This window comes from Pseudomonas sp. IT-232MI5 (assembly GCF_949767845.1).
In the GTDB taxonomy this organism is placed as follows: domain Bacteria; phylum Pseudomonadota; class Gammaproteobacteria; order Pseudomonadales; family Pseudomonadaceae; genus Aquipseudomonas.
On record NZ_CATKQE010000061.1, the window covers coordinates 1 to 56,301 of the forward strand.

At 59.0% G+C, this 56,301-nt stretch carries 54 protein-coding genes and 4 tRNA genes (1 of these 58 only partly in view); 32 read left to right on the top strand and 26 right to left on the bottom strand.

Going from position 1 to position 56,301, the window contains the following annotated elements:
• Positions 1-134: 134 nt before the first annotated feature.
• From msrQ to ACM6JQ_RS27930, 6 genes are all read right to left on the bottom strand, one after another.
• Positions 135-758, bottom strand: coding sequence for a protein-methionine-sulfoxide reductase heme-binding subunit MsrQ (msrQ, locus tag ACM6JQ_RS27905; protein WP_095114483.1), 624 nt, complete (start codon positions 756-758; stop codon positions 135-137).
• Positions 758-1,771: a protein-methionine-sulfoxide reductase catalytic subunit MsrP gene (gene msrP / locus ACM6JQ_RS27910; protein WP_007909973.1), complete on the bottom strand. Its 1,014-nt coding sequence runs from the start codon at positions 1,769-1,771 to the stop codon at positions 758-760. The genes msrQ and msrP overlap by 1 nt, the downstream gene beginning before the upstream one ends.
• Positions 1,772-1,834: 63 nt before the next feature.
• Positions 1,835-2,692: a CDP-diacylglycerol--serine O-phosphatidyltransferase gene (pssA, locus tag ACM6JQ_RS27915; protein ID WP_016983477.1), complete on the bottom strand. Its 858-nt coding sequence runs from the start codon at positions 2,690-2,692 to the stop codon at positions 1,835-1,837.
• 149 nt (positions 2,693-2,841) lie between these two features.
• Entirely contained in the window at positions 2,842-3,858 is a 1,017-nt protein-coding gene (ilvC, locus tag ACM6JQ_RS27920; protein ID WP_007909969.1) for a ketol-acid reductoisomerase, read from the bottom strand.
• Between the two features lie 48 nt (positions 3,859-3,906).
• Complete coding sequence (gene ilvN, locus ACM6JQ_RS27925; RefSeq protein WP_003176102.1) at positions 3,907-4,398, bottom strand: acetolactate synthase small subunit; 492 nt, start codon at positions 4,396-4,398, stop codon at positions 3,907-3,909.
• A 2-nt stretch (positions 4,399-4,400) separates the two neighbouring features.
• Positions 4,401-6,125, bottom strand: coding sequence for an acetolactate synthase 3 large subunit (locus ACM6JQ_RS27930; RefSeq protein ID WP_007949940.1), 1,725 nt, complete (start codon positions 6,123-6,125; stop codon positions 4,401-4,403).
• A 399-nt stretch (positions 6,126-6,524) separates the two neighbouring features.
• Between ACM6JQ_RS27930 and ACM6JQ_RS27935 the strand changes: the two genes are divergently transcribed.
• Positions 6,525-6,941: a DUF4124 domain-containing protein gene (locus tag ACM6JQ_RS27935; RefSeq protein ID WP_414895043.1), complete on the top strand. Its 417-nt coding sequence runs from the start codon at positions 6,525-6,527 to the stop codon at positions 6,939-6,941.
• A gap of 108 nt (positions 6,942-7,049) precedes the next feature.
• On the opposite strand, the gene ACM6JQ_RS27940 is transcribed toward ACM6JQ_RS27935, so the two are convergent.
• The 3 genes from ACM6JQ_RS27940 to mrcB are packed head-to-tail and all read right to left on the bottom strand — an operon-like array spanning position 7,050 to position 10,475.
• A complete protein-coding gene (locus ACM6JQ_RS27940) occupies positions 7,050-7,385 on the bottom strand; it encodes a YqcC family protein (RefSeq protein ID WP_007909947.1) in 336 nt (111 codons plus the stop codon).
• Positions 7,385-8,134 carry a hypothetical protein gene (locus tag ACM6JQ_RS27945; protein WP_007909946.1) on the bottom strand — a complete coding sequence of 250 codons (750 nt, stop codon included), beginning with the start codon at positions 8,132-8,134 and terminating at the stop codon, positions 7,385-7,387. Before ACM6JQ_RS27945 ends, ACM6JQ_RS27940 begins: the two co-directional genes overlap by 1 nt.
• A gap of 16 nt (positions 8,135-8,150) precedes the next feature.
• Positions 8,151-10,475 carry a penicillin-binding protein 1B gene (gene mrcB, locus ACM6JQ_RS27950; RefSeq protein WP_007909944.1) on the bottom strand — a complete coding sequence of 775 codons (2,325 nt, stop codon included), beginning with the start codon at positions 10,473-10,475 and terminating at the stop codon, positions 8,151-8,153.
• A 118-nt stretch (positions 10,476-10,593) separates the two neighbouring features.
• Here mrcB and ACM6JQ_RS27955 point away from each other — a divergent pair, with 118 nt between their 5' ends.
• The 4 genes from ACM6JQ_RS27955 to ACM6JQ_RS27970 all read left to right on the top strand — a co-directional run bounded on the left by ACM6JQ_RS27955 (position 10,594) and on the right by ACM6JQ_RS27970 (position 13,961).
• Positions 10,594-12,150, top strand: a complete 1,557-nt coding sequence (locus ACM6JQ_RS27955; RefSeq protein ID WP_414895044.1) for an AAA family ATPase — start codon at positions 10,594-10,596, stop codon at positions 12,148-12,150.
• A 90-nt stretch (positions 12,151-12,240) separates the two neighbouring features.
• Positions 12,241-12,585, top strand: coding sequence for a pentapeptide repeat-containing protein (locus tag ACM6JQ_RS27960; RefSeq protein WP_007909940.1), 345 nt, complete (start codon positions 12,241-12,243; stop codon positions 12,583-12,585).
• Positions 12,586-12,871: 286 nt separating this feature from the next.
• Positions 12,872-13,144, top strand: coding sequence for a TfoX/Sxy family protein (locus tag ACM6JQ_RS27965; RefSeq protein WP_003228231.1), 273 nt, complete (start codon positions 12,872-12,874; stop codon positions 13,142-13,144).
• 16 nt (positions 13,145-13,160) lie between these two features.
• Positions 13,161-13,961, top strand: a complete 801-nt coding sequence (locus ACM6JQ_RS27970) for a Crp/Fnr family transcriptional regulator (RefSeq protein ID WP_123375930.1) — start codon at positions 13,161-13,163, stop codon at positions 13,959-13,961.
• A 226-nt stretch (positions 13,962-14,187) separates the two neighbouring features.
• Here ACM6JQ_RS27970 and ACM6JQ_RS27975 read toward each other — a convergent pair whose 3' ends face one another.
• The 4 genes from ACM6JQ_RS27975 to ACM6JQ_RS27990 are packed head-to-tail and all read right to left on the bottom strand — an operon-like array spanning position 14,188 to position 17,734.
• Positions 14,188-15,039, bottom strand: a complete 852-nt coding sequence (locus tag ACM6JQ_RS27975; RefSeq protein WP_123375929.1) for a ChaN family lipoprotein — start codon at positions 15,037-15,039, stop codon at positions 14,188-14,190.
• 21 nt (positions 15,040-15,060) lie between these two features.
• A complete protein-coding gene (locus tag ACM6JQ_RS27980) occupies positions 15,061-15,783 on the bottom strand; it encodes a heme ABC transporter ATP-binding protein (protein WP_414895106.1) in 723 nt (240 codons plus the stop codon).
• A gap of 44 nt (positions 15,784-15,827) precedes the next feature.
• Positions 15,828-16,811 (bottom strand): FecCD family ABC transporter permease, encoded by a 984-nt coding sequence (locus tag ACM6JQ_RS27985; RefSeq protein WP_185051973.1) that lies wholly within the window; start codon positions 16,809-16,811, stop codon positions 15,828-15,830.
• 50 nt (positions 16,812-16,861) lie between these two features.
• Positions 16,862-17,734 (bottom strand): heme/hemin ABC transporter substrate-binding protein, encoded by an 873-nt coding sequence (locus tag ACM6JQ_RS27990; protein WP_414895045.1) that lies wholly within the window; start codon positions 17,732-17,734, stop codon positions 16,862-16,864.
• 165 nt (positions 17,735-17,899) lie between these two features.
• Between ACM6JQ_RS27990 and ACM6JQ_RS27995 the strand changes: the two genes are divergently transcribed.
• The gene (locus ACM6JQ_RS27995; protein ID WP_414895046.1) at positions 17,900-18,217 is read left to right on the top strand and encodes a Rieske (2Fe-2S) protein; all 318 of its coding nucleotides are present in this window, start codon (positions 17,900-17,902) and stop codon (positions 18,215-18,217) included.
• Here ACM6JQ_RS27995 and sfsA read toward each other — a convergent pair.
• A complete protein-coding gene (sfsA, locus tag ACM6JQ_RS28000; protein ID WP_123375925.1) occupies positions 18,214-18,927 on the bottom strand; it encodes a DNA/RNA nuclease SfsA in 714 nt (237 codons plus the stop codon). The genes ACM6JQ_RS27995 and sfsA overlap by 4 nt on opposite strands.
• Positions 18,927-20,099: a pyridoxal phosphate-dependent aminotransferase gene (locus ACM6JQ_RS28005; RefSeq protein WP_007909923.1), complete on the bottom strand. Its 1,173-nt coding sequence runs from the start codon at positions 20,097-20,099 to the stop codon at positions 18,927-18,929. The genes sfsA and ACM6JQ_RS28005 overlap by 1 nt, the downstream gene beginning before the upstream one ends.
• Positions 20,100-20,433: 334 nt before the next feature.
• Between ACM6JQ_RS28005 and dksA the strand changes: the two genes are divergently transcribed.
• The 16 genes from dksA (at position 20,434) to ACM6JQ_RS28085 (ending at position 41,562) form a co-directional block, all read left to right on the top strand.
• Entirely contained in the window at positions 20,434-20,877 is a 444-nt protein-coding gene (dksA, locus tag ACM6JQ_RS28010) for an RNA polymerase-binding protein DksA (RefSeq protein ID WP_007909922.1), read from the top strand.
• 191 nt (positions 20,878-21,068) lie between these two features.
• Complete coding sequence (gluQRS, locus tag ACM6JQ_RS28015) at positions 21,069-21,965, top strand: tRNA glutamyl-Q(34) synthetase GluQRS (protein ID WP_134177341.1); 897 nt, start codon at positions 21,069-21,071, stop codon at positions 21,963-21,965.
• 77 nt (positions 21,966-22,042) lie between these two features.
• Entirely contained in the window at positions 22,043-22,219 is a 177-nt protein-coding gene (locus ACM6JQ_RS28020) for a hypothetical protein (protein ID WP_003176118.1), read from the top strand.
• Positions 22,203-25,157, top strand: a complete 2,955-nt coding sequence (locus ACM6JQ_RS28025) for a sensor histidine kinase (protein ID WP_007909920.1) — start codon at positions 22,203-22,205, stop codon at positions 25,155-25,157. Before ACM6JQ_RS28020 ends, ACM6JQ_RS28025 begins: the two co-directional genes overlap by 17 nt.
• 22 nt (positions 25,158-25,179) lie before the next feature.
• The gene (locus ACM6JQ_RS28030) at positions 25,180-26,616 is read left to right on the top strand and encodes a sigma-54-dependent transcriptional regulator (protein WP_007909919.1); all 1,437 of its coding nucleotides are present in this window, start codon (positions 25,180-25,182) and stop codon (positions 26,614-26,616) included.
• A gap of 733 nt (positions 26,617-27,349) precedes the next feature.
• A complete protein-coding gene (locus tag ACM6JQ_RS28035) occupies positions 27,350-28,753 on the top strand; it encodes a polynucleotide adenylyltransferase PcnB (protein WP_007909918.1) in 1,404 nt (467 codons plus the stop codon).
• A gap of 4 nt (positions 28,754-28,757) precedes the next feature.
• Positions 28,758-29,243 (top strand): 2-amino-4-hydroxy-6-hydroxymethyldihydropteridine diphosphokinase, encoded by a 486-nt coding sequence (gene folK, locus ACM6JQ_RS28040; protein WP_414895047.1) that lies wholly within the window; start codon positions 28,758-28,760, stop codon positions 29,241-29,243.
• Between the two features lie 389 nt (positions 29,244-29,632).
• Positions 29,633-30,433, top strand: a complete 801-nt coding sequence (gene panB, locus ACM6JQ_RS28045) for a 3-methyl-2-oxobutanoate hydroxymethyltransferase (RefSeq protein ID WP_007909916.1) — start codon at positions 29,633-29,635, stop codon at positions 30,431-30,433.
• On the top strand, positions 30,430-31,290 hold the full coding sequence (panC, locus tag ACM6JQ_RS28050) for a pantoate--beta-alanine ligase (RefSeq protein WP_007909915.1): 861 nt from the start codon (positions 30,430-30,432) through the stop codon (positions 31,288-31,290). Before panB ends, panC begins: the two co-directional genes overlap by 4 nt.
• A 210-nt stretch (positions 31,291-31,500) precedes the next feature.
• Positions 31,501-31,881 carry an aspartate 1-decarboxylase gene (gene panD / locus ACM6JQ_RS28055; protein ID WP_003205654.1) on the top strand — a complete coding sequence of 127 codons (381 nt, stop codon included), beginning with the start codon at positions 31,501-31,503 and terminating at the stop codon, positions 31,879-31,881.
• Positions 31,882-32,112: 231 nt separating this feature from the next.
• On the top strand, positions 32,113-33,777 hold the full coding sequence (gene pgi, locus ACM6JQ_RS28060) for a glucose-6-phosphate isomerase (RefSeq protein WP_007909914.1): 1,665 nt from the start codon (positions 32,113-32,115) through the stop codon (positions 33,775-33,777).
• Positions 33,778-34,097: 320 nt separating this feature from the next.
• Positions 34,098-36,035 (top strand): acetate--CoA ligase, encoded by a 1,938-nt coding sequence (acs, locus tag ACM6JQ_RS28065; RefSeq protein ID WP_414895048.1) that lies wholly within the window; start codon positions 34,098-34,100, stop codon positions 36,033-36,035.
• Between the two features lie 51 nt (positions 36,036-36,086).
• Complete coding sequence (locus tag ACM6JQ_RS28070; RefSeq protein WP_414895049.1) at positions 36,087-36,959, top strand: oxygenase MpaB family protein; 873 nt, start codon at positions 36,087-36,089, stop codon at positions 36,957-36,959.
• Between the two features lie 139 nt (positions 36,960-37,098).
• Positions 37,099-38,115, top strand: coding sequence for a class I SAM-dependent rRNA methyltransferase (locus ACM6JQ_RS28075; RefSeq protein WP_414895050.1), 1,017 nt, complete (start codon positions 37,099-37,101; stop codon positions 38,113-38,115).
• Between the two features lie 199 nt (positions 38,116-38,314).
• Entirely contained in the window at positions 38,315-41,266 is a 2,952-nt protein-coding gene (locus ACM6JQ_RS28080) for a DUF748 domain-containing protein (RefSeq protein ID WP_414895051.1), read from the top strand.
• Positions 41,266-41,562, top strand: a complete 297-nt coding sequence (locus tag ACM6JQ_RS28085; RefSeq protein WP_007909909.1) for a DUF2845 domain-containing protein — start codon at positions 41,266-41,268, stop codon at positions 41,560-41,562. The genes ACM6JQ_RS28080 and ACM6JQ_RS28085 overlap by 1 nt, the downstream gene beginning before the upstream one ends.
• A 235-nt stretch (positions 41,563-41,797) precedes the next feature.
• Here the strand turns inward: ACM6JQ_RS28085 and ACM6JQ_RS28090 are convergent, their stop codons facing one another.
• Together ACM6JQ_RS28090 and ACM6JQ_RS28095 are read right to left on the bottom strand one after the other, a co-directional pair.
• Positions 41,798-42,154 (bottom strand): BON domain-containing protein, encoded by a 357-nt coding sequence (locus ACM6JQ_RS28090; RefSeq protein WP_414895052.1) that lies wholly within the window; start codon positions 42,152-42,154, stop codon positions 41,798-41,800.
• Between the two features lie 297 nt (positions 42,155-42,451).
• Positions 42,452-42,883 carry a pilin gene (locus ACM6JQ_RS28095; RefSeq protein ID WP_007909907.1) on the bottom strand — a complete coding sequence of 144 codons (432 nt, stop codon included), beginning with the start codon at positions 42,881-42,883 and terminating at the stop codon, positions 42,452-42,454.
• Positions 42,884-43,109: 226 nt separating this feature from the next.
• Between ACM6JQ_RS28095 and pilB the strand changes: the two genes are divergently transcribed.
• Genes pilB through yacG form a run of 5 tightly spaced genes read left to right on the top strand, consistent with a single transcriptional unit; the run spans position 43,110 to position 47,721 of the window.
• Complete coding sequence (pilB, locus tag ACM6JQ_RS28100) at positions 43,110-44,810, top strand: type IV-A pilus assembly ATPase PilB (RefSeq protein ID WP_007909906.1); 1,701 nt, start codon at positions 43,110-43,112, stop codon at positions 44,808-44,810.
• Between the two features lie 2 nt (positions 44,811-44,812).
• On the top strand, positions 44,813-46,030 hold the full coding sequence (locus tag ACM6JQ_RS28105) for a type II secretion system F family protein (protein ID WP_007909905.1): 1,218 nt from the start codon (positions 44,813-44,815) through the stop codon (positions 46,028-46,030).
• A 1-nt stretch (position 46,031) separates the two neighbouring features.
• Complete coding sequence (locus ACM6JQ_RS28110) at positions 46,032-46,904, top strand: prepilin peptidase (RefSeq protein ID WP_095114084.1); 873 nt, start codon at positions 46,032-46,034, stop codon at positions 46,902-46,904.
• Complete coding sequence (coaE, locus tag ACM6JQ_RS28115) at positions 46,901-47,524, top strand: dephospho-CoA kinase (RefSeq protein WP_414895053.1); 624 nt, start codon at positions 46,901-46,903, stop codon at positions 47,522-47,524. Before ACM6JQ_RS28110 ends, coaE begins: the two co-directional genes overlap by 4 nt.
• Positions 47,521-47,721, top strand: a complete 201-nt coding sequence (gene yacG / locus ACM6JQ_RS28120; protein ID WP_007909902.1) for a DNA gyrase inhibitor YacG — start codon at positions 47,521-47,523, stop codon at positions 47,719-47,721. Before coaE ends, yacG begins: the two co-directional genes overlap by 4 nt.
• A 5-nt stretch (positions 47,722-47,726) precedes the next feature.
• On the opposite strand, the gene ACM6JQ_RS28125 is transcribed toward yacG, so the two are convergent.
• The 3 genes from ACM6JQ_RS28125 to ACM6JQ_RS28135 all read right to left on the bottom strand — a co-directional run bounded on the left by ACM6JQ_RS28125 (position 47,727) and on the right by ACM6JQ_RS28135 (position 49,161).
• Entirely contained in the window at positions 47,727-47,942 is a 216-nt protein-coding gene (locus ACM6JQ_RS28125; RefSeq protein ID WP_414895054.1) for a hypothetical protein, read from the bottom strand.
• 65 nt (positions 47,943-48,007) lie between these two features.
• The gene (locus tag ACM6JQ_RS28130) at positions 48,008-48,697 is read right to left on the bottom strand and encodes an energy-coupling factor ABC transporter permease (RefSeq protein WP_095114082.1); all 690 of its coding nucleotides are present in this window, start codon (positions 48,695-48,697) and stop codon (positions 48,008-48,010) included.
• Positions 48,694-49,161 (bottom strand): FAD/FMN-containing dehydrogenase, encoded by a 468-nt coding sequence (locus ACM6JQ_RS28135; RefSeq protein ID WP_414895055.1) that lies wholly within the window; start codon positions 49,159-49,161, stop codon positions 48,694-48,696. The genes ACM6JQ_RS28130 and ACM6JQ_RS28135 overlap by 4 nt, the downstream gene beginning before the upstream one ends.
• Positions 49,162-49,291: 130 nt before the next feature.
• On the opposite strand from ACM6JQ_RS28135, the gene ACM6JQ_RS28140 reads away from it, so the two are divergent.
• The 5 genes from ACM6JQ_RS28140 (at position 49,292) to ACM6JQ_RS28160 (ending at position 52,753) form a co-directional block, all read left to right on the top strand.
• Positions 49,292-49,918, top strand: a complete 627-nt coding sequence (locus ACM6JQ_RS28140; RefSeq protein ID WP_007909887.1) for a DUF1780 domain-containing protein — start codon at positions 49,292-49,294, stop codon at positions 49,916-49,918.
• The gene (locus ACM6JQ_RS28145) at positions 49,915-50,442 is read left to right on the top strand and encodes an MOSC domain-containing protein (protein ID WP_007909885.1); all 528 of its coding nucleotides are present in this window, start codon (positions 49,915-49,917) and stop codon (positions 50,440-50,442) included. Before ACM6JQ_RS28140 ends, ACM6JQ_RS28145 begins: the two co-directional genes overlap by 4 nt.
• Before the next feature lie 51 nt (positions 50,443-50,493).
• Entirely contained in the window at positions 50,494-50,667 is a 174-nt protein-coding gene (locus tag ACM6JQ_RS28150) for a DUF3094 domain-containing protein (protein WP_007909875.1), read from the top strand.
• A gap of 63 nt (positions 50,668-50,730) precedes the next feature.
• Positions 50,731-52,029 carry an NAD(P)/FAD-dependent oxidoreductase gene (locus tag ACM6JQ_RS28155; protein ID WP_007909874.1) on the top strand — a complete coding sequence of 433 codons (1,299 nt, stop codon included), beginning with the start codon at positions 50,731-50,733 and terminating at the stop codon, positions 52,027-52,029.
• 316 nt (positions 52,030-52,345) lie between these two features.
• Positions 52,346-52,753 carry a hypothetical protein gene (locus ACM6JQ_RS28160; protein ID WP_016986236.1) on the top strand — a complete coding sequence of 136 codons (408 nt, stop codon included), beginning with the start codon at positions 52,346-52,348 and terminating at the stop codon, positions 52,751-52,753.
• A gap of 59 nt (positions 52,754-52,812) precedes the next feature.
• Here ACM6JQ_RS28160 and ACM6JQ_RS28165 read toward each other — a convergent pair whose 3' ends face one another.
• The 6 genes from ACM6JQ_RS28165 to clpB form a co-directional block, all read right to left on the bottom strand.
• Positions 52,813-54,438: a methyl-accepting chemotaxis protein gene (locus tag ACM6JQ_RS28165; RefSeq protein ID WP_007909872.1), complete on the bottom strand. Its 1,626-nt coding sequence runs from the start codon at positions 54,436-54,438 to the stop codon at positions 52,813-52,815.
• Positions 54,439-54,602: 164 nt separating this feature from the next.
• Positions 54,603-54,679, bottom strand: a tRNA-Pro gene (locus tag ACM6JQ_RS28170).
• A gap of 97 nt (positions 54,680-54,776) precedes the next feature.
• Positions 54,777-54,852, bottom strand: a tRNA-Lys gene (locus tag ACM6JQ_RS28175).
• 5 nt (positions 54,853-54,857) lie between these two features.
• Positions 54,858-54,934: transfer RNA gene (locus tag ACM6JQ_RS28180), tRNA-Pro, on the bottom strand.
• A gap of 9 nt (positions 54,935-54,943) precedes the next feature.
• Positions 54,944-55,019 (bottom strand) — tRNA-Asn (locus ACM6JQ_RS28185).
• A gap of 297 nt (positions 55,020-55,316) precedes the next feature.
• Positions 55,317-56,301, bottom strand: the end of a protein-coding gene (gene clpB, locus ACM6JQ_RS28190; protein WP_007909871.1) for an ATP-dependent chaperone ClpB. It continues 1,580 nt past the right edge of the window; only the last 985 of its 2,565 coding nucleotides appear in the window; its start codon lies off the right edge, out of view — the gene reads right to left on this strand; the stop codon is at positions 55,317-55,319.

Sequence of the window (56,301 nt, forward strand, 5' to 3'; positions counted from 1 at the left end):
CCCCTTTCGGCTTCGATGAACTGAAGCAACTCACTGCCGAAACCTACATAACTCATTGAATCTCAAGGAGTTTTCCGTTTCGACTGCGCCGGAAGTGGGGCGAATTATAGACATCTGAAATCTGCCGTCAACCGTTAATTTCGCTTTTCTTGCAAAACCTGCTTTTTAGCCAGCAAACGCGGGATCCGACGCGTCACCGGCGGAATACGCAGTAGCAGGAGCACCGCACCTATAAAGGCATAGATCGCCCACTCCTCAAGATCAGCGCGCACGATCCACAACATGTGCAGCAAACCCAGGCCCAGAATCACGTAGACCAGACGATGCAGTTTCTTCCAGCGCACACCTAAACGACGCTGACTGTAGCGATTGGAAGTCACCGCCAACGCCAACAATCCGAGAAAGCCCAACGCCCCTACTATTATGTAAGGTCGCTTGCGCAACTCGACCGTCAGCTGCGACCAATCGAAACCCAGAATGAACGCCATATAGCTACACAGATGCAAAACCACATAGGCGAAACACCAGAGCCCCAACTGCCGGCGAACCGCAATCCACCCTGCCCAGCCGGTCAGTTTCTGCATCGGCGTCATGCTCAGGGTGATCAATAACAAGACCAATGTTCCCAGCCCCAGCCGATCAACCAGCACTTTGCCGGGATCCGGCCCAAGCAAATCCTCAAGCGCCTGATACAACCACAGCATCGGCCAGACCGCTGCCGCAATGAAAACGCCTATACGCCAGTACGGGAATCGCATCAGTAGTTCTTCCGCAGATCGAGCCCTGCATATAAAGAAGCGACTTCATCCGCATAGCCGTTGAACATTTGCGTATCACGAACATTCGGCTTGAACAGACTGTTCGGCAGGCGACGCTCCCGTGCTTGCGTCCATCGTGGGTGATCAACCGTAGGATTCACGTTCGCATAAAACCCGTATTCATCTGCCGCAATGCTCTGCCAGGTCGTCTTCGGCTGCTCGCTGACCAGACTGATGCGCACGATGGATTTGACGCTCTTGAAGCCATACTTCCACGGCACCACCAGACGCAGCGGCGCGCCATTCTGATTCGGCAATTCACGGCCATACATGCCTACCGCCAGAATCGCCAAGGGATTCATCGCCTCATCCAGCCGCAAGCCTTCTACATAAGGCCAATCGATCAAGGCAAAACCGGAGCGCTGGCCGGGCATGCTCTTGGGATCCTGCAAGGTTTCAAAGCGAATGTATTTGGCTTTGGACGTTGGCTCGACCTGCTTGAGCAGCGCCGAGATCGGAAAGCCAATCCACGGAATGACCATCGACCACGCCTCGACGCAGCGCAAACGATAGATACGCTCTTCCAACTGATAAGGCTTCATGAAGTCTTCCAGCGCATAGCGCCCTGGCTTACCCACCTCCCCGTCGATCACTACGCTCCATGGTTCGGTTTTCAGCGAGCCGGCATTAGCTGCCGGATCACCCTTGTCGGTACCGAATTCATAAAAGTTGTTGTAGTGAGTTGCATCTTTATAAGGCGTGATCGCCTCATCCTTGACGTTGACCGCTCCCCATTTAGTAGAAGGCAGCTTCTCGATAAACCATGCAGGTGCCTTGCCCGGCTCGACATCGGCATACCGCGCCGCATCGTCAGCATTGGCCCAGCGCGGCAGGCTACTGACGGCGATACCGGCAGCAGTGGCCCCCAGCAATTGGCGGCGAGAAAGATAGATGGATTCAGGTGTGACATCCGACTCGTGGCAGTCGGACGCTTTGGGGACTTTGATCAACATGGCAACTCCGCAGCTTTGGAGGACAGATGCACCCATAGACTGCGGAGTATGCGGGAAATTACATCACTCGGCTTTTTTGTGCCGACGAAGATGCAACAGGTACTGAACCGGGCCGGACGCCGCGTAAGCAAGGAACACCAGCAACAGAATGCGCGGTGGATCGCTGAATACCACGGCAAACACCAGCACCACAGCAAGGATAGCCACGAACGGTACGCGCCCTTTCAGATCCAGCTCTTTAAAGCTGTTGTACTTGATGTTGCTGACCATCAGCATGCCGGCGGCCGCCACCATCAACGCAACCAGGAACGACATCTTCGAACCCTGAATGCCGTAATCGCTGAACGCCCAGACAATCCCCGCCACCACACCAGCAGCCGCCGGACTGGCCAGACCGATGAAATAGCGCTTGTCCGCCGTACCGACCTGAGTATTGAAGCGCGCCAAACGCAACGCCGCGCCTGCTACATAGATAAAGGCGACCATCCAGCCGACCTTGCCCATATCGCCCAACGCCCAACCGAATGCCAGCAACGCCGGTGCAACACCGAACGCGACCATGTCCGACAGCGAGTCGTACTCGGCGCCGAAGGCACTTTGTGTATTGGTCATGCGCGCGACACGACCGTCGAGGCCGTCGAGCACCATGGCAACGAATATCGCGATCGCAGCGAAAGCAAAATACTTGCTCGCGTTGGCGGAATCACCGGCACTCAAGGCCGCCTGGGCGCTCATCGAGTTGATGATGGAGTAAAACCCTGCGAACAGGTTCGCAGTGGTGAACAGATTCGGCAGCAGATAGATACCACGATGCCGGACTTTACGACCTTCTGCGTCGTGCCCTTCCTCGATGTGTTCATCGATAGGCAGCAGGCTTTCGGCGTCAGAAGCCTTGTTCGGCTCTTCGGGACGTTCGCTCATGGACATTACCTTGCAACGGTTTGGAGAAAATTCGACAGGTGCTTGAGGACGACAGTTCGGCCACAAACGCTGCAGCTTTATACCAGAACCACCGGCTCAAACGAAAAAACGCGGCCGAGGCCGCGTTTTTTCATACAAGGGACGACGACTTAGTTTTTGGCTTTGTCGACGATCTTGTTGGCACCGATCCACGGCATCATGGAGCGCAGTTGCTCGCCGATGACTTCGATGCCGTGAGCGGCGTTGTTACGACGCTTGGCGGTCATCGAAGGGTAGCCGGTTGCGCCTTCGCTGATGAACATTTTGGCGTATTCGCCGTCCTGAATACGTTTCAGGGCGTTGCGCATGGCCTGACGGGACTCGGCGTTGATCACTTCCGGGCCAGTCACGTACTCGCCGTACTCGGCGTTGTTGGAGATCGAGTAGTTCATGTTGGCGATACCGCCTTCGTACATGAGGTCAACGATCAGCTTCAGTTCGTGCAGGCACTCGAAGTAGGCCATTTCCGGCGCGTAGCCAGCTTCAACCAGAGTTTCGAAACCGGCTTTGACCAGCTCAACGGTACCGCCGCACAGAACGGCTTGTTCGCCGAACAGGTCGGTTTCGGTCTCGTCCTTGAAGGTGGTTTCGATGATGCCGGTACGACCGCCACCAACGCCAGCGGCGTAGGACAGCGCAACGTTTTTGGCGTTGCCCGAGGCGTCCTGGTAGATCGCGATCAGGTCAGGGATACCGCCGCCCTTGACGAACTCGGAACGTACGGTGTGACCCGGAGCTTTCGGCGCGATCATGATCACGTCGAGGTCGGCACGCGGTACAACCTGGTTGTAGTGGATCGCGAAGCCGTGGGAGAAGGCCAGGGTGGCGCCTTTCTTGATGTTCGGCTCGATTTCGTTCTTGTACAGGGAAGACTGGAACTCGTCCGGGGTCAGAATCATGACCAGGTCGGCAGCAGCAACAGCGGAAGCAACGTCGGTCACTTTCAGGCCGTGAGCTTCTGCTTTGGCAACGGTGGCCGAACCTTTACGCAGACCAACGGTAACGTCGACACCGGAGTCTTTCAGGTTGCACGCTTGGGCGTGGCCCTGGGAACCGTAACCGATGATGGCAACTTTCTTGCCCTGGATGATCGACAGGTCGCAGTCTTTATCGTAGAAAACTTTCATGAATTTCCCCTATATATCCAGGCCGTTCAGGCCATTCGCTAATTTGGTTTAGATGCTGAGTACTTTGTCGCCGCGGGCAATGCCGGTCACGCCGCTACGGACGGTTTCCAGAATCGATGCGGTGCCGATGGACTGAATGAAGCTGTCGAGCTTGTCGCTGGTACCGGTCAATTGAACGGTATACACGCTGGCGCTGACGTCGACGATCTGTCCACGGTAAATATCGGTGGTGCGTTTGATCTCGGCGCGTTGGGCGCCAGTGGCCTTGACCTTGACCAGCATCAGCTCGCGCTCGATGTGAGCGCTTTCCGACAGGTCCACCAGCTTGACCACTTCGATCAGCTTGTTCAGGTTTTTGGTGATCTGCTCGATGACTTCATCGTGGCCAACGGTGGTCAGCGTCAGACGCGACAGGGTCGGGTCTTCGGTCGGAGCCACGGTCAGGCTTTCGATGTTGTAGTTGCGCTGCGAGAACAGGCCGACTACGCGAGACAGAGCGCCGGGTTCGTTTTCCAGAAGCAAGGAAATAATGTGCCGCATGATTAAGTACGCTCCGTCTTGCTCAGCCACATATCGCGCATCGAGCCGTCTTTGATCTGCATCGGATAGACGTGCTCGCTGGTGTCGACCGAAACGTCGATGATCACCAGGCGATCCTTCATGGCGAACGCTTCTGCCATCTTCGACTTCAAATCTTTCGATTCGGTGATGCGTACGCCGACGTGGCCGTAGGCTTCAGCCAGCTTGACGAAGTCAGGCAGCGATTCCATGTAGGAATGCGAGTGACGGCTGCCGTAGCTCATGTCCTGCCACTGACGCACCATCCCCAGAACACCGTTGTTGAGGATGACGATTTTCACTGGCAAGCCATATTGCAGGCAGGTCGACAGTTCCTGGATGTTCATCTGGATACTGCCTTCGCCGGTGACGCAGGCAACATCGTCATCCGGGAAGCTCAACTTGATGCCCATGGCCGCCGGGAAACCGAAGCCCATGGTGCCCAGACCACCGGAGTTGATCCAGCGGTTCGGCTTGTTGAACGTGTAGTACTGCGCAGCGAACATCTGGTGCTGGCCCACGTCGGAAGTGATGAAGGCATCGCCCTTGGTCACTTCGCAGAGGGTTTCGATCACGGTCTGTGGCTTGATCTTGCTGCCGTCGCCCTTCTCGTAAGGGAACAGGCCGCGATCACCGCGCCATTCATCAACCTGCTTCCACCAGCTGGCAACGGACTCCTTGTTCGGGGTCTCGCCGATTTCCTTGAGGATCGCAACCATTTCGGTCAGGACGCTCTCCACCGGGCCAACGATTGGCACGTCGGCCTTGATGGTCTTGGAAATCGAAGCCGGGTCGATATCGATGTGGATGATCTTGGCGTTCGGGCAGAACTTCGCCGCGCCGTTGATCACGCGATCGTCGAAACGTGCGCCGACCGCGAGGATCACGTCAGCATGGTGCATCGCCAGGTTGGCGGTGTAGCTGCCGTGCATGCCGAGCATGCCGATGAACTGACGATCAGTACCCGGGAAACCACCCAGGCCCATCAACGTGTTGGTCACGGGCAGGTTGAGCATTTTCGCCAGTTCGGTCAGCGGTGCAGAACCGTTGCCGAGGATCACGCCGCCACCCGAATAGAGCACTGGGCGCTTGGCCGCCAGGAGCATTTCTGCCGCCTTGCGGATTTGCCCGGAGTGACCGCGAACGGCCGGGCTGTAGGAACGCAGCTTGGCTTTTTTCGGGAAGATGTATTCGAACTTCTCGGCCGGGTTGGTCATGTCTTTCGGTATATCGACCACGACCGGGCCCGGACGACCGGATTGCGCCAGGTAGAAGGCCTTCTTCATGACTTCCGGGATTTCCGAAGCGTGCTTGATCATGAAGCTGTGCTTCACGATCGGCCGGGAGATACCGATCATGTCGGTTTCCTGGAACGCGTCGGTGCCGACCATGGTGCTTGGCACCTGACCGGAAATGATCACCATTGGAATCGAGTCCATATAGGCGGTCGCGATCCCGGTAATGGCGTTTGTGGCGCCAGGACCGGAAGTCACCAATACCACGCCGGCTTTACCGGTGGCACGGGCATAACCGTCAGCCATATGGGTTGCCGCTTGTTCGTGACGAACCAGGATGTGAGTCACTTCCGGTTCTTTGAACAGGGCATCGTAAACATGCAGGAGAGCACCACCCGGGTACCCGTAGATATATTTGACGCCTTCGTCACGCAAAAAGCGGACGAGCATCTCACCGCCAGATAAAAGCTCCACGTTGTTCACCTCTAAAACGCCAGAATACCGTCCACAAAAAAGGGGCGGGTCTTAATAGGTTTACTTCTCGGCAGAGCATGAGCGACGGTGGTCGCCGACTACGTCAGCACTGACTGAGCAAGTATTGGGATCGTCCCAAGTGTTGCGGGCCTTTCCCACCCAGCGCGAGGTAACGCGTTGCGGGTGTAACAGGTCGGCGCGGATGTGCGCCTCATGATCTACCGAGTGGGTCTGCTTCTGGCAGTCCCTCTACAGCGGACTTTGGATTCTTCTGTTTCGCCCTCTCCAAGTCAAGCCGTCTATGTGGTTAATTGTGGGTAAACACATGAGAACGCAAGAAAAAACCTGAAAACCGCTACTCTGTTAGTGTCAATTGCGCACTTTTACCAAGGATTCAGCATGCGAACGCTCCTCCTCACTCTGCTGATCGGCATCAGCCCATGGGGCATGGCCGCTCAAATCTACAAATGGGTCGACGCTCAAGGCGTCACGCATTTCGATGCGCAGCCGCCAGCGGGCCAGCCGTCGACGACCTTGCAGACGCCCTCGTCGCCCCCGCCCAAGCCCGGGGCAATGCCGGGCAGCGGTGTACTCGGTGACCAGAAGGCTATCGACGACAAGGTGAAGAAACAGGTGGCTGACCAGCAGGCGCAGCTCAAGCAGTTTTGCGAGCAGGCACGGACGAACCTTGCGCAATTGCAGAACAATCCGCGCCTGAGGGAGGAGGTGGAGGGGCAGATGCGCCGGCTGGATGATGCACAGCGTCAGGAACGCATCGTCGAGGCACAGAAACAAATCGCGCGGAATTGTGAATAGACACCTGTAGGAGCTGCCGCAGGCTGCGATCTCTTGATTTTGCTTTCAAAAACAAGATCAAAAGATTGCAGCCTTCGGCAGCTCCTACCTATCCGGTGTCAGTCTGGGTTAGCGCGAGGCAGTGATCAGCAGGTCAAACTCTTTGAGCAGCACCTGCAACTGACGATCCTTGCCACCCAGGTTGCGCTGGGCGAAGACCATTTCGGCCATTTCCTGAATCCCCGAAGCATTCGGCAACGGCAAATCCTGTTCAAGGATCATCTTCATGCGTGGCAGGAAGATCCATTGCAGCCACTGCTCGAAGTCCAGTGTATCGACCGAAAACGGCTCGACACTGCTCAGCGCTTCGGCCGACGGAGAAACCTCATCCCACCAGCCTTGTGTGCGCAGCTCACGCTCGATCAGCAACAGCTGATCAGCGATTTTCGGGAAACGAGCATCCATCACAGCGAAACCTTGGCCTTCTGACGGGCCTGAGCGGCGCCGGCGGAATCGCCTTGTTTCTCACGGGACTGAGCAATGATTTCCCATAGGCTGGCCTGCAAGTCCGGACGACCGTTGGCCATGGTCAACGCACGACGGGCGAACTGCTCTGCTTGCGGCGCGTCACCTTGGGCCATGCGCACCTGCGCCAGACGATAAAGCACTTGCGGCTCACGCGGCGCCACACGCTGAGCACGCTCCAGGCTGGACGACGCGCCATTGAGGTCGCCACCGGCCTGTTGTTGTTGAGCTGTCGTCAGCAAGGCAAGCACCGGACCGTCCAGTTGCTCATCTGCCGACAAGCCACCGCCGCTGCTGGCCGAAGGAATCCCGCTGGGCGTCGACGGCATGCTGTAGCTGCCGGAATTGATCGGCGCGGACTCGGCCGGCGAAGGATTGTACGGCCCCGCCGTGATACCGCCGGATGCCGGGCCTGGCACGATTGGCGAAGCGCTGATCGGTGTCGACACGGCAGCGCCGCCGCCCGGCACCATCACCACCACACCAGTATCACCTTGCGGAATGGCCTGAGTCTGGCCCTGCGCAGGACGCTTCACCGTCGTTTGACGGAAACCGCCATTGGCCGAAATACGCTCGCTGTTGGACACCGCAGTACCGGAATCAACCACCGGAATCGAACCACGCTGTACGGTAGAGCAGCCGCTGAGCAAAGCCACGGCGGTCACCGCTGGAATCAACCACTTGTTCACTTGAAACCCTCTTCGCTTAATTCATCCAGCCCTTGACCCAATCCATCACCGACTCGCCGGAAGCAGGCGTTTCGCCCGCACAGGCGGCGCCGGGTGGCGGTTCGCTGCCGCGAATATACGGCATCTGCACCGCCCCCGGGCAGTTGGCATCGGAGCCCTGCCCGGTACGCGAATCGACCCACGCCTGCACGACGTTGTCCGGTTGCGGCATGTCCAGCGGCAGCGGATCGGCCTTGCGCATGAAACTGGTCCAGACCTGCAGCGCACCAGTCGCCCCGGTGAACGGTGTCTTGCCGTTGTCATCACGACCCAACCAGACCACCGCCAGCAGATCCTGACTGAAACCGGCGAACCAGCTGTCACGGGAATCGTTACTGGTACCGGTCTTGCCCGCCAGCGTCAGAGTCTTGGGCAGCACGTTATAAACCGAGCTGCCGGTACCTTCACGCATCACGCGCTGCATGGCGTTCTGGATCAGATAAATGGACGCCGGATCGAAGCGCTGCTCAATCTGAAACGGATAACGCTTGAGCGGCTCGCCCTCGGCGGTCAGCACGCTGCGAATCCCGCGCATCGGCGTATTGAAACCACCGTTGGCCAGCGTCTGGTACATGGTCGCGACTTCGATCGGGGTCATGCCGCCAGCGCCGAGAAGCATCGACGGGAATGCCGGGAACTCACGCGTCACGCCCAGTCGACCCAGGGTTTTCAATACATTCGGCACGCCGACTTCCAGGCCCAGACGCGAAGTCGACAGGTTGTAGGAATGCGCCAAGCCCTGATAAAGGAACACGGTACCGTGAGAGCGACGGTCATAGTTCTGTGGTTTCCACACCTGACCGTTCGCGCCTTTGACCGACAACGGATCGTCGGACAGCCAACTGGTCAGGGTGTACTGGCTCGGTTTTTCCAGCGCAGTCAGATAAACCGCAGGCTTGATCAACGAGCCAATCGGCCGCACGGCATCCAGTGCGCGGTTGAAACCGGCATAACTGGCCTGACGGCTGCCGATCATGGCCTGGACTTCGCCGGTTTCCGGATTGGTCACGACCATCGCCGCTTCCACGTCATCAGAACCCTTGCGCCCGGCCAGACGTTTGAAGGTGTCGTTGACCGACGCTTCGGCCTTCATCTGCAGGATCGGATCGAAACTGGTGAAGATGCGCAGGCCTTCTTCGGTCAAGTCTTCGTCGCGGTAGTCTTCACGCAACTGGCGTTTGACCAGATCGATAAAGCCCGGGAACGAGCTGTCGGCGAGCTTGCCGCGCGTGGTCACGCCCAGTGGCATTTTCTTCGCCGCTTCGACCTGTTCGGCAGTCGCCACGCCTTGCTGCTCAAGCACGTCGAGCACCAGGTTACGCCGTTCCAGCGCGCGCTCAGGATTACGACGCGGGTTGTAGTAGGACGGGCCTTTGACCATGCCGACCAGCAACGCCACCTGATGCAGTTTCAGCTCGGACAATGGCTGGCCGAAGAAGAACTGGCTGGCCAGACCAAAACCGTGCACCGCACGCTGACCGTCCTGTCCGACGAAGACTTCGTTGAGGTAAGCCTCAAGAATTTCCTTCTTGTCGTAATGCAACTCCAGCAGCATCGCCATCATTGCTTCGGTGAGCTTGCGAGTCAGGCTGCGTTCGCTGGTCAGGTAGAAGTTTTTCACCAACTGCTGGGTCAGCGTACTGCCGCCCTGGGTCATCTTGCCGCCAGAGGTGTTGACCCAGACAGCGCGGGCAATCGACTTCGGCGACACGCCCCAGTGGCTATAAAAGTCGCGGTCTTCTACAGCGACCAGGGTTTCGAGCAGATACGGCGGCACCTGATCGAGTTTGATCAGAATGCGGTCTTCGAGATTCTTTGGATAAATGCCGCCGATCATCAACGGCTCAAGGCGCACTACGGATAACTTTGAACCGTTGGTCGCCGACAGTTCTGCGACGTAATCGCCGGAGAAACGCACGCGTACCGGCTGCGGTTTTTCCAGGCCTTCATAGAACTGGAAGCCACGGGTATTCAGATCGACCGTATTGCCACTGACGGCTGCGGCGCCGGGGCCATTGCTGACCGCCTCACGGCGATAGCCGAGGGCATCGAGTTCGGTAAGGAAATCGTCCTTGCTGAGCTTTTGTCCGACGAACAGCTCGAGCGGCCGCGCGTAGACCTTGGCCGGGATGGTCCAGCGTTTGCCGGAGAACTTCTCCTGCACCACGGCATCGAGGTAAACGGCGAAGCCGGCCAGCACGACAAGGCCGACCAGACTGAGTTTAATGGCCCAGCTCAACCACGGGCTAAGGCCCTTGGAGGGTGGCTTTTTCTTGGTACGAGGGGATCGAGTTCGAGTCATGGCGGCGGATTATACGCACTTTATTCATCCTCAACAGGAGCGCTCCGAGGTTTGCGTCGGGCTGGCGAGCGGCCATAATGGCCACCTCGAATTTCCCCCAGTCTCTGAAGGATCGCCCGTGAGCCAGTCACTGATCGCTGCCCTGCAAAACCCGGCCCTCTACCCGCACCCTGTCGAAGGGTTTCAGGTCATCGAAACCCATATCTCGTGGGTGATCCTCACCGGTCCCTTCGCTTATAAAGTGAAGAAACCGGTAAATTTCGGCTTCCTCGACTTCACCGGTCTCGAGTCGCGTGCACATTTCTGCGCAGAAGAGCTGCGTTTGAACCAGCGTTTGACTGATGATTTGTATCTGGAAGTGTTGCCGGTGACTGGCAGCGTTGAAGCACCGCAACTGGGCGGCGACGGCGCAGCGATCGAATACGTGCTGAAAATGCGCCAGTTCCCGCAGAGCGGTTTGCTCAGCACCCTGCAAGCCAATGGCGAGCTGACCACCCAGCACATCGACGAGATGGCCGAGCAGATTGCGCGCTTCCACCTCACCGCGCCAAAAGTCCCGGCCGAACACGATGCCGGCACCCCGGACAGCGTAATGGCGCCGGTCGCGCAAAACTTCGAGCAGATCCTGCCGTTCCTCAGCGACAAAAACGATCTGCTGCAACTCGACGCACTGAAAGCCTGGGCCGAAAGCAGTTTCGAACGTCTCAAGCCACTGTTCGCTCAGCGCAAAACCGAAGGTTTTACCCGTGAATGCCACGGCGATATTCACCTGGGCAACGCCACGGTCATTGACGGCAAAGTGGTGATCTTCGACTGCATCGAGTTCAACGAACCGTTCCGTTTCACGGACGTCTGGGCCGACACCGGTTTCCTCGCGATGGACCTGGAAGACCGTGGCCTGAAATCCCTGGCGCGCCGCTTCATCAGCCAGTACCTCGAGTTGACCGGCGACTATCAAGGCCTGGAAGTGCTGAACTTCTACAAAGCCTACCGCGCACTGGTTCGCGCCAAGGTTGCGCTGTTCAGCATGCCGGCAGACGCAACACCAGTGCAGCGCGCCACCACCCTGCGCCAGTACCGCAACTACGCCAACCTGGCGGAGAGCTACAGCACCATTCCCTCGCGTTTCATGGCGATCACCCACGGTGTTTCCGCGGTTGGCAAAAGCCACGTGGCCATGCGTCTGGTCGAAGCGCTGGGTGCCATCCGCCTGCGCTCCGATGTCGAGCGCAAGCGCTTGTTCGGCGAGCAAACCGTTACCAACGACGTGCAAGCCGGTATCTATAGTGCTGACGCCAGCACCGCGACCTACGCGCGCCTGCACGAAATTGCGGAAGTGATCCTGCACGCTGGTTTCCCGGTGGTCATCGACGCGACTTACCTCAAACGCGAACAACGCGACAACGCGGCAAAAATTGCCGAAGCCACCGGCACACCATTCCTGATCCTCGACTGCAACGCACCGCAAGCGGTGATCGAGAGCTGGCTGGCGATTCGTCAGGCCGACAAACAGGATCCGTCTGACGCCACCCTGGACGTAATCGAAGCGCAGCAGGCCAATCGTGAAGCGCTGACGCCGGAAGAAATCCTGCGCAGCAAACGCGTGCAGACCAACGAATCCGGCACGCTGGACACCGTGGTCGCGCAGATCCGTCAGCGCCTGCCAGGCCTGTAAGAAACTATTTCGGCCGTGAAGCCCTCGCTCGCTTCACGGCCGTCAAATAGTGGCACTATACTGGCGTCATAAAACCAACGGTGATATGACATGAGCCAGCCGAAACTTCTCGACACCCCGCTGTATGCCTTGCTGCACAAAGATGACATCACAGGTTTCAACAAAGAGCGCCCACAGGATGGCCCGATCGACATGGTCGGCGGCGATTTCCGTGGTCTCGATTTACGTGAACTGAACGCCGATGGCGTGGATTTCCGGGACGCGTACTTCCGTTCCGCCGATCTGCGTGGCATCGATTTCCGCAATGCGTCGCTGGAAGGTGCAAGCCTGGCTCACGCACAGATTTCCGGGGCGTATTTCCCGCCGGAGCTGAGCGCTGACGAGATTCTGATGTCGATGAATTTCGGCACGCGTTTGCGTTATCGCACCCGCTGATCGCCTCATTGTTCCCTGACACAACGCCGTCCCTGCAGGAGTGAGCCTGCTCGCGATAGCGGTTTAGAATTCAACACATGTGTGCCTGCAAGTCCGCTATCGCGAGCAGGCTCACTCCTACATTGATTTGTGTTCCCCCCTCCTCATCTGCGCTCGCAGCCCTTAAAAGCGCCCTTTCTTAGAAGCGTTTGCGTTGAATCCGACCAAACAACCACGCTTTTCCTACTGATGGCTACACTCCTGAGAAGCTCGCCCACGCACCATTCGGCCGTCGCAAGGAGGCTTGATGAATGATGAACTGCAACACCTGAAGAATCTTGGCAAGACGTCGGCGCAATGGCTGCATGCCGTGGGCATCCACAGCGCCTCGGACTTGCGTCGCCTGGGCGCAGTGGATGCCTACCGGGCCGTGCGTACCCGCGGGTTTCGCGCATCGAAGGTGTTGTTGTATGCGATTGAAGGCGCGCTGATGGATGTGCACTGGAACGACATCCCCGCCGAACGCAAGGACGCCTTGAACAAGCAGCTTGAAGCCATTTCCTCGCGCCACAAGAACTGAACGGGCATAGACCGTTATGTATTTACTGGGGGAACAATCGGCCTGGGCCGATGCCTTGATCAACCGTTTGCAGAGCTTGCCTGCACTGTGGCTGCGCGATTTGGCGCCTTGCGGGCCGACTGTGGAGTTGGAAGCGTCGGATGATTTGCTCGCGCAATTGCCCGCCGATCAGCTATTCCTGCTCAATGAAGGTGGGATCAGCGGCTGTATCGCCGCCCGCCCGCTGTTTTATTGGCAGGAGGGTGATTTGATCGGCCTCCAGCAAGGTGAGAACTGGGCTGATTGCCGTTTATGCAATGAAGGGGCATTGCGCTTGACGCCCTATCGGCGTGGTGAGTTTTTCCAGCATTTGCATGCCGACACTCATCGGGCAGAGCAGTTTCTGGAGTATCTGCTCGGGCAAATGGCAATCCTTGCCCATGCCGTCGCGGAGCTGAAGCCACGCGAGTTTCGCAGCACCAACGGTTTCAAACGGGTCGAAGCCGGTGAAACCCTGATCAGCCAGGGTGACGCAGCTGACCACGTGTTCGTAATCATCGACGGGCATGCCGAAGCGTTTGTAGACGGGCAGAAAGTTGGCGACGTGCCCAAGGACGAAATTTTTGGTGCTATGGCCGTGTTCACCGGCGAGCCACGCAGTGCCACGGTCATCGCCCGAGAACCGAGCACAATAATGCTGATTCCCGGTGAACAATTCTTGAGCATGACTCGCACCAATCCGAAGATCGCCCACAGCCTGATCGAGAGCATGGCGCGGCGGATCGGCCAGCTGAATCGGCAGATCACACGAATACCCCCACCGGAAAGCCTGCGCTGAACCCTTTGTTTACGGGGTGTTCCGGCCATTTACCAGACGAATTCAAAGAAACGGAAAAACAGTTGTTGACTCGGTAATGAGAATCGCTATGATTATCACAACTGGTCGCGAGATCAGTCGATATTCTGAAAAGCCCTTGGTTCGGACTCTCAGATTATCTCCTCATCAGGCTAATCACGGTTATTTGACCCGGTTTTTACCGGGTCTTTTTTTGCCTGTGGAAAAGTCATTTGCCGAACTGTTTGCGCATCTGCTCGCAGTAATCCTGCTTGGGCGTGGCGGGCGTGTACCAAACGTAATCGGCCATCGCTGCCGTTATCTCGGTGCCCTGCTCTGCCAGCATCAACACCGTCGGGGACTCCGTGGCGCCCAAATCCACAACATGCAACGGCACGCCAACATCCTTGCGCGCATGCCACGCACCGGCCAGCAAGACTGAAGGTGTCGGGGCCGCCAATAGCCCTTCGGCCATACGCCGATCACGTTGTTGCTGAACAGCGAGCATTGCCGGCATCTGTGATTCGGGCAGCAGGCCACAGTGGGAATCGCTGATCTGCTCCAACAATACGGTTTTCACCGACTCAGCATTGCTGCGCTCTCCCTTCAACACGGACGGATTGCGATAGAAGGTTCGAATCTCGTCGCTATCCAGATTTGCCGCCAGTAGCGGATAAGGTTGAGTGAGCGCGAAGCGGACAATCGGCCCATAGAGATTCCAGTCCCAACCGTCCTGCCAGGCCAATGCACCGGGCAGATCAGCGGACGGCGTTTTCGTCTGGCGTGCCTGGTCAACACGAGGCTGCTGGTCCGGCGTGAACATTTCCATTAGAAGACTGCCCTGCGGCCGCTGCTCGCCGAGCGAGCGCAACAGCCACAACTGCGCGGCATGATGATCGGCATTGTCATGCTGCTCACCGATGATCAACCGCTCAGGCTCAGCCAAGCGCTTCACCAGCTGCTGCGCCGTCAGCACTTCGCCGTTGCGTAGATCGCGAATCTCGCCACTGACCGGCGGTGGCACCACAGCATGCTGACACCCCGCAAGCAACACCACCGCCAACAGCCACATCCCACGCATGCAATCACCTCGATGATCCAGTCAGCGGGCGATAATCAGCGGATGCCCACGCTCCGGGTGCGGCTGCACCAACACTTCGAGACCGAATACGGCCTGGAGCGTGTCCGGTCGCAAAACCTGCTGCGGTGTATCCAGCGCCACCGGATGCCCGCCTTCCAGCAGCAGAATGCGATCACAATAACGCGCCGCCAGATTCAGATCATGCAGGATCACCAATACCGCGGCGCCACGATCAGCAAACTCGCGCACGGCCTGCAGCGTTGTGTGTTGATGCAGCGGATCGAGCATCGACGTCGGCTCATCCAACAGCAGCGTCTGCCCGGCCTGCCCCGGCCAAAGCTGCGCCAGCACCCGCGCCAGATGCACACGCTGACGCTCGCCACCGGACAGCGCCAGATAACTGCGACCGCTCAAGTGCCCGGCATCCGCCGCCGTCAACGCCGCCGCAATGATTTCGTCATCCCGCACCCGACCACTCTGCCAAGGCAAGCGGCCCATGCCGACCACCTCTTCGACGCGGAAAGCAAAATCCAGGGTCGACACTTGAGGCAATACCGCCAATCGCTGCGCACGTTGCGGGCCAGTCCAGTGACTCAACGCCTGCCCGTCGAGGGAAACCCCGCCGTTGCTCGCCGCCAACTCGCCGCACAAGGCGCCCAGCAAGGTACTTTTGCCAGCACCGTTCGGCCCCAGCACACCGAGTACTTCACCCGGTTCAAGCTGCAGCGTGACATCGCTGAGCACTGTCTTGCGACCACGCTGAATGTGCAGATCCTGTGCACGTAACATCAGGCGCGCCCTCGTAACAGCAGATAGAGGAAGAACGGCGCACCGATAAACGCGGTGACAATACCGATCGGCAATTCTGCCGGCGCCAGCGCCAATCGCGCGACCAGGTCAGCCAACAGCAACAGGCTCGCCCCCGCCAACACCGATGCCGGCAGCAAGACTTTGTGATCCGGCCCCGCCAGCAAGCGCACCAGATGCGGCACCACCAACCCGACAAAACCGATCATCCCGGCTGCCGCCACTGCGGCGCCAACCCCCAGCGCCGTACAAAACACTAATTCACGCTTGAGCCGCTCGACATCGATGCCTAAATGCCCGGCCTCGGATTCTCCGAGCAGCAAGGCATTCAGCGCTTTCGCCCGACGCGGCAACCACAATGCGACACCGGCGCTGATGATCAGCAAAGGCCACAGCCGCGCGTAACTGGCGCCATTGAGGCTGCCAAGGTTCCAGAAGGTCAGCGTGCGCAGCGTCGCGTCATCCGCCAGATAAGTGAACAAGCCGACGGCCGAACTGGCCAGCGCCGTCAGGGCAATCCCCGCGAGCAACATGGTTGCAACATTGGTCTGGCCGTTGCGGCGACCGAGTCGATAAACCAGCGCCGTCACTCCAAGCCCGCCGAGAAACGCACAGACCGACAACAGATACGGTCCAAACCATTCCGGCAGACCGCCGAAAAACGAGCCACCAACAATCGCGATCGCCGCGCCCAATGCCGCGCCGCTGGAAACGCCGACCAGCCCCGGATCCGCTAACGGGTTACGAAACAAGCCCTGCATTGCCACACCGGACAACGCCAACACACCGCCGACCGCCAGCCCGAGCAAAGTACGCGGCAAACGAATCTGCCCCAGGATCAGCTCCGCCTGCTCCAGACCGTCCGGTGCCAGCGGCAGGCCGAGCATGCGTAACGCCGCGCGTAATGTATCGAACAGCGGCAGGCTGACCGGCCCCAACGCCAGCGACAGCCAGATCGCCAGCAAACACAGCAGTGTCAGGCCAATGAACAAGGCACGGGGTTTTACCAGTGTGGTCATTGGCCGCTCTTGGCCGGGTAGAAGCCGTCAGTCAGGCTTTTCAGCGCCGCCGGCAAACGTGGCCCGAGGCCGCCGACCAGCAAAGTCGGGTCAAGCTCCAGCACGCGCCCGGCCTTGGCCGCGCGGCTTGAATCGAGAATCGGGTTTTCCTTGAACAGCGCTGCTTTCGCCGCCTCACCGGTCAACGCACGGTCGGCGAACACCAGCACCTCAGGATCAAGGCTGGCGAGGGATTCCACGGAGAACGGTTTGTAACCGGTGTGCGTCGCCAGATTACGCCCCCCGGCCTGCTGCAACAGCCAGTCGGCGGCAGTGTCCTTGCCGGCGATCAACGGTTTGCCGCCCGCATGCCCGAGCAACAGCAACACGCCCGGCGCCTTTTGTTTGCTCTGCACTTGAACAACACGCGCCTTCTGCGCATCGAGCTGCTGTTGATAAGTTTGCAGCAACTGCGCAGCCTTCGGCTCGGCGCCGAGCAATTGGCCCAAATGAGTAACGTTTTTCTCCAGCGTCGGCAGATCCGGTTGAGCCGAGAACAACACCACCTGAACCTTGGCCGCTTTGACTTGCGACAGAACCGGCGGCGGGCCCATTTCTTCAGTGCCAATCAAGATATCCGGACGCAGACTGAGAATGCCCTCAGCCGAAAGGCTGCGCTGATAACCAATGCTCGGCAGCGCCTTCAACGACTCCGGGTGCTGGCTGGTGGTATCGACGCCGACCAGTTTCGATTCGCCGCCCAACGCACTGACCCACTCCGACAGCGCACCGCCGGCACTGACCCAACGTTGCGGCAAATCAGCCGCTGCAGCCTGGTGGCTGACCAAAAGTCCGACACACAGCGTGGCAACGCGGGTACTCAGGCGCATACACAGCTTCCTTGAATAAGGTTTTTCCCGGGCATCAGGATGGCAGGCCAAGTATCCTCGACATCTGCCAGACGCCTGCGGGTGAAGGCCGCCATTTGATAATTGTTTGCATTTAAACGTCAAGCTCGGACATATCCAGACACGAGCGGACACTAGAGGATAGTCATGAAGTTTCTCTGCACGGGCGCCGATCTGGCTGAAGCGAAAAGCCGTGGTTTTGAGATCGACGGCAACAAACTGTTCGCCGTGCGCCGCAGCGGCCAGGCTTATGTCTACCTCAATCGCTGCCCGCATCGCGGCGTCGAACTGGAATGGCAGCCCGACCAGTTTCTCGACCCGAGCAACAGCCTGATCCAGTGCGCCACCCACGGCGCACTGTTTCTGATCGAGGACGGCGAATGCGTCGCTGGCCCCTGCGCCGGGCAATCACTCACCGCCATTCCCTGCCGCGAAGACGCCCAAGGCCTGTGGATCGATGTTTAACCGTTGAGTAACACGTCGAGACGCCGGTCGATGACCATCTCTTCATGGTCCAGCCGCACGCCATACGCCAGCACCTCAACGCCGCAGGCCACTGCTTCGAGAAGTGCATCGGCGTACGCCGAATCGATTTCCTTCGCCGGCCGCACCGCGTCAATCCCGCTCAGATTGACGCAGTACAACTGCACCGCGCGAATCCCGTCTCGTGCCAGATGCGCCAACTCCCGCAGATGCTTGGCGCCACGCTGGGTCACGGCATCGGGAAATGCCGCCACCGCAGTACCGTCGAAGCCCAGGGTGACGCTTTTCACCTCTACATAGGCCGGGCCACTCGGGTATTCGAGACGGAAATCGATACGGCTCTTTTCCTGCCCGTAAGCGACTTCACGTTTCAACGCGGTAAAGCCGTTCAGCTCGCTGATGACACCCGCCTGCAACGCCTCTTCGACCAGACCATTGGCCCGCGCTGTATTCACGCAAAACAACCGGCCTTGCGGGGTTTCACCGATTTCCCATGTACCGGGCAACTTACGTTTCGGATCGTTGGAGCGACTGAACCAGACCTGCCCACCCTCGACCTGACAATTGAGCATCGAACCGGTGTTCGGGCAGTGAATGGTCAGCAACTCGCCGCCAACGGTTTCGATATCGGCGAGAAAACGCTTGTAACGCCGGATCAGTCGCGCCTCTTCCAGAGCAGGATAAAAACGCATCAGCCTTGCCAGCTCTTCAAGCCACGGGCGATTCGCTCCACCGCTTCCTGTAAGCGCGGGAGGTTTTGCGTGTAGGCAAAACGCACATGATGACTGGCCTGATAGCGACCGAAATCCAGACCCGGGGTGAACGCTACATGCTCGGTTTCGAGGAAATGTCGGCAGAACGCGAAGGCATCGCCGCCGAACTGGCTGATATCAGCGTAGAGATAGAAAGCGCCTTCCGGCTCCACGGCGATGTTGAAACCCAACTCGCGCAACGCTGGCAGGAGGAAATCGCGGCGCCGGCCGAATTCGGCGCGGCGCTCTTCAAGAATCGCAATAGTATCCGGCTCGAAACAGGCCAACGCCGCATATTGCGCCATGCTCGGTGCACTGATGTAGAGGTTCTGCGCGAGTTTTTCCAGCTCGCTGACCGCCGCGTCCGGCGCCACCAGCCAGCCGAGACGCCAGCCGGTCATGCCGAAATACTTGGAGAAACTGTTCAACACAAAAGCGCTGTCATCGACTTCCAGCACGCTGGCGGCATCGGTGCCGTAGGTCAGACCGTGATAGATCTCGTCCACCACCAGATGCCCGTGTTTCGCCTTGATGGCTGTGGATAACCCGGCCAGCTCATCGCGTGTCAGGATCGTCCCGGTCGGGTTGGCCGGCGAAGCCACCAGTGCGCCGACGCTGTCGTGATCCCAATGCCGCTCGACCAGATCAGGAGTCAGTTGATAACGCACGTCCGGACCCACCGGCACTAGCTGCGCCGCACCTTCGACCAAACGCAGGAAGTGCCGGTTGCACGGGTAACCCGGATCCGCCAGCAGCCAGTGTTTACCGGGATCGACCAGCAACGCGCTGGCCAGCAACAGCGCACCGGAACCGCCCGGTGTAATCAGAATCCGCCGTGGGTCGATATTCAAGCCATAACGCGATTGATAAAACCCGGCGATTGCCTCGCGCAGTTCCGGAATGCCGCGCGCAGCGGTGTAACGGGTCTTGCCCGCCGTCAGCGCCGCTTGCCCGGCACGAATGATCGGTTCAGCGGTAGTGAAGTCTGGCTCACCGATCTCCAGATGGATGACATCATGACCTTCAGCCTGTAACTCATTGGCCCGCGCCAGCAGCGCCATCACATGGAACGGTTCGATCGCACGACTGCGCGCACTGTAAGGCTGAGCCATTGGTTTTCCTTCGGCAGGGAAAAAGAGACGATTCTACCCATCTGCCGGAACGAGCGAGAACCCGCAGCGGTCACAGCCTCAAGAACGCTGGACTGTAACGATACGCACGTACGCTCCAGGATTGACTAAAATCAGTGATTGAACAGGTCTTCAACACCACCAGACACGGCTTGCCAAACATTTGCAAGCGCCACCCGCCGGGGCCTCGACATCCGGGAGTAGCGCAGGCCGATTTGATCTGGTAAGTTCGCCCGCTTGCAGCCGCAGGGCCGGCAGGTGTCGGTGATGGAGCAATCCTGCGCAATGGATTACAAGAGTAGAGGCGGTCCATTTCATGCCCACCCAAGCAAAGCAACAGCAGCAAACGGCGATCAGCGGCTTCGAACCTTATGTTCAGGCCAAAGACGAAGAGTACATGGGCAAACCCATGCGCGCGCACTTCACCAAGATCCTGACCAAGTGGAAACTGGACTTGATGCAGGAAGTCGACCGAACTGTTGATCACATGAAGGACGAAGCGGCCAACTTTCCCGACCCGGCCGACCGTGCCAGTCAGGAAGAAGAGTTCGCCCTTGAACTGCGTGCCCGTGATCGCGAGCGCAAGCTGATCAAGAAGATCGACAAGACACTGCAACTGATCGAAGACGGCGAATACGGCTGGTGCGATTCGTGCGGCATCGAGATCGGCGTCAAGCGCCTTGAAGCCCGTCCTACTGCCGACATGTGCGTCGACTGCAAGAACCTGGCTGAGATCAAGGAAAAGCAGGTCGGCAAGTAATCTCGACCTGAACGAAAAACGGAGCGTGCGAACGCTCCGTTTTTGTTTCTGCCTTTTGCCTTTTGTAGGAGTGAGCCTGCTCGCGAAATCGGTGTGTCATTCAGCATTTAATCGTCTGAAATTACGCTATCGCGAGCAGGCTCGCTCCCACAGGTTGACCTGCGTATAGCCTGAAAAGTAGCTTCGTCTCCATGACTGCCAAAACATCCCCCGCCTACATCGGCCGCTTCGCCCCAACCCCGAGTGGCCACCTGCACTTCGGTTCGCTGGTTGCCGCCCTCGCCTCCTACCTCGACGCCCGTTCGGTCGGTGGTCGCTGGCTGGTGCGCATGGAAGATCTCGATCCGCCCCGTGAAGAACCCGGTGCGCAGGTGGCGATCCTCAAGGCGCTGGAGAGTTACGGCTTTGAATGGGACGGCGACATGGTGCGCCAGAGCGATCGCCACGATGCTTACGCCGAAGTGCTCAACAGCCTGTTCAATCATGGCCTGGCCTACGCTTGCACCTGCTCGCGCAAACAGCTCGAAGCGTACAACGGCATCTATCCGGGCCTGTGCCGCAATGCCGGTCACGATCAGCAAGACGCGGCGATCCGCCTGCGCGTGCCGGAACTGGAATACCACTTCATCGATCGTGTTCAGGGCGAATACCGCCAGCATCTGGGCCGCGACGTCGGCGATTTCGTGATCCGGCGCCGCGACGGCCTCTACGCCTATCAACTGGCCGTGGTCCTCGATGATGCCTGGCAAGGCATCACCGACATCGTGCGCGGTGCCGACCTGCTCGACTCGACCCCACGCCAACTCTATCTGCAAGAATTGCTCGGCTTGCGCCAACCGCGTTACCTGCACTTGCCGCTGATTATCCAACCGGACGGCAACAAGCTCGGCAAGTCCTACCGCTCGCCGCCGCTACAAGCCGATCAAGCCACGCCATTGTTGCTGCGAGCCCTGCGCGCACTGGGGCAAAACCCAGGCGCCGAACTGGCCCACGCCTCGCCGCAAGAGTTGCTGGCGTGGGGCAGCGCACACTGGGATGCCACACAGATCCCGCGCACACTGACGCTGCCCGAAGCGCAACTGCTATGACGACACTTGCAGTCGTGCGCCCATCCGTTACCATCGCCGCACGTTTTCGGGCACGCGCATAAAAAAGAGAGGCCGGGATGTACATCTATCGCTTGGTCCTGCTTTTAGTCGTGGGGATCTACCTGTTTTCCCCCGCCATCATGGATTGGTGGATCGACGCTACGGGCGCCTGGTATCGCCCGTATCTGCTCTGGCTGATCCTCATAGTCGTGACCTTCATCCTGCAGAGCCAAAAAGATGCCGATGAGCTTTAGCCTGACCCAGATGATCCTGGTCAGCGCCGCGTACCTGGCGGTGCTGTTCGGCGTTGCCTGGATCAGCGAACGGGGCATGATCCCGCGCGCGATCATTCGCCACCCGTTGACCTACACCCTGTCACTGGGTGTTTACGCCAGTGCCTGGGCGTTTTACGGCACGGTCGGCCTCGCCTATCAGTACGGCTACGGCTTTCTCTCCAGTTACCTCGGCGTGTCCGGCGCGTTTCTGCTGGCGCCGGTGTTGCTTTATCCGATCCTGAAGATCACCCGCACCTATCAACTGTCGTCGCTGGCGGATCTGTTCGCGTTCCGCTTTCGCAGCACCTGGGCCGGCGCGCTGACCACGATTTTCATGCTGATCGGCGTACTGCCGCTGTTGGCGTTGCAGATTCAGGCGGTGGCCGACTCCATCGGCATTCTGACCGGCGAGCCGATCCAGAGCCGCGTGGCATTGGCGTTCTGTGCGCTGATCATTCTGTTCACGATTTTTTTTGGTTCCCGGCATATCGCCACCCGTGAGAAGCACGAAGGACTGGTATTTGCGATCGCCTTTGAGTCGGTGATCAAACTGATCGCCCTCGGCGGCGTCGGTTTGTATGCGCTGTATGGTGTGTTCGACGGCCCGCAGCAACTTGAGCTGTGGCTGCTGCAGAACCAGACCGCCCTCGCCGCCCTGCACACGCCATTGCAGGAAGGCCCGTGGCGCACGTTGCTGTTGGTGTTCTTCGCCTCGGCGATCGTGATGCCGCACATGTATCACATGACCTTTACCGAAAACCTCAATCCGCGCTCGCTGGTCAGTGCGAGCTGGGGTTTGCCGCTGTTCCTGCTGCTGATGAGTCTGGCGGTACCGCTGATCCTCTGGGCCGGGCTCAAGCTCGGTGCAACGACCAATCCGGAATACTTCACCCTCGGCATCGGCATCGCCGCCAACAGCAAACCGCTGGCCTTGCTGGCTTACGTCGGTGGCTTATCGGCGGCCAGCGGATTGATCATTGTGACCACGCTCGCGCTGTCGGGCATGGCGCTGAACCACTTGGTGCTGCCGCTTTATCAACCGCCGGCCGAAGGCAATATCTACCGCTGGCTGAAGTGGACCCGCCGCGCATTGATCGTCGCGATCATCATGGCTGGTTTCGGTTTCTACCTGATGCTCGGCGCCGAGCAGGATCTGGCCAACCTCGGCATCGTCGCGTTTGTGGCGACCCTGCAATTCCTGCCCGGCGTGTTGTCGGTGCTGTACTGGCCGACCGCCAACCGGCGCGGCTTTATCGCCGGTCTGCTGGCGGGGATTCTGGTCTGGGTAGTGACCATGCTGCTGCCGCTGGTCGGCAATCTGCAGGGTTTCTACATCCCGCTGCTGAACATGATTTACGTACTCGACGACACCAGTTGGCACATGGCGGCCATCGCCTCGCTCGCCGCCAACGTGCTGATGTTCACCCTGATCTCGCTGTTCACCAACGCCAGCCCCGAAGAAGCCAGCGCCGCCGAAGCCTGCGCTGTGGATAACGTCCGTCGCCCGCAACGGCGTGAGCTGCACGCGGCCTCGCCACAGGAATTCGCCACACAACTGGCGAAACCGTTGGGCGCCAAGGCTGCGCAGAAGGAGGTCGAGCAAGCGCTGCGTGACCTCTATCTGCCTTTCGACGAACGCCGCCCGTACGCCTTGCGTCGTTTGCGCGACCGCATCGAAGCCAACCTCTCCGGCCTGATGGGCCCGAGCGTGGCGCAGGACATGGTGGAAACCTTCCTGCCCTACAAGGCCGGCGGCGAAAACTATGTGACCGAAGACATCCACTTCATCGAAAGCCGTCTCGAGGATTACCACTCGCGCCTCACAGGCCTGGCCGCCGAACTCGATGCCCTGCGTCGTTACCACCGCCAGACCCTGCAGGAACTGCCGATGGGCGTCTGCTCGCTGGCCAAGGATCAAGAGATCCTGATGTGGAACAAGGCCATGGAAGAACTCACCGGGATCGCCGCACAACGCGTGGTCGGTTCGCGTCTGAGCACCATTGGCGAGCCGTGGAAAGAGTTGCTGCAAGGCTTCATCAACCTGCCCGACGAGCATTTGCACAAACAACATCTGGCCCTTGACGGTCAGACCCGCTGGCTGAACCTGCACAAAGCCGCCATCGATGAACCGCTCGCACCGGGTAACAGTGGTCTAGTGTTACTGGTTGAGGATTTGACCGAAACCCAGATGCTCGAAGACAAACTGGTGCACTCGGAACGTCTGGCCAGCATCGGTCGCCTCGCGGCGGGTGTGGCCCACGAAATCGGCAACCCGATCACCGGCATCGCCTGTCTGGCGCAGAACCTGCGCGAAGAGCGTGAAGACGACGGCGAACTGACGGAAATCAGCGGGCAGATTCTTGAACAGACCAAACGCGTGTCACGCATCGTCCAGTCACTGATGAGCTTCGCTCACGCCGGCAGCCATCAGCACAGCGATGAACCCGTGTGTCTGGCCGAAGTTGCCCAGGATGCTATTGGCCTGCTAGCGCTGAACCGACGCAATTTCGAAGTGCAGTTCTACAACCTGTGCGACCCCGATCACTGGGTCGAGGGTGACCCGCAGCGGCTCGCCCAGGTACTGATCAATCTGCTCTCCAACGCCCGCGACGCCTCGCCGCCGCACAGTGCGGTGCGGGTCAAGAGCGAAGCCGGCGAACACACGGTCGATCTGATCGTGGAGGACGAAGGCAGCGGAATTCCGAAGAACATCATGGACCGATTGTTCGAACCCTTCTTCACCACCAAGGATCCTGGCGAAGGCACCGGTCTGGGCCTTGCACTGGTCTATTCCATCGTTGAAGAGCATTATGGACAAATCACCATCGACAGCCCGGCTGATGTACAAAGCCAACGCGGCACCCGTATCCGGGTGACCTTACCGCGTCATGTCGAAGCGACGTCCGCTGTGAACTGAGACCGTCGAGAGTATCGAATCAATGCCGCACATTTTGATCGTCGAAGACGAAACAATTATCCGCTCCGCCTTGCGCCGCCTGCTGGAACGTAATCAGTACCAGGTCAGCGAAGCCGGTTCAGTGCAGGAAGCACAAGAACGCTTCACCATTCCTACGTTCGATCTGATCGTCAGCGATCTGCGCTTGCCGGGTGCGCCGGGCACCGAGCTGATCAAGCTCGGCCAGGGCACACCGGTGCTGATCATGACCAGTTACGCCAGCCTGCGCTCGGCGGTCGACTCGATGAAGATGGGCGCGGTGGACTACATCGCCAAGCCTTTCGACCACGATGAAATGCTTCAGGCTGTCGCGCGGATCCTGCGTGATCGCCAATCGGCACCGGCGGCCGGCGAAGCGGTTGCCAGCAAACCGGCCAATGGCAGCGGTAAATCCGCCGTCGACAACAGCAACGGCGAAATCGGCATCATCGGCTCCTGCCCGCCGATGCAGGATCTGTACAGCAAGATCCGCAAAGTCGCGCCGACCGATTCCAATGTGTTGATCCAGGGCGAGTCCGGCACGGGTAAGGAACTGGTGGCCCGCGCCCTGCACAACCTGTCGAAACGTGCCAAGGCGCCGATGATTTCGGTGAACTGCGCAGCCATTCCGGAAAGCCTGATCGAGTCCGAACTGTTCGGCCATGAGAAAGGCGCATTCACTGGCGCCAGCGCCGGGCGTGCCGGTCTGGTTGAAGCGGCGGACGGCGGCACCTTGTTCCTCGACGAAATCGGTGAGCTGCCACTGGAAGCCCAGGCCCGCCTGCTGCGCGTGTTGCAGGAAGGCGAGATTCGCCGGGTTGGCTCGGTGCAGTCGCAGAAAGTCGATGTGCGCCTGATCGCGGCGACTCACCGGGATCTCAAGAGCCTGGCGAAAATCGGCCAGTTCCGTGAAGACCTTTATTACCGTCTGCATGTGATCGCACTGAAACTGCCGGCCTTGCGCGAGCGCGGTGCCGACGTCAATGAGATCGCCACGGCTTTCCTCGCTCGCCAGAGCGCGCGCATCAACCGTACCGACCTTAAGTTTGCTGCGGATGCCGAACAGGCGATCCGGCATTATTCCTGGCCGGGTAACGTGCGTGAGCTGGAGAACGCGGTCGAGCGCGCAGTGATTCTGAGCGAAAGCCCGGAAATCTCCGCCGATCTGCTGGGCATCGATATCGAGCTGAGCGATCTGGAAGACGACGAGTTCATCGGGCTGCCACCGCAAACGGGCGGTAACGCCAGCAACAGCAGCCATGAGCCGACCGAAGACCTGTCGCTGGAAGACTACTTCCAGCACTTCGTCCTCGAGCATCAGGACCACATGACCGAGACCGAACTGGCGCGCAAACTGGGCGTCAGCCGTAAATGCCTGTGGGAACGCCGTCAGCGTCTGGGCATTCCGCGGCGCAAGACCGGGGTCGCCAGCGAGAGCTGAACGTTACCTGTCGAGTGTGCGGGTAACGCTTGAAGATGTGAAAAAACTGTTACCTCAGTCGATTCACGTAACAGAAGCCGGGGTTATCGGTAACGAAACCCCGGCTTTTTTTCGCCCCGACAAAACGGTTATATCGACCTAACCCCTTGTTTTATTGGGTTTCGCAAAAGTTGGCACGGCACCTGCTATATGTTCAGTACAAGAACAATAACAAGCAATGCACAAGACAATAAAAATAAGACGAATCGACTCACGCACAATAAAAACAAGACGGCGAGAGGCGCAGCTAACTGATTCTTTTGGAGAGGCGTTGTATTTGGGGCTTGCCCCACGACCAGGCCGAGAACAACAAAAACTGTCCTAAGACAGAGCCTGTACTGGTTGGATCGAGAGATCACTGCAATTCAGCGACCAAAGCAATCCGTTTGCTCTTGGCTCCCGATTGGGAGGGTCACGAAGGAAACACTTCGTGGCGAGGGCACTCAACAAAAACAAGAAGCCCGAATCAATAATAAAAAGAGCACGCAACTACTTCTTGGGGAGCTTCGGCTCCCCTTGTAGTTTCTCCTCGTAGCAAAATCCCCCCTTTTTATCGTGCGCGATGCCTGTAGCCTGCGGCTTGCAGCTCAAATCGGCCGTGTCCTACACCATCCCCCGACTAAATGCTAGAATCTGCGCCCATCATGCGGTCATTCTTTGGTATGGCCGAACATTCCTTCAAACAGTGCATCCCATGCTGAAGAAGTTGTTCCAGTCATTCCGAGCTCCCGTGCGTCGTACGCAACACATCCGCAGCACCCCTGAAGTGCTCAACAGCGGCCAACATTCGCTGCAGAAAACGCAATTCAGCCGCTATGCGGTGAATATCGTCGAACGCCTGCAAGGTGCCGGTTACCAGGCTTATCTGGTCGGCGGTTGCGTGCGTGACATGCTGCTGGGCATCACGCCCAAGGATTTCGACGTCGCCACCAGCGCCACCCCCGAGCAAGTCCGTGCCGAATTCCGCAATGCGCGGATCATCGGTCGCCGCTTCAAATTGGTGCATATCCATTTCGGCCGCGAAATCATCGAAGTCGCGACCTTCCGCGCCAACCACCCGGTCAACGAAGACGACGAAGACAGCAACCAGTCTTCGCGTAACGAGAGCGGGCGGATTCTGCGCGACAACGTTTACGGCACCCTGGAAGAAGACGCGCAACGCCGCGACTTCACCATCAACGCCCTGTATTACGATCCGGTCAGCGAGCGCATCCTCGATTACGCCAACGGCGTACACGATATCCGCAACCACCTGATCCGCTTGATCGGTGATCCGAAGCAGCGTTACCAGGAAGACCCGGTGCGCATGCTGCGCGCGGTGCGTTTCGCCGCCAAGCTCAATTTCGGCATTGAAAAGCACACCGTGCAGCCGATCCGTGAACTGGCGCCAATGCTGCGCGAGATCCCGTCGGCGCGTCTGTTCGAAGAAGTGCTCAAGCTGTTCCTCTCGGGACACGGTGCGATCACTTTCGAAATGCTGGTTGATCTGCAGCTGTTCGCCCCATTGTTCCCGGCCAGTGCCGATGCGCTGGAACACAACCCGGAGTACACGCACACGCTGATCAGCGAAGCGCTGACCAACACCGACCTGCGCATCAAGCAGAACAAACCGGTAACCCCGGCGTTCCTGTTTGCCGCGCTGTTGTGGCCTGCCCTGCCGGCCCGCGTGTTGCGCTTGCAGGAACGTGGCATGCCGCCGATTCCGGCGATGCAGGAAGGCGCTCACGAACTGATCGCCGAACAGTGCCAGCGCATTGCGATTCCGAAGCGTTTTACCATGCCGATCCGCGAGATCTGGGACATGCAGGAGCGTCTGCCACGGCGCAGCGGCAAACGTGCCGACCTGTTGCTGGACAACCCGCGTTTCCGTGCCGGTTACGACTTCCTGCTGCTGCGTGAAAGCGCTGGCGAGGAAACCGATGGCCTGGGCGAATGGTGGACGGATTATCAGGACGCCAACGACAGCGAGCGTCGCGACATGATCCGCGACCTCAGCGGTAAAGGTGATGACGCCAGTGGCGCGCCGCGTAAACGTCGCCGCAGCAGCGGTTCCAAGCGCAAACGCGCCGGCGCACCGAGCGCTTCGACAGGCGAGTAAAGGCATGGAACGCATCTACATCGGCATGGGCAGCAACCTCGCTGACCCGGCCGAACAATTGCGCAGCGCCGTCGAGGCGCTGGGGCAATTGCCGCAGACCCTGCTCGCTGGCGTTTCTGCCTTTTATCAAAGCGATTCATTGCTGCCGGGCCAGCCGCGTTACACCAACGCGGTCGCGGCGCTCGACAGCGATCTTGCGCCGATTGCACTGCTCGACGCGCTGCAAGCCATCGAAAACGATCAAGGTCGCGAACGCCTTGAGCGTTGGGGGCCTCGTACGCTGGATCTGGATATTCTGCTGTTCGGCGATCTACTGATCGACGAGCCGCGCCTGAAAGTCCCGCATTACCAGATTCAGGAACGCGCGTTCGTGTTGTATCCGCTCGCCGAACTGGCCCCACAGGACCTGCGCCTGGCCGATGGCCGCAACCTCTCCGATCTGCTGGCAGCCTGCCCGTTCGTCGGCTTGGAACGCCTCCCCCACGCCTGACATAAATCCCTTGTAGGAGCTGCGGAACGCTGCGATCTTTTGATCTTCAAAATCAAGATCAAAAGATCGCAGCGTTCCGCAGCTCCTACAGGAATAGCTTTCCATATCCAGATTTATTGTCGGACAACCCCCCCTCGAATCAGGCCCGCCGCGCCGCTGAATCGCATCAGTAACGGCGGTAACACTCCCCTCGTAACAATGCGGTAACACACGCAATTGACTTCCTGTTGGCTCATCACGACTATAGGCGTCCCGCTGCCGCCAACCCGGCACATACGGGCGCAATCCAGGCCTTATAAGCACGACAAAAGAGCGTGCGCCTGAGTAGATGAAGAATCACGCGCGTTACTCGCAGTAGTTTCCAGAGCGCCTGAACGAGGATTTTTTACATGCCAGCCATCACCCTGACCACGCTCCAGAGCCTCAAGCAGAAAGGTGAAAAGATCACCATGCTGACCTGCTATGACGCGACCTTCGCCCACGCCTGTAATGAGGCCGGTGTCGAAGTGCTGCTGGTGGGCGACTCCCTCGGCATGGTCCTGCAAGGTCACGACAGCACGTTGCCGGTGACCACCGCAGAAATGGCCTACCACACCGCTTGCGTCAAACGCGGCAACACTGATGCCCTGATCCTCGCCGACCTGCCGTTCATGGCCAACGCCACCCTTGAACAAACCATGACCAACAGCGCCATGCTGATGCAGGCCGGTGCGCACATGGTCAAGGTCGAAGGTCAGTTGTGGCTCGCCGAGTCGATCCGTCTGCTCGCCGAACGCGGTGTACCGGTGTGCGCGCACATGGGCCTGACCCCGCAAGCGGTGAACATTCTTGGCGGCTATAAAGTGCAGGGTCGCAACGAGAACCAGGCACGGCAGATGCGCGCTGACGCGATTTCGCTGGAACAGGCCGGCGCGGCGATGCTGCTGCTCGAATGCGTGCCGAGTGAACTGGCCGCTGAAATCAGCCAGGCAGTGAAGATTCCGGTGATCGGGATCGGCGCCGGTAACGCCACCGACGGTCAAGTATTGGTGCTGCACGACATGCTCGGCCTGTCGATCACTGGCCGCGTGCCGAAGTTCGTGAAGAACTTCATGCAGGGTCAGGACAGCATCCAGTCCGCGCTGAAGGCTTACGTCAACGAAGTCAAAGCCACCACGTTCCCTGGCATCGAACACGGATTCTCTGCATGAACACCGTTAAAACCGTACGCGAACTGCGCGCCGCTGTCGCCCGCGCCCGTAGCGAAGGCAAGCGCATCGGCTTCGTGCCGACCATGGGCAATCTGCACAGCGGTCACGTTGCACTGATCACCAAAGCCACGCAACGTGTGGATTTCGTGGTCGCGAGCATTTTCGTCAATCCGCTGCAATTCGGCGCCGGCGAAGACCTCGATAAATACCCGCGCACGTTGGCAGCGGATCAGGAGAAGCTGCTCGAAGCCGGTTGCTCCCTGCTCTTCGCCCCGACGGTCGAAGAAATGTACCCCGACGGCATGGCCGGACAGACTCGGGTCAGCGTGCCGCAATTGTCCGAAGGCCTGTGCGGCGCCAGCCGTCCGGGGCACTTTGAAGGCGTGGCGACCGTGGTCAGCAAGCTGTTCAACATGGTCCAGCCGGATCTGGCGATTTTCGGCCAGAAGGATTATCAGCAACTGGCGGTGATTCGCGCCCTGGTGCACGACTTGAACATGCCGATCCAGATCATTGGCGAACCGACTGTGCGTGCCGCCGACGGCCTGGCGCTGTCCTCGCGCAATGGCTTCCTCAGCGAAGAACAACGTGCGGTGGCCCCGGTGGTTTATCGCAGCCTGAGCAACATTGCCGAGTCGATCAAGCAAGGCGAACGGGATTTCCCGGCGTTGATCAGTGCTCAGCAGCAACTGCTGGAGGCATCTGGGTTGCGTCCGGATTACCTGGAAATCCGCCACGCCCTGACCCTGCGTCCGGCGACGGCTGAAGACCGTGATCTGGTGATTCTGGTGGCCGCATTCCTCGGCACTACGCGGTTGATCGATAACCTGCACCTGAATCTCGATACCCCGGTTTAACCTACACCGCAATACCCCCTGTAGGAGTGAGCCTGCTCGCGATAGCGGTGTGTCAGTCAGCATTAGTGTTGAATGACACACCGCTATCGCGAGCAGGCTCACTCCTACAGTGTTTTTCAGCGTCATGAAGATTGCATTCCAGCTGTATTGCCGCCCTCAAAGCCTTCGGGCACACTGCCCGCCGTTCGATTCCAACCCGGGAAAACCCTCATGCACGCGATCATGCTCAAGGCCAAACTGCACCGCGCCGAAGTCACTCATGCGGTGCTCGATTACGAAGGTTCGTGCGCCATCGATGGCGAGTGGCTGGACTTGTCCGGCATCCGTGAATACGAGCAGATCCAGATTTACAACGTCGACAACGGCGAGCGTTTCACCACCTACGCGATTCGTGGCGAAGAAGGCTCGCGGATGATCTCCGTCAACGGCGCCGCTGCACACAAGGCCAAGGTTGGCGACCGCGTGATCATTTGTGCCTACGCCCATTACAGCGAAGCCGAGCTGGTCAATTTCAAGCCGCGCATGCTTTACATGGCGCCGGGCAATGAGCTGAGCCACACCAGCAACGCCATCCCGGTTCAGCTCGCCTGATCGCGAAACCGCCCCGCTCCCCCTCCGTTTGTCGGCCAGTTCCCGGTCTCGATGTTAAAAAAGTACAGGGATCTGGTCAGACAAAGTCAAGACAGAACGCAGCGCGAGGTTTACTGTATTCGCCCTGTGTCCAGAAATCGTGTCGACGCAGTTGATCCCATGCCCAAACATGGCGTGCCGGGTCTGTTCAGTGTTCAAAAGGCCGTTCAAGTAAAAAGGAAAACCGCAGCGATGGCGTATTACCTCACTCCTCAAGACGTTACCGCTCTGCCCGCCTGGCAAGCGTTGAAAGATCACCGCCAAGCCATGCAGGATTTCAGCATGCGCGAAGCCTTCAACGCCGATCCGCAGCGCTTCAACCAGTTCACCCTTAGCAGCTGCGGACTGTTTCTCGATTATTCGAAGAATTTGATCAACGCCCAGACCCGCAACCTGCTGGTCGGTCTGGCCAATGAAGTCGATCTCAAAGGCGCCATCAAAGCGCTGTTTGAAGGCGAAATCGTCAACACTTCCGAAGGCCGCCCGGCACTGCACACCGCCCTGCGCCGCCCGGTAGGCGACAAACTGTCGGTCAACGGCGTCAACGTGATGCCGGAAGTCCACAAGGTTCTGAACCAGATTACCGATCTGGTCGGCCGCATCCACGACGGTCTGTGGCGTGGTTACACCGAGAAGCCGATCACCGACGTGGTCAACATCGGCATCGGTGGCTCGTTCCTCGGCCCTGAGCTGGTCTCCGAAGCACTGCTGTCGTACGCGCAGAAAGGCGTGCGTTGCCATTATCTGGCGAACATCGACGGCAGCGAATTCCACGAGCTGACGCAGAAACTGCGCGCCGAGACCACGCTGTTCATTGTTTCGTCGAAGTCGTTCAACACCCTCGAAACCCTGAAGAACGCTCAGGCTGCTCGTGCCTGGTACTTGGCACAGGGCGGTTCGGAAGCCGAGCTGTATCGTCACTTCATCGCTGTATCGAGCAACAACGCGGCAGCCGTGGCGTTCGGTATCCGTGAAGAAAACATCTTCCCGATGTGGGACTGGGTTGGCGGTCGTTACTCGCTGTGGTCGGCCATCGGTTTGCCGATTGCCCTGGCCATCGGCATGTCCAACTTCAAGGAGCTGCTGTCCGGCGCCTACACCATGGACCAGCATTTCCAGACCGCGCCGTTCGAACAGAACATGCCGGTGCTGCTGGCCCTGCTCGGTGTCTGGTACGGCAACTTCTGGGGCGCGCAAAGCCACGCGATCCTGCCGTACGACCACTACCTGCGCAACATCACCAAGCACTTGCAACAACTGGACATGGAATCCAACGGCAAGAGCGTGCGTCAGGACGGCACGCCGGTGTCGACCGATACCGGTCCGGTGATCTGGGGCGGCGTCGGCTGCAACGGTCAGCACGCCTACCACCAGTTGCTGCATCAAGGTTCGCAGTTGATCCCGGCCGACTTCATCGTGCCGATCGTCAGCTTCAACCCGGTCTCCGACCACCATCAGTGGCTGTACGCCAACTGCTTGTCGCAGAGCCAGGCGCTGATGCTCGGCAAGACCCTGCCGGAAGCCGAGCAGGAATTGCGCGACAAGGGCATGAGCGAAGAGCAGGTGCACAAACTCGCGCCGCACAAGGTGATCCCGGGCAACCGCCCGAGCAACACCATCGTGGTCGAACGCATCAGCCCGCGTCGTCTCGGCGCATTGGTTGCCATGTATGAGCACAAAGTGTTCGTACAGAGCGTGGTCTGGGGCATCAACGCCTTCGACCAATGGGGCGTGGAGTTGGGCAAGGAACTGGGCAAAGGCGTTTACAACCGCCTGGTCGGCAGCGATGAAACCCTTGCTGATGATCCTTCCACCCAGGGCCTGATCAACTACTTCCGCGGTCGTCACCGCGGTTGATCTGTTGCTTGATAGAGAGCCCCTGAAGTTCAGGGGCTTTTTTTCGTCTGGCGTTTGGCGTGGATTTCGCGGTGGCAGCCAAATCGCTTCCCCCTCACCCCAGCCCTCTCCCCCAAGGGGTAGAGGGGGAAAGGGAGCCGATTTTCACGCTTTTCAATACTTGAGTTCGACTCCGGAATTTCAAGTCGATGTATCAAGCCCAAACACCTCGGTCAGTCCCCTCTCCCTTTGGGAGAGGGGTAGGGTGAGGTGCGGCCTTGATCCCTTCCCCCCATCAGCGCATCTTTATCCTTGTCGCACCACAAGAATAAGGAACCGTCATGTTCGATATCAGCACGTTCCCCAAAGCCGATGCCGTCCGCCAGGCTGCGCAATTGAGTCAGGATGAGTATCGACGGCTTTACCGCGAATCCATTGAACACCCCACGGCCTTCTGGGCCGAACAGGCCACGCGTTTCCTCGACTGGAGCACGCCGTGGCAGACCGTTCAGCGCTACGACCTGAAAACCGGTGAAGCCGCCTGGTTTGCCGGGGGCAAACTGAACGTCAGCTACAACTGCATCGACCGTCACCTGGAACAGCGCGGCGAGCAGACCGCCCTGCTCTGGGAAGGCGACGATCCCGCCGAGTCGGCGCAAATCACTTATAAAAAACTCCACCACCACGTCTGCCGCTTGGCTAACGTGCTGAAAAGCCGTGGCGTGAAGAAAGGTGACCGGGTGTGCATCTACATGCCGATGATCCCCGAAGCCGCGTACGCCATGCTCGCCTGTTCGCGGATCGGCGCGATTCACTCGGTGGTGTTCGGCGGTTTCTCCCCTGATTCCCTGCGTGACCGCATTCTCGATGCCGATTGCCGCACGGTGATCACCGCAGATGAAGGCGTGCGCGGCGGCAAGTTCGTGCCACTGAAGCAGAACGTCGACAAAGCCCTGCAAAGTTGCCCGGACGTCAGCACCGTCGTGGTGGTCGAGCGCAGCCAAGGCAAGGTCGACTGGGTCGAGGGGCGCGATCTCTGGTATCACCAGGCCGTGCGCGATGTCAGCGACGATTGCCCGCCAGAACCGATGGACGCCGAAGATCCGCTGTTCATCCTCTACACCTCCGGCAGTACCGGCAAACCCAAAGGCGTGCTGCACACTACCGGCGGCTATTTGCTGCAAGCGGCGATGACCTTCAAATACGTGCTCGATTACCGCGACGGCGAAGTGTTCTGGTGCACCGCCGACGTCGGCTGGGTCACCGGTCACAGCTATATCGTCTACGGCCCGCTGGCCAACGGCGCGACCACGCTGATGTTCGAAGGCGTACCGAGTTATCCGAGCAGCTCACGATTCTGGCAGGTCATCGATAAACACAAGGTCAATATTTTCTACACCGCACCCACCGCTCTGCGCGCGTTGATGCGTGAAGGTGCCGAACCATTGAAAGAAACCTCGCGCGCCAGCCTCAGGTTGCTCGGCAGCGTCGGCGAGCCAATCAACCCGGAAGCGTGGGAATGGTATTTCAACGTCGTAGGAGAACAGCGCTGCCCCATCGTCGACACCTGGTGGCAGACCGAAACCGGCGGCATCATGCTCAGCCCACTGGTCAGCGCCCAGCGAATCAAGCCTGGCTGCGCCACACAACCGATGTTCGGCGTGCAACCGGTGCTGCTCGATGAACACGGCAAGGAAATCAAAGGCGCCGGCAGCGGCGTGCTGGCGATCAAGTCGAGTTGGCCGGCGCAGATCCGCAGCGTCTATGGCGACCCGCAGCGAATGGTCGACACCTATTTCAAACCCTACCCCGGCTACTATTTCACCGGCGACGGCGCACGCCGCGACGAGGATGGCGACTACTGGATCACCGGGCGCATCGACGACGTGATTAACGTTTCCGGCCACCGCATCGGCACGGCTGAAGTGGAAAGCGCGCTGGTGCTGCACGACAGCATCGCCGAAGCTGCCGTGGTCGGTTACCCGCACGACGTCAAAGGTCAGGGCATCTACGCCTTCGTCACGCCCATGAACGGCACCGAACCCAATGACGAGTTGAAAAAAGAATTGCTCGCCCACGTCAGCAAGGAAATCGGCAGCTTCGCCAAACCCGACTTGATCCAATGGGCGCCGGCCTTGCCGAAAACCCGTTCAGGCAAGATCATGCGGCGCATCTTGCGCAAGATCGCCTGCAACGAACTCGACAGCCTCGGCGACACCTCGACCTTGGCCGACCCGAGTGTGGTGCAGGGACTGATCGACAAGCGCCTCAATCAGTAACACCCCGGGCGTGGTCAGCCGACCGCGCCCGCCCTTTCGCACTGAGTGGTCATGGAATTCATCCGCAGTCGTATTGAAAACCAACTCATGAGCCTGACCGGGCTGTCGCTCGGTCAAATCGACCTGGAAAACCCCAAGGGCGACCCCGGCCTGTTCGGCCCCGACTCAGTCAGTTGGCAAGTGCACGGCGACTTCAGCAGCATGTTGATCGGTGGCATCAGCGCGTTGTTGCTGCAGGCTTTGCATCCGCTGGCACTGGCCGGGGTTTGGGATCATTCGAATTTTCGTCAGGACATGCTCGGGCGTTTGCGGCGCACCAGTCAGTTTGTTTCCGGCACCACGTTCGGCTCGCGACGCGACGCCGACTGGTTGATCGAGAAGGTGCGCACCATTCACCTGCAAGTGGTAGGCACGGCGCCGGACGGTCGGCCCTACGCGGCGAGCGACCCGGATTTGCTGACGTGGGTGCATGTGGCCGAAGTGAGTAACTTTCTCGCAGCGCATTTGCGTTATCGCAATCCGCAGTTGTCGGGGGCGGATCAGGATCGTTATTACGCGGAAATCGCCGTGATTGCCGAACGCCTGGGCGCGCGGGATGTGCCGAAATCACGGCAAGCCGTGGCCGACTATCTGCAACGCATGCGCCCGCAGTTGTTGTGCGATGAACGCAGCCGCGAGGTTTTGCGATTGTTGCTCGCAGCACCGGCGCCGAGTGTTCTGGCGCGACCCTTTGGTGATTTGATGATGAAGGCCGGCATCGACCTGCTGCCGGACTGGGCCAGCGACATGCTCGATGTCCGGCAGAGCTCGCTGCAACGGCAATTGATTCGCGCCAGCGTCAGGCGCAGCGCACCGATGCTGCGTTGGGCGATGCGCAATGGTTCGATGCAACGAGCGAAACGGCGGATGGGCCTGTTGACCTAAAAAGCTTCACGAGCAGGCTCGCTCCCACATTTGGAATGCATTCCCATGTGGGAGCGAGCCTGCTCGCGAAGGCAGCACCTCGGTTACCCGCCAAGCTGTTAAACTCCCGCGCCCCAATTCTCTCCAGCAAGGCGCCCGCATGTCTTCCTTGAATCAGGCGCTGCGCGCCGCCCTCGATCAACGCCAGGACTTGCTCACTGAGCTGCACCGTCAGGGCACCGATTGCTATCGGCTGTTCCACGGCAGCCAGGAAGGCGCCGGCGGTCTGACCATCGACCGCTACGGCCCGCAACTGCTGGTGCAGAGTTTTCACCAGACGCTGGAACGCGATGACCTGCTGCAACTGCACGCGATGGTCAATCAAACCCTGGGCCTGGAAACCTTGCTGGTCTACAACGACCGCTCCCGTGGCAACTCGCGCATCGACCGTGAAGACAGCGTCTACAAAGCCGAAGACGCCGCACTGGTTGATCTGGTCGGTCACGAATGGGGCCTCAATTACCGCGTGCGCGGGCGTCATGCCGGGCAGGATCCGCTGTTGTTCCTCGACCTGCGCAACACGCGCGGCTGGGTCAAGGAGCACGCCAAAGGCAAATCCGTGCTCAACCTGTTCGCCTACACCTGCGGCGTCGGTCTCAGTGCGGCTGCCGGTGGCGCGCGTGAAGTGTGCAACCTGGATTTCGCCGAAGGCAATCTGGCGGTCGGACGCGAAAACGGTCTGCTCAACCCGCAATTTCCTGAGATGCAGTTCATCCAGTCCGATTACTTTCCGGCAATCCGGCAACTCGCCGGTCTGCCGATCAGTCAGCGCCGTGGACAGAAACTGCCGAGCTACCAGCGCCTCGATCAGCGTCAATACGATCTGGTCCTGCTTGATCCGCCCGCTTGGGCCAAGAGCGCATTCGGCACCGTCGACCTGCTGCGCGACTATCAGAGCCTGCTCAAACCGGCCTTGCTGACCACCGCCGACAACGGCGTGCTGATCTGCTGCAACAACCTGGCGAAAGTCAGCATGGACGATTGGCGCGAACAGGTGCTGCGCTGCGCCGAGAAGGCCGGGCGACCGGTGCGTGAGTGGAGCGTGATGACCCCGGGCGCCGACTTCCCGTCCATGGACCAGCAACCGCCGCTGAAAACCCTGATCCTGCAGCTATAAACAACCCTGTGGGAGCTGGCTTGTCAGCGATTGCGGTGGGTCAGTCAACAAAGTTGTCGACTGGTATTCCCTCATCGCTGGCAAGCCAGCTCCCACAGGGGTTCTGTGTTTTGAGAGAAATCTGAACAATCCTGCTCCATGCGAGGTACTTCGGAACCAGAATCGCGTGCCATACTCCAAGGCACTCCGATTCAGACAGATGAAGCCGCACATGCCCAAAGGATTGATTCGCGCGATTGGCGCCTTGTTGACTGCTCTGGCCCTCTACAGCCTGCTGGGGTTTCTGATTTTGCCGGGCATCGCTCTGCGGGTAGCCAATCAGCAACTGGCCACCTACGCGACGGTGCCTGCGCATATCCAGCGCATCGAGCTCAACCCGTTCAGCCTTGAAGTCACCCTGTGGGGACTGGTCATCGGCGAGCCGGGCAAGGAACAGATCGGCTTCGATCGCCTGTACGCCGACCTGCAAATCGACAGCCTGTGGACCAAAGCCCTGCATCTGTCCAACATCGAGCTGGACAAACCAAAGAGCGAAATCCTTTTCGCCAAAGACGGCAAACTCAACCTGCTGGGCCTGTTCAATGTGCCGGCCAGTGAGCCGACACCAGCCGACCCGGACGCCAAACCGTTCCCGCTGCGCATCGACAACATCAAACTGGCCGGCGGCGTCGTGCACTTTGAGGACGTGCGCCCCAGCGAACCCATCGAGTTTCTCTACGACGATCTCAGCTTCGAGCTGAAAAACCTCAGCACCCTGCCCGAAGACAGCGCCGACATGACCCTGGTCGCCATCGGCCCGGCCGGTGGCCGGATCGACTGGAGTGGCAATTTCAGCCTGATCCCGTTCACTTCCGAAGGCACCCTGAAAGTCACCGACGGCAAGATGAAAGCCTTCTGGCCCTACGTGCGAGACTCGGTGCCGCTGGTACTTGAAGACGGCGTGATCAGTCTCAGCAGCGAATACAAACTCAATCTGTCGAAAGAAACCGAACTGCAGTTGAACAATGTCGCGGTGAGCATCGCGCCCTTCGCGATCAAGGCGCCTGATGGACGCCCACTGGCAAAACTCGAACGTCTCGACATCAGCGAAACCTCGCTGGATCTGGCCAAGCAACAAGTCGTGGTCGGCAAGATCCGCAGCAACAAACTGGAAACCTGGGCGGCGCTCGAAGCTGACGGCCAACTGGACTGGCAGAAACTGTTCGCCAGCCAACCGTCGAAACCGGCCGCCAAAGCCGCCGCAGAACCTGCCAGCACGCCCGCCGCTGCCGACTCGCCGAAAGCTGAACCGACTGCGCCAAGCAAGCCTTGGCAAGTGCTGCTCAAAGACGTGCAATTGCGTAACTACACCGTGCATCTGGCCGACCGCTCGGCCCAACCGGCAGTAGCACTGGATATCACCCCACTCAACGTCGACCTGCAGGATTTCGACAGCCTCAACGGCTCGCCCTTCAAGCTCAAGCTCGAAAGCGGCGTGGGCAAGCAAGGCAAGATCACCGCCGACGGCACCGTCAATCTCGCCCCGGTCAACGCCCAGCTCAACGTGAAAACCCAGGACATCGACCTGCGCGTCGCACAGTCCTACATCAATCCTTTCATTCGCCTGGAACTGCGCAGCGGCATGCTCGGCAGTGACCTGAAGCTCAACCTCAAGAGCACCGAACCGCTGGCGCTCAGCGTCACCGGTCGTGCGCAGATCGATCAACTGCACACCCTCGACACCCTGAAAACCCGCGATTTCCTCAAGTGGCAGCAAGTGGTGGTCGAAGGCCTGAATTATCAGCACGGCGACAGTCTGTCGATCGACAGGGTCAACCTGTTCCAGCCTTATGTGCGGTTCATGATCAACGACGATCGCACCACCAACATTGATGATCTGCTGATCCCGCAGCCCGCTGACAGTGGCGCAAAAAGCACAGCAGCCAAACCAGCCAGCAACGAAAAACCGCTGGGCATTCACATCGGTGGCATCGCGATCAATGACGGCTCGGCCAACTTCGCCGATTTCAGCCTGACGCCGAACTTCGCCACCGCCGTGCAGCAGCTCAACGGCCAGATCGGCACCATCGACAGCCGCCAGGCAAAACCGGCCAGCGTCGACATCAAAGGCAAGGTCGACCGCTATGCACCGGTGACCATCAAGGGCGCGGTCAATCCGTTCGACCCGATGGCCAGCCTCGACATCGCCACCAGTTTCAAACGGGTCGAACTGACGACGTTGACGCCCTACTCCGGCAAATTCGCCGGTTACCGCATTCGCAAGGGTCGGCTCAACCTCGACCTGCATTACCTGATCACCAAGGGCCAGCTCAAAGCCGAAAACAAAGTGGTGGTCGAACAATTGCAGCTCGGCGAAAAAGTCGACAGCCCGGATGCCGTGAGCCTGCCGCTGAAACTGGCGATTGCCCTGCTCAAGGACGTCGACGGCAAGATCTCCATCGAATTGCCGGTGACCGGCGACTTGAACAACCCGCAATTCAGCGTGATGCCGATCGTCTGGCAGACCCTGCGCAACCTGATCGTCAAAGCCGCCGCCGCGCCATTCAAAATGATCGGCGGGTTGACCAGTGGCGGCGGTTCGCAAGACCTTGGCACTGTGTCGTTTGCGCCCGGCTCCAGCGAGTTGAGCAAGGATGCCGAAGCGGCGCTGATCAAGCTGTCCCAAGCACTGAAGGAACGTCCGGCACTGCGCCTGGAAATCGAGGGTACTGCCGCGCAAAGCAGCGATGGCCCATTGCTCGCCGAGCAGCGTCTGGAACGTGAATACCAGTACAACTACTACAAGATGCTCCAGCGTCGCGGCGATAAAGTCCCGGCGCAGGCGTCGTTGCTGCAAGTGCCGGACAGCGAGAAAGGTCCGCTGCTCGAAGGCATTTACCGCACCCGCCTGAAAACCCAGCCACCGGCGGAATGGAAGGATCTGGGCAAGGAAGAACGTACGGCGAAAATGCGCGAAGGCGTGATCAAGTTCTGGAGTGGCAGCGACGTGCTGTTGCGTCAGTTGGGTCAGGACCGTGCCAGCAGCATCAAGGATTATCTGGTTGATAAAGGCCAACTGGCAGACGACCGCGTGTACTTCATCGACGCCAACCTTGGCGAAGCCGAAAGCGATGGCCGCGTGGTCACGCAAATGCACCTGGATGCCGAGTGATGAAACTTCAGTGGCTGGCCTTGCTCGCAATGACGCTCGCGGCCAGTCACGCCTCGGCGTCCGATACGCTGCGCTGCGGCAGTCAATTGATCAGCCTTGGCGACCGGTCCAGCGAAGTCCTGCAGAAATGCGGTGAGCCGGTCAGCCGTGATGTGTTGGGCTACAAGCGCAGCGCCAATCGCCGCGAGGAGTTTCAGGTCGAGGAATGGACTTACGGCCCGAGCAACGGCATGTATCAATACCTGCGCTTCGAAGGCAATCGCCTGCGGCAGATCAACAGCAAACGCGGCAACTGAAAAAGCAAAAGATCGCAGCCTTCGGCAGCTCCTACAATCTGGAATGCATTTCCCTGTAGGAGCTGCCGAAGGCTGCGATCTTTTGCTTCTAAAAATAGAACAGGCCCCGACACAAGTGCCGGGGCCCGTAATGGTCACCTCCGTGTGACCGTTCGCATGAACTCTAAAGTTGCGGCAGACGTATTGCTCGGCCCGTCTGTCGCGCCTTCTCCCGGTCCAGGCGAGAAGTCATGCCTTACTCGGCTTTCAGGCCGTCAGCGGAGACCGCTTGTACGCCTTTGATTTTCTTGGTGATGTTCACAGCAGTGGTCTTCTGCGCTTCAGTAATAGCTACATCAGACGACAGCGACACAACGCCTTTGTTGGTTTCTACTTTGATGTCGGTACCTGGAATGCCTTTTTCGGTGACCAGATCACTTTTGACTTTGGTGGTGATCCAGGTGTCGGAAGTAGCTTCTTTCGCCTTGGTGACTTCACCGGCAGCCAGAGTCATTGGAGCCTGGGTAGCCTGAGTGGATTGTGCGAATGCACCGGAAGCCATGGTCAGGGTCAGCGCGGTAGCAGCAGCGGCAGTGATAGCGAACTTCTTCATACGAGTAACTCCTGTTTTTCTGGAAAGTCTGCTGGTTGTCTTGTCAGCAGGGTTACCAAGGTAGTTGCGAACGCTGTGCCAACTTTTCGATCAATACAATATCTTTGTAAATCAACAACTTACAGTTAATGCAAATTTTCGGAATCATGCAATTTGCATGACATGCGCAATATTCACATGCAAGTTGCGGTTTTTTGGAAAGTTCCTAAGACGCTGAAATTATTGAAGCTTTTGTGAAGTGTCGCGCAATGAAAAATGCCCCGCACTGCGGGGCATTCTGTTCAGCACACATTCAACTTATGTACCGCTGGCGGTGCAGCCTTTTGGCGAATAGTCCGGCGCCACAGTGGTGCCGCAAGTCCAGACGCCAGCACCGGTGCCCGATGAACGGGTCAAGGTGATGGTTTTGTCCAGAACAGGGCCAGGAGCGTTCTTGATTGTGCAGACAATGGTGCCGGCCCCGGTCGAAGCGGTGCCCGATGCGGTCACGGCGCAATTTGACGTTGTGACCGTGGCACTACCGGCCACCAGCGTCAGCGTCGGATCGGTACCTTGGTTGATGGTGTCTTCGAACGGCACTTTCATCGCACTGATCTCCGCCAGCCCCGCCGTCACCTTCGACCGCGCCTGATACTTGGAATACTGCGGCAGGGCGATGGTCGCCAGAATCCCGATGATCGCCACCACGATCAACAGCTCGATCAGCGTAAAACCTTGTTGTTTTTTCATAGACACGCTCCATGCATGAGTCGAAATCTCATGATCTGAAAGGGACGCAGCATAGGCCATGCCAATGCCTTCGAGGCCCTGCCCCTTGGGCGCGAACCACCTACAACGCCATTTCCTACAACCCGCAACCGCACTATCTGACACTTTTTGTCACCTGCACCCGCCGTGTTTGGCGCTGTCACTTGACTAGGCTATAAGTCATGAACTGCAAGTGTGCGGAATTCCCATGAATGACATCGCTCTGAGCGGTCTGGCCAAGCAATTGGTCCAGGCCGAACTGCTCACGGAAAAAAGCGCCCAGCAAGCCTGGCAACAGGCCCAGCGCAATCGCCTGTCGCTGGTCAGCTATCTGGTGCAGAACAAACTGGTCAAGAGCTGGCAAGTGGCCGAGATTGCCAGCGAGCATTTCGGCATGGCGTTCCTTGATCTCAATTGCCTCGACAAGGAAACCCAACCCAAAGGCCTGGTCAGCGAAAAACTGGTGCGTCAGCACCATGCCCTGCCCCTGTGGCGGCGCGGCAATAAACTGTTCGTGGGCATTTCCGACCCGAGCAACCATCAAGCGATCAACGACATTCAGTTCAGCACCGGGCTGAGCACCGAAGCCATTCTGGTCGAGGACGACAAGCTCACCGATGCCATCGAGAAGTTCTTCGACACCCACAGCAGTGGCCTGGAAGACATGGCCGATGTCGATCTTGACGGCCTCGATGTCGAATCCGTCGACGACAGCAAGCAGGACGCCATCGGTGGCCTCGATGCCGACGATGCGCCAGTGGTGCGTTTCGTGCACAAGATGCTGCTCGATGCGATCAAGAGCGGCTCGTCCGATTTGCATTTTGAGCCTTACGAGAAAAACTACCGGGTGCGGGTGCGCACCGACGGCATCCTGCGCGAGGTGGCCAAGCCACCGATTCAACTGGCCGGGCGCATCGCGGCACGCCTGAAGGTCATGGCCAGCCTCGATATTTCGGAACGGCGCAAACCCCAGGACGGGCGGATCAAGATGCGCCTGTCGAAAAGCAAGTCGATCGATTTCCGGGTCAACACGCTGCCCACGTTGTGGGGCGAAAAAGTGGTGATCCGGATTCTCGACCCGTCCAGCGCGCAGATCGGTATCGACGCCCTCGGCTATGAGCCCGAGCAAAAGGATCTGTACATGGCCGCACTCAAGCAGCCACAGGGCATGATTCTGGTCACCGGCCCCACCGGGTCGGGTAAAACCGTGTCGCTCTACACCGGCCTGAATATCCTCAATACCGTCGACATCAACATCTCCACCGCCGAAGACCCGGTGGAGATAAACATGGAAGGCATCAACCAGGTCAACGTCAATCCTAAACAAGGACTCGACTTTGCTCAGGCGTTGCGCTCGTTTCTGCGCCAGGACCCGGACGTGATCATGGTCGGTGAGATCCGCGACCTGGAAACCGCCGAGATCGCGATCAAAGCTGCGCAGACCGGTCACCTGGTGCTCTCGACCCTGCACACCAACAGCGCCGCGGAAACCCTGACGCGCCTGCACAACATGGGCATTCCCGGCTTCAACATTGCCACCTCGGTCAGCCTGATCATTGCCCAGCGCCTGGCGCGCAAACTGTGCAGTCACTGCAAGAAAGCCATCGAGATCCCGCGCGAAACCTTGATCAAGGAAGGTTTCCCCGAGGAACGCATCGGCCATTTCACGATCTACGAGCCGGTCGGTTGCGATCACTGCAACGGCGGCTACAAAGGACGCGTGGGAATATATGAAGTGGTGAAGAACACACCAGCACTGCAACACTTGATCATGGCCGAAGGCAACTCGCTGGAAATCGACCTGCAGATGCGCCGCGACGGCTTCGACGACCTGCGCACCTCCGGGCTGCACAAGGCCATGCAAGGCATCACCAGCCTTGAAGAAATCAACCGGGTCACCAAGGACTGAACATGGCGGTCAAGGCAGCGAAAATCAGTATCTATGCCTGGGAAGGTACGGACAGGAAAGGCAGCAAAGTCACCGGTGAACTCAGTGGACAGAATCCGGCACTGATCAAGGCACAACTGCGTAAACAGGGGATCAGTCCCGGCAAGGTACGCAAAAAATCCGCATCGTTGTTGAGTTTTGGCAAACGCATCAAGGCCCAGGACATCGCTCTGTTCACCCGGCAGATGGCGACCATGATGAAGGCCGGTGTGCCGCTGCTGCAGTCGTTCGACATCATTGGCGAAGGCTTTGAAAACCCGGCCATGCGCAAGCTGGTGGACGAGATAAAACAGGAGGTCGCGGCCGGAAACAGCTTCGCCACAGCCCTGCGCAAGAAGCCGCAGTATTTCGACGAGTTGTATTGCAATCTGGTCGATGCGGGCGAGCAGTCCGGCGCCCTCGACACGTTGCTGGAACGCGTCGCGACCTATAAGGAAAAAAGCGAACGGCTCAAGGCCAAAATCAAAAAAGCCATGACCTACCCCACCGCCGTGGTGCTGGTGGCGGCAGTCGTGACCGGGATCCTGCTGGTCAAAGTGGTGCCGCAATTCCAGTCGGTGTTCTCGGGGTTCGGCGCCGAACTGCCGGCCTTCACCCTGATGGTGATCAGCCTGTCGGAATTCATGCAGCAATGGTGGTGGGCGATGCTCGGCGCGCTGGTCGCGGCGATCTTTGGTACCCGCCATGCACTGAAAACATCTCAGGCATTACGCGACCGCAAAGACACCTGGCTGTTGAAACTGCCCTTGGTGGGCACGCTGATGTACAAGTCTGCGGTGGCGCGATTCGCTCGAACCCTGTCGACCACATTCGCTGCCGGTGTGCCGCTGGTGGAAGCGCTCGACTCAGTGGCCGGCGCCACCGGCAACGTGGTGTTCAAGCGTGCCGTGTTGCGGATTCGTCAGGACGTCTCCACCGGCATGCAGTTGAATTTTTCGATGCGCAGCACCGGGGTCTTTCCCAACATGGCCGTGCAGATGACCGCAATTGGCGAAGAGTCGGGGGCGCTAGATGAAATGCTCGACAAGGTTGCAGGCTTTTACGAAGAGGAAGTGGATAACATGGTCGACAACCTCACCAGCCTGATGGAGCCGTTCATCATGGTGGTGCTAGGCGTTATCGTCGGCGGGCTGGTGGTGGCCATGTACCTGCCGATCTTCCAACTCGGCTCAGCGATCTGACATGCCTATCGACGAACTGTTCGCCCTGTATCCACTGGCCTTTGTTTTCACCGCCCTGCTGCTGGGTCTGGTGGTCGGCAGTTTCCTTAACGTGCTGATCTGGCGCCTGCCGAAAATGCTCGAACGCGATTGGCGCCAGCAGGCCCACGACGTGCTCGGTTTGCCCGGCGAAACGCCGCTGCCCACCTACAACCTGATGCTGCCGCACTCCGAGTGCCCACATTGCGCCCATCGCATTCGCCCGTGGGAGAACGTTCCCCTGCTCAGTTATCTGTGGCTGCGCGGGCGTTGTTCCGCGTGTGCTGCGCCCATCAGCAAACGATATCCACTGACCGAACTGGCTTGCGGGCTGCTCTCTGCCTTCATCGCCTGGCATATCGGCTTCGGTTGGTCGGCATGCCTGCTGATTGTCCTGACGTGGGGTTTGCTGGCGATGAGTCTGATCGACACCGAACATCAACTGCTGCCCGATGTGCTGGTGCTGCCGCTGCTGTGGCTGGGGTTGATCGTCAACAGCTTCGGCCTGTTCGTGTCGTTGCACGATGCGCTGTGGGGCGCGGTGGCCGGTTACCTGACGCTGTGGTCGGTGTTCTGGCTGTTCAAACTGCTGACCGGCAAGGACGGCATCGGTCACGGTGATTTCAAGTTGCTGGCGCTGCTCGGCGCGTGGGGCGGCTGGCAGATTCTGCCGCTGACCATCCTGCTGTCATCGCTGGTGGGCGCCATTATCGGGGTGGTTTTACTGCGCTTGCGCAATGAGAAAACCTCCACGCCGATACCCTTTGGCCCGTGGCTGGCAATTGCTGGCTGGATTGCCTTGCTCTGGGGTGGTCAAATAACCGACTTCTATTGGCAGTTTGTCGGTTTGAAATGAATACCCCTGTGGAAAAACCCTGGATTCTCGGCCTCACCGGCGGCATCGGCAGCGGCAAAAGCGCGGCAGCTCAGCACTTCATTGATTTGGGTGTCCACGTGGTGGATGCCGATCACGCGGCGCGCTGGGTGGTTGAACCGGGGCGTGCGGCGCTGACAAAGATTGCCGAACACTTCGGCCCCGACGTGCTGCAGGCCGATGGCACGCTGGACCGCGCCGCCCTGCGCAAACTGATCTTCGAATTGCCGGAGCAACGTCGCTGGCTCGAAGCGCTGCTGCATCCGTTGATCGCCGAAGAAATCGCCCATCACCTGGCGCTGGCAAAATCGCCTTACGCGATTCTGGTTTCGCCACTGCTGATCGAATCCGGGCAATACGCGATGACCCAGCGCATCCTGGTGATCGACGCCCCGCAACAATTGCAAATCGAACGCACCTTGCAGCGTGACCAGACCAGCGAGCAGCAGGTTCAGGCGATCCTCAAGGCTCAGTCGAGCCGCGAAGACCGTGTGAGCCGCGCCGACGACGTGGTGGTCAACGATCGCGATCTCGCCTGGCTGCACAGCGAAGTCGAGCGTCTGCATCACTTTTACCTGACTTTATCCGGAGGCCAAGCATGAGCCAGATCCCCACCGTTGAATGCCCGACCTGTGGCGCCCCCGTAGAATTCACCGCCGAAAACAAGTTTCGGCCGTTCTGCTCCGATCGCTGCAAACTGATCGACCTCGGCGCCTGGGCGTCGGAAGAACACAAAATTCCGGTCGCACCGGATGCCGAGGACGAACTGTTTTCCGGTGACTTCGATCCGCGCCACTGATCCTCTCAGGGCCGCATAAAGCCGTAGTCCTGATCGTCGTCGAGGTTTTCCGCCAGAAAGCGCAACTCGTCGGCCAGGTCTTCGGCGTTGCGCACGGCCTTGCTCTGCTGCACCACCGCACTGAGCAAGGCGCGCAAACTCAACCCCGGGTCAAAGCCCTCCTCCTGCGCCATGTCCAGACTCTGCCGGGTTTCCTGCCTTGCCCACTCGTAAACGCTCATGCCGCTGCTCCTGAAGAGATTTGCGCGAGCATGAAATTTCCCGCGCGTGGCGGGTTTGATGTGGATCAAGACTTGGGGTCGTCGTCCTTCCACGGCGCCGAAAGGTAGCGCGTGCGGTTGAAGGTCTCCAGCCATTCCGGGCTGAATACCACCAGCGCACTGACGATCATGCCGTTGATGAACGCCTCGGGGAAAATGATCAGCCACACGTAACCGATGAAGTCTTCCAGCCACTCCGGCATGGCGAAGAGGCCGTCGTACCACAGCAGCGTCAGGCTGAGGATCAGGCACAACAGGGCCGACAACGCGGCGGCAAAAAATCCGGAACAGAAGATGTACACGAACGGATTGCGCGGCTGCGCACGCTCGACGAGGATCGCCACGCACTCGGTGACCAGCACCGGCAGCAAAATGAACAAGGCACCATTGACCCCCATCGCCGCGAGATCCTGACGCCCGAGCAGCACCAGGCCGATTTGCGCCACCAGCCCGCCGACGATCGCCAGCGGCCAGTCCAGCAGCAGGGTCACCGCCGTCATGCCGAGGAAGTGATACGACACACCGGTATCGAAATCCCTGCGCATCAACCACAACAGAAACAGCGCGAACACGGTTCCGAATAACAGATGCTGACGACGGCTGTCGCTGAACAACTCGACCCACGGTGCACGCAGGATCGCCCAGAGCAACACCGGCAAGTAAATCAGCCAGCCCAGCAGCAGACTTTCAGTCGCCAGCACCTCGACGCCGATCATGGGCGCGCCTTCTCCAGTGCCTCGCGCAGCTCGCTCGCGTTGGCGTATTCACGTTGCGAGAGCAATTGACCGTCCTTGAGTTGCAACCACAACACCTGCCCTTCCGCGCCGGGATAGCGCGATGCAACCCGACCTTCTCGATCGAGCATGACTCGATAGCGGTAGTCGCGCATGGCCGGTACGGCAAACATTTTGGCAATCAGCGCCGGCATGCGCTGGATGTCGGCAACGAATACTGCGTGGCGCGCCTCCAGATAGCCCTTGGGCCGATCCTTCAACGCTTCTTTGATCAGTTTGGCGCCCTCCATATCGCGCGCCACCAGCAGCGTGGTGGTGCTGTTGTCGAGGGTGAAGGGTTGCTCGTGCTGATCGAGTAACGTCCAGGGAGCCAGACGCTCGCCGGTTTCGAGTGCATGGGCACACAGCGGAAAAACAGCAAACAGCAGCAGCCAGCGAAATTTCACGATGAGTCCTCACGGTTTGGCGCAAATAATCGATTGCCATGAGTCTACACCGCCCTTCTCGACTGCCCACTGATGCACTTTGCCGCGTAACGCTTTCAGCTTGTCGCATTTGAACGCTAAGCTTGGGCTTATGGATGACTCAGATTATTTACGCCTGCTGACCATCGCGGCCGAGCAGGCCAACGCCTTTCTGTCCAATGCCCGCAAATGGGAGCGTGAGCGTTGGGTCTGCCAACGCCTGCTGCAAGGCTTGAACATTCCCTACCGCGCCGACGAATTCGCGCCGGCCGGCGAACCGCCGGACGTGCTGTTTCGCGATGCCAATTTCGAGGTGTTCTTCGTGCTCGACGAGGGGCGCCGACTCAACGACGAATGGCGCGATGAACTGCAGCGCCGCCGCAGCGCCTTTTCCCTCAGCCAACTGGTGCGCCGCGAAGCCAAACCGAAACGGATCCCGGCCAATGAATTCTTGCTGCGACTGGCGCCGACCCTGCGCAAAAAAGCCCACAACTACAAGGAACGCGGCATGGATCTGGGCGAACTGGATATCATCGCCTTCGCCAGTCTTAAACGTGAGGTGCTGGATCTGAACAGCCATTTCCCCCCGCCCACCGAATATCTGCGCCAAGGCTGGCGTTCGTTATCTCTTGTCGGCCCGACCTTCGCCCGTGTGCTGTTCGCCCACCCGGACGCACCGGACTTCCTGCGCAGCAACCTCGGTCGCAGCATTGTTTTCGATGTCGGGATCAGCCTGTGACGCCGCTGCAGCAATTGATCGCCGATGTGCCGCAAACCGGCCGCGTGCGCTGGATCGGCGTGCGTCCGGAATCCCGTGGGCCGATGATCGAACTTGATGCGGTGGAAGCGCGGCTGGAAGCAGGGCTGACCGGCGATCACGCCCGTCCCGGTGTGCGTAACGCGCGGCAGGTGACGCTGATCCAGTGGGAACATCTGGCAGTGATCAGCGCATTGATGGGCCGCCCCGACGATCAACCCGTCAGGCCTGAAGACCTGCGGCGCAACCTTGTTATCAGCGGTATCAATTTGTTTAGCCTGAAAGGTCGGCGCTTTCGCATCGGTCAGGCAATATTCGAAACCACGGGCTGGTGTCAGCCCTGCGCACGCCTGCAGAACAACCTTGGCCCGGGCACCTTTCAAGCGGTGCGCGGACATGGCGGAATTACCGCGCGGGTGTTACAAAGCGGGATCATTCGCCTCGAAGACCGGGTCAGCGTCGAGCCGGTTCCGGACAGCGGCTATGCTGCGTTCAACCCCGGATAAAAACCGCTGTAGCTTCTGTCCATTCAGCAACGTCTACCTGACGAGGCAAATATGACCAGCCGCCTGAACCCCGAAGACCAGAAACATGTCGAAGAGTACCTGCAACTGTCCCAACACCGAGTCGAGCGCCGGCCTTTCCGGCCGTGGATGCTCCTGGTGCTGGTGCTGGCAGTGACCATTGGTCTGGGCCTGTTGAGCCGATTTATCAGTTACCTGACGCTATGAGCTGCCTCGCGCTCGCTTGGGTAACGACACCGATTTCCTTTAAAAACCTTGCGAGTTATCCCTATGTCCCATCGTATTGTTATTGTCGGCGGCGGCGCCGGCGGTCTGGAGTTGGCTACCCGCCTGGGTAAGACTCTGGGCAAACGCGGCACGGCCAGTGTGATGCTGGTCGACGCCAACCTGACGCACATCTGGAAACCGCTGCTGCACGAAGTGGCCGCCGGATCGCTGAACTCTTCCGAAGACGAACTTAACTATGTTGCCCAGGCGAAATGGAACCACTTCGAGTTTCAGCTAGGGCGCATGAGCGGGCTAGATCGCGCACAGAAGAAAATCCAGCTGGCAGCAACCTACGACGAAAACGGCGTAGAACTGGTGCCTGCGCGGGAAGTGCAGTACGACTCGCTGGTGATCAGCGTCGGCAGCACCACCAATGATTTCGGCACTCAGGGCGCGGCGCAGCACTGCCTGTTCCTCGACACGCGCAAACAGGCCGAGCGCTTTCACCAGCAACTGTTGAATCACTACCTGCGTGCACACGCCGGGCAAACCGATGTGGTCGAGCAGATCAGCGTGGCGATCGTCGGTGCTGGTGCGACCGGTGTCGAGCTTGCGGCAGAGCTGCATAACGCTGCGCATGAGTTGGCCGCTTATGGTCTGGACCGGATCAAACCGGAAAACATGCACATCACCCTGATCGAAGCCGGGCCACGGGTGTTGCCTGCCCTGCCCGAGCGTATCAGCGGGCCGGTGCACAAAACCCTGGAAAAGCTCGGGGTCAAGGTCATGACCAACGCGTCGGTCAGCGAAGTGACCGCCGACAGTCTGATCACGGCCGATGGCAATGAGATCAAGGCCAGCCTGAAAGTCTGGGCTGCCGGTATTCGCGCACCAGGTTTCCTCAAGGACATCGACGGTCTGGAAACCAATCGCATTAATCAGCTGCAAGTGCTGCCGACGCTGCAAACCACTCGCGACGAGAACATCTTTGCCTTCGGCGATTGCGCTGCGTGCCCGCAACCAGGCACTGACCGTAACGTGCCGCCACGTGCGCAAGCCGCGCACCAACAGGCGTCGTTGCTGGCCAAGTCGCTGAAGCTGCGCATCGAAGGCAAGACCCTGCCGGAGTACAAGTACACCGACTACGGCTCGCTGATCTCGCTGTCGCGTTTTTCGGCGGTGGGTAACTTGATGGGCAACCTGACCGGCAGCGTGATGCTTGAAGGCTGGCTGGCGCGAATGTTTTACGTGTCGCTGTACCGCATGCACCAGATGGCGCTGTACGGGCCGTTCCGCACGGCGATGTTGATGCTGGGTAGCAAGATTGGCCGTGGCACCGAGCCGCGTTTGAAACTGCATTGATGTAAACCTGTGGGAGCGAGCCTGCTCCGGGCGGCGATCCGACGAAAGCGTTCTGTCAGTCGTTATTGATGCGACTGATCTGACGCATTCGTCGGATCGCCGCCCGGAGCAGGCTCGCTCCCACATTGTTTTGTGTTGATCGAAAGATCTGTTTCGTACTGTATCCCCCCTCGTTTTCCCCACCTTCGCTTACAAACTCCCCCGCCTGGCGACACAGTCGCGATACACCGTCACCGCTTAATGGCCACACCCGAGCACACCTGCTCAGGCTTTCGTCCTTAACGTGTGGTTGCGTTGTGCAGCCAGGAGAATGTAAATGTCCCGTACTTCGACCCTCGGTAAAAAATCCATTGGCCTGATCGGCGCAGCCTTGGCTGGCGGGCTGATGTTGTCCGGATCGGTGTTTGCCGCCCAGCCACTGGCACAGGGCTACATGGTCGCCTCGGCGGAAACCTCGGTGAAAGCGCCGGAAGGCAAATGCGGTGAAGGCAAATGCGGCGATGCTTCGATGGCCAAGACTGACAGCGATGGTGACGGCAAGGTTTCCCGCGCCGAATTCCTCAAAGTCGCGCCGAAGTCCGACTTCGACAAGATCGACACCAACCATGACGGTTTCATCGACGAGCAAGAGGCCTACAACAACGTAAAGGCCAACTTTGAAGCCAACGGCAAGAAGATGCCAAAAGGTCTGTTCGAGCACCTGAAAGATCAAGACGGCGCCTGATCGGCAGAAAAAAGCCGCGCTTCTCCTGTGAGAAGCGCGGCTTTTTCATGTGTGGTTATTTACAGTTGGAAACGCCGCACCATGCCTTGCAAAGCATTGGCCAGTTGCGACAACTCATGGCTGGAGGCGCTGGTCTGGTCGGCACCGGCGGCAGAACGTACCGACAAATCCCGAATATTCACCAGATTGCGGTCCACTTCCCGCGCGACTTGCGCTTGTTCTTCCGCAGCGCTGGCAATCACCAGATTGCGCTCATGGATCTCATGCACCGACGCGGTAATGGTTTGCAGCGCCTCACCGGCGCGCTCAGCCAAGGCCAGCGTGGTCGTCGCCCGCGCGGTACTGGCCTGCATCGAATCCAGCGCCAGGCTCGAACCGCTGCGCATGCCCTGGACCATCTGCTCGATCTCCTGAGTCGATTGCTGCGTGCGATAAGCCAGCGCGCGTACTTCATCGGCCACTACGGCGAAACCTCGCCCGCTCTCACCGGCCCGCGCCGCTTCAATAGCCGCGTTGAGCGCCAACAGATTGGTCTGCTCGGCGATCGCCCGAATCACGTCGAGTACTTTGCCGATGTCCTGCGATTGGTTGGCCAGTGATTGCACCAACTCACCGGTCTGTTGCACATCGCTGGCCAGTGCGTTGATGGCCGTGGCGGTCTCACTGACACGCACCTGGCCCAGATGCGCCGACTCGCTGGACTGGCGGGTCGCGTCAGAGGTCGACACCGCATTGCGTGCGACCTCTTCCACCGCAGCCGTCATCTGATTGACCGCTGTCGCGGCTTGTTCGATTTCGTGGTTCTGCTGTTGCAGCCCTTGCGTACTGTCGAGTGTTACCGCATTGAGTTCATCGGCAGCGGTCGCCAGTTGCGTGGCGGAACCGCTGATGCCTTGCAGCGTCTCGCGCAGGTTTTGCTGCATGGTCGCCAAGGCTTTGAGCAAACGGCTGACTTCATCGTTGCCATGAGTTTCGATCGGCCGGGTCAGATCACCCTGCGCCACACTTTCTGCGGCGCTCACGGCACTGCTCAGCGGTCGAACGATACTGCGCGTGAGCATCATCGCCAGTGCCACCGTGGCCAGCGCGGCCAACGCAATGAACAAACTGACGATCGTGCGCGAGTTTTCGTAGTGCGCAGCGGACTTCTGGCTTTCAGCCGCGACCTGTTTGGCAAACAGGTCTGCCAGGTCGTTGAGTTGTTTGCCGGAGCCATCGACGACAGTTTTCATGTCGACCAACAGCAACTTGGTCAGCTCATCACGCTTGCCTTGCTCGGCAAGGGCGAAGGATTGAGCGATACCGCTGCGATACGCGGCGAAGGTTTTTTTGAACTGGTCGTATAACTGTTGGCCTTCCGGGGTGTTGACCAGTTTGTCGTAGGCGGCGATTTTCTCGCTCAGCTCCTTGTCGCGGGTGTCCATCTGGCTGCGGTAGGTGGCGATATTGTTCGCATCCTGGTCCAGCGCCATGCGCAACGAGATGGTGCGAATGCGCAGCATGATCTCGCGAATCTCGTCGCCGCCACGAATGCTTGGCAGCCACTGATTTTCTACCGCAACTTCACTGTCGCGAATACTCGACATCTGCCCCAGCGCAAACACGCCGAGCAAGGCGACCAACACCGCAATCAGGGCAAATCCCAAGGCAGCCCGGGGAGCAATATTCAACTGACGAAGCAACATGACGCACGCCCTTATTCTTGTATTGGCCAGATTCAAGGGGCGAAAGCCATGGCAGTCCCCTCGTGTTAGCGGGCTATCGGCAGGTTGTATGATGACTTGAAGGGAAATGAGTTTTTGTCGGACAAAAAAAATCCCCGTATCTTTCGATACGAGGATTTTTAATATGGTCGGGGTAAGGGGATTCGAACTCCTGACATCCTGCTCCCAAAGCAGGCGCGCTACCGGACTGCGCTATACCCCGGTAAAAAAAAGGCGACCTTTCAAAGATCGCCTTCTTCGATCAGCGCTTTTGGCCTCTGATCTTAAGATTCGATCCCAGCGCTAACTGGTTTCAAAAATGGTGGGTCGTGTGGGATTCGAACCTACGACCAATTGGTTAAAAGCCAACTGCTCTACCAACTGAGCTAACGACCCAAAAATGGTCGGGGTAAGGGGATTCGAACTCCTGACATCCTGCTCCCAAAGCAGGCGCGCTACCGGACTGCGCTATACCCCGGTTTGAAATTGGCTCCGTGACCAGGACTCGAACCTGGGACCCAATGATTAACAGTCATTTGCTCTACCGACTGAGCTATCACGGAACTACATATTTCAATTTACAACGGTGAAACTTGTTGCTTCCAGGCACTCGTTCGCATCGCTGCGTTCGTGTGTCTGAGGCGCGCTATTCTACAACCTAGAACACCTCTGTCAACCCCCTAAATTGCTTTCAAGTTAATGATTTGCAACTTATTTCAGATTTCAACTCAGTGAGCTGAGACCGTCTTGGCGACTGACTGCGGGGCGCACTTTACAAGCCTTTTCCTTTGAGTTCAACAGCCTAACGAAAAAAAAGGCCCCACAAGGTGGGGCCTGCCAATTTTCATTGGCGTTTGGACTTAGTTGAAAACGATTTCGTCGTTCTCAACCACGCCGGTTGCGGTGTCGCCTGGCATGAAGTGACCCGAAAGGATCAATTGCGCCAGCGGGTTTTCGATCCAGCGCTGAATCGCCCGTTTCAAAGGACGAGCGCCATACACCGGGTCGTAACCGACAGCGATCAGCTTGTCCATCGCTTCCGGGCTCAGTTCCAGCTTCAGCTCACGCTCAGCCAGACGCGTACGCAGGCGACCCAACTGGATCTCGGTGATGCCCGCAATCTGATCCCGCGCCAGTGGCTCGAAGATCACCACTTCGTCGACCCGGTTGATGAACTCCGGACGGAAGTGCGACGTCAGCGCATCCATCACCGCAGCACGCTGCGCTTCACGATCACCGACCAGCTCCTGGATCTGTACCGACCCCAGGTTCGAAGTCATGACGATCACGGTATTGCGGAAGTCCACCGTACGGCCATGGCTGTCAGTCAGGCGACCGTCCTCAAGCACTTGCAGCAAGATGTTGAACACATCCGGGTGAGCCTTCTCGACTTCGTCCAGCAGGATCACCGAATAAGGCTTGCGACGCACCGCTTCGGTCAGGTAACCGCCCTCTTCATAGCCGACGTATCCCGGTGGCGCACCGATCAGACGCGCCACGGAATGTTTCTCCATGAACTCGGACATGTCGATCCGCACCATCGCCTCTTCCGTATCAAAGAGGAATTCGGCCAGCGCCTTGCACAGTTCGGTTTTACCGACACCGGTCGGGCCGAGGAACATGAACGAGCCGCTTGGACGATTCGGATCGGACAACCCGGCACGCGAACGGCGTACAGCGTTAGCGACGGCAACCACCGCTTCTTCCTGGCCGATCACGCGTTTGTGCAACAGGCTTTCCATCTTCATCAGCTTGTCGCGCTCGCCTTCGAGCATTTTCGACACGGGGATGCCGGTCCACTTCGATACAACTTCAGCGATTTCTTCTTCAGTCACTTTGCTGCGC

What these genes read in the sequence shown, in the direction of transcription:
- msrQ (WP_095114483.1), bottom strand. Translation starts at nt 758, where the DNA reads ATGCGATTCCCGTACTGGCGTATAGGCGTTTTCATTGCGGCAGCGGTC.
- msrP (WP_007909973.1), bottom strand. Translation starts at nt 1,771, where the DNA reads ATGTTGATCAAAGTCCCCAAAGCGTCCGACTGCCACGAGTCGGATGTC.
- pssA (WP_016983477.1), bottom strand. Translation starts at nt 2,692, where the DNA reads ATGAGCGAACGTCCCGAAGAGCCGAACAAGGCTTCTGACGCCGAAAGC.
- ilvC (WP_007909969.1), bottom strand. Translation starts at nt 3,858, where the DNA reads ATGAAAGTTTTCTACGATAAAGACTGCGACCTGTCGATCATCCAGGGC.
- ilvN (WP_003176102.1), bottom strand. Translation starts at nt 4,398, where the DNA reads ATGCGGCACATTATTTCCTTGCTTCTGGAAAACGAACCCGGCGCTCTG.
- ACM6JQ_RS27935 (WP_414895043.1), top strand. Translation starts at nt 6,525, where the DNA reads ATGCGAACGCTCCTCCTCACTCTGCTGATCGGCATCAGCCCATGGGGC.
- ACM6JQ_RS27940 (WP_007909947.1), bottom strand. Translation starts at nt 7,385, where the DNA reads ATGGATGCTCGTTTCCCGAAAATCGCTGATCAGCTGTTGCTGATCGAG.
- mrcB (WP_007909944.1), bottom strand. Translation starts at nt 10,475, where the DNA reads ATGACTCGAACTCGATCCCCTCGTACCAAGAAAAAGCCACCCTCCAAG.
- ACM6JQ_RS27960 (WP_007909940.1), top strand. Translation starts at nt 12,241, where the DNA reads ATGAGCCAGCCGAAACTTCTCGACACCCCGCTGTATGCCTTGCTGCAC.
- ACM6JQ_RS27965 (WP_003228231.1), top strand. Translation starts at nt 12,872, where the DNA reads ATGAATGATGAACTGCAACACCTGAAGAATCTTGGCAAGACGTCGGCG.
- ACM6JQ_RS27970 (WP_123375930.1), top strand. Translation starts at nt 13,161, where the DNA reads ATGTATTTACTGGGGGAACAATCGGCCTGGGCCGATGCCTTGATCAAC.
- ACM6JQ_RS27975 (WP_123375929.1), bottom strand. Translation starts at nt 15,039, where the DNA reads ATGCGTGGGATGTGGCTGTTGGCGGTGGTGTTGCTTGCGGGGTGTCAG.
- ACM6JQ_RS27990 (WP_414895045.1), bottom strand. Translation starts at nt 17,734, where the DNA reads ATGCGCCTGAGTACCCGCGTTGCCACGCTGTGTGTCGGACTTTTGGTC.
- ACM6JQ_RS27995 (WP_414895046.1), top strand. Translation starts at nt 17,900, where the DNA reads ATGAAGTTTCTCTGCACGGGCGCCGATCTGGCTGAAGCGAAAAGCCGT.
- sfsA (WP_123375925.1), bottom strand. Translation starts at nt 18,927, where the DNA reads ATGCGTTTTTATCCTGCTCTGGAAGAGGCGCGACTGATCCGGCGTTAC.
- ACM6JQ_RS28005 (WP_007909923.1), bottom strand. Translation starts at nt 20,099, where the DNA reads ATGGCTCAGCCTTACAGTGCGCGCAGTCGTGCGATCGAACCGTTCCAT.
- dksA (WP_007909922.1), top strand. Translation starts at nt 20,434, where the DNA reads ATGCCCACCCAAGCAAAGCAACAGCAGCAAACGGCGATCAGCGGCTTC.
- gluQRS (WP_134177341.1), top strand. Translation starts at nt 21,069, where the DNA reads ATGACTGCCAAAACATCCCCCGCCTACATCGGCCGCTTCGCCCCAACC.
- ACM6JQ_RS28020 (WP_003176118.1), top strand. Translation starts at nt 22,043, where the DNA reads ATGTACATCTATCGCTTGGTCCTGCTTTTAGTCGTGGGGATCTACCTG.
- ACM6JQ_RS28025 (WP_007909920.1), top strand. Translation starts at nt 22,203, where the DNA reads ATGCCGATGAGCTTTAGCCTGACCCAGATGATCCTGGTCAGCGCCGCG.
- ACM6JQ_RS28030 (WP_007909919.1), top strand. Translation starts at nt 25,180, where the DNA reads ATGCCGCACATTTTGATCGTCGAAGACGAAACAATTATCCGCTCCGCC.
- ACM6JQ_RS28035 (WP_007909918.1), top strand. Translation starts at nt 27,350, where the DNA reads ATGCTGAAGAAGTTGTTCCAGTCATTCCGAGCTCCCGTGCGTCGTACG.
- folK (WP_414895047.1), top strand. Translation starts at nt 28,758, where the DNA reads ATGGAACGCATCTACATCGGCATGGGCAGCAACCTCGCTGACCCGGCC.
- panB (WP_007909916.1), top strand. Translation starts at nt 29,633, where the DNA reads ATGCCAGCCATCACCCTGACCACGCTCCAGAGCCTCAAGCAGAAAGGT.
- panC (WP_007909915.1), top strand. Translation starts at nt 30,430, where the DNA reads ATGAACACCGTTAAAACCGTACGCGAACTGCGCGCCGCTGTCGCCCGC.
- panD (WP_003205654.1), top strand. Translation starts at nt 31,501, where the DNA reads ATGCACGCGATCATGCTCAAGGCCAAACTGCACCGCGCCGAAGTCACT.
- pgi (WP_007909914.1), top strand. Translation starts at nt 32,113, where the DNA reads ATGGCGTATTACCTCACTCCTCAAGACGTTACCGCTCTGCCCGCCTGG.
- acs (WP_414895048.1), top strand. Translation starts at nt 34,098, where the DNA reads ATGTTCGATATCAGCACGTTCCCCAAAGCCGATGCCGTCCGCCAGGCT.
- ACM6JQ_RS28070 (WP_414895049.1), top strand. Translation starts at nt 36,087, where the DNA reads ATGGAATTCATCCGCAGTCGTATTGAAAACCAACTCATGAGCCTGACC.
- ACM6JQ_RS28075 (WP_414895050.1), top strand. Translation starts at nt 37,099, where the DNA reads ATGTCTTCCTTGAATCAGGCGCTGCGCGCCGCCCTCGATCAACGCCAG.
- ACM6JQ_RS28080 (WP_414895051.1), top strand. Translation starts at nt 38,315, where the DNA reads ATGAAGCCGCACATGCCCAAAGGATTGATTCGCGCGATTGGCGCCTTG.
- ACM6JQ_RS28085 (WP_007909909.1), top strand. Translation starts at nt 41,266, where the DNA reads ATGAAACTTCAGTGGCTGGCCTTGCTCGCAATGACGCTCGCGGCCAGT.
- ACM6JQ_RS28090 (WP_414895052.1), bottom strand. Translation starts at nt 42,154, where the DNA reads ATGAAGAAGTTCGCTATCACTGCCGCTGCTGCTACCGCGCTGACCCTG.
- ACM6JQ_RS28095 (WP_007909907.1), bottom strand. Translation starts at nt 42,883, where the DNA reads ATGAAAAAACAACAAGGTTTTACGCTGATCGAGCTGTTGATCGTGGTG.
- pilB (WP_007909906.1), top strand. Translation starts at nt 43,110, where the DNA reads ATGAATGACATCGCTCTGAGCGGTCTGGCCAAGCAATTGGTCCAGGCC.
- ACM6JQ_RS28105 (WP_007909905.1), top strand. Translation starts at nt 44,813, where the DNA reads ATGGCGGTCAAGGCAGCGAAAATCAGTATCTATGCCTGGGAAGGTACG.
- ACM6JQ_RS28110 (WP_095114084.1), top strand. Translation starts at nt 46,032, where the DNA reads ATGCCTATCGACGAACTGTTCGCCCTGTATCCACTGGCCTTTGTTTTC.
- coaE (WP_414895053.1), top strand. Translation starts at nt 46,901, where the DNA reads ATGAATACCCCTGTGGAAAAACCCTGGATTCTCGGCCTCACCGGCGGC.
- yacG (WP_007909902.1), top strand. Translation starts at nt 47,521, where the DNA reads ATGAGCCAGATCCCCACCGTTGAATGCCCGACCTGTGGCGCCCCCGTA.
- ACM6JQ_RS28125 (WP_414895054.1), bottom strand. Translation starts at nt 47,942, where the DNA reads ATGAGCGTTTACGAGTGGGCAAGGCAGGAAACCCGGCAGAGTCTGGAC.
- ACM6JQ_RS28130 (WP_095114082.1), bottom strand. Translation starts at nt 48,697, where the DNA reads ATGATCGGCGTCGAGGTGCTGGCGACTGAAAGTCTGCTGCTGGGCTGG.
- ACM6JQ_RS28140 (WP_007909887.1), top strand. Translation starts at nt 49,292, where the DNA reads ATGGATGACTCAGATTATTTACGCCTGCTGACCATCGCGGCCGAGCAG.
- ACM6JQ_RS28150 (WP_007909875.1), top strand. Translation starts at nt 50,494, where the DNA reads ATGACCAGCCGCCTGAACCCCGAAGACCAGAAACATGTCGAAGAGTAC.
- ACM6JQ_RS28155 (WP_007909874.1), top strand. Translation starts at nt 50,731, where the DNA reads ATGTCCCATCGTATTGTTATTGTCGGCGGCGGCGCCGGCGGTCTGGAG.
- ACM6JQ_RS28160 (WP_016986236.1), top strand. Translation starts at nt 52,346, where the DNA reads ATGTCCCGTACTTCGACCCTCGGTAAAAAATCCATTGGCCTGATCGGC.
- ACM6JQ_RS28165 (WP_007909872.1), bottom strand. Translation starts at nt 54,438, where the DNA reads ATGTTGCTTCGTCAGTTGAATATTGCTCCCCGGGCTGCCTTGGGATTT.